This window comes from Virgibacillus sp. NKC19-3, assembly GCF_019837165.1.
In the GTDB taxonomy this organism is placed as follows: Bacteria; Bacillota; Bacilli; order Bacillales; family Amphibacillaceae; genus Virgibacillus_L; species Virgibacillus_L saliphilus.
Genome location: NZ_JAGYHC010000001.1, coordinates 403701 through 460725 on the forward strand (window position 1 = coordinate 403701; position 57025 = coordinate 460725).

Annotated in this window: 69 protein-coding genes and 2 pseudogenes (1 of these 71 running past the window's edge); 29 read left to right on the plus strand and 42 right to left on the minus strand. The window is 37.9% G+C overall.

Features of this window, described 5'->3' with window-relative positions:
- Together KFZ56_RS02045 and KFZ56_RS02050 are read left to right on the plus strand one after the other, a co-directional pair.
- Positions 1-204, plus strand: partial view of a DUF1295 domain-containing protein gene (locus tag KFZ56_RS02045; RefSeq protein WP_255584768.1) — the 3' portion only. 462 nt of this gene lie to the left of the window's left edge; only the last 204 of its 666 coding nucleotides appear in the window; its start codon lies off the left edge, out of view; its stop codon occupies positions 202-204.
- 185 nt (positions 205-389) lie between these two features.
- A complete protein-coding gene (locus tag KFZ56_RS02050; RefSeq protein ID WP_222639929.1) occupies positions 390-686 on the plus strand; it encodes a hypothetical protein in 297 nt (98 codons plus the stop codon).
- A gap of 33 nt (positions 687-719) precedes the next feature.
- Here KFZ56_RS02050 and KFZ56_RS02055 read toward each other — a convergent pair whose 3' ends face one another.
- Positions 720-1202: a transposase gene (locus tag KFZ56_RS02055; protein WP_222644067.1), complete on the minus strand. Its 483-nt coding sequence runs from the start codon at positions 1200-1202 to the stop codon at positions 720-722.
- Positions 1112-1471, minus strand: a complete 360-nt coding sequence (locus tag KFZ56_RS19950; protein ID WP_222639931.1) for a transposase — start codon at positions 1469-1471, stop codon at positions 1112-1114. The genes KFZ56_RS02055 and KFZ56_RS19950 overlap by 91 nt, the downstream gene beginning before the upstream one ends.
- Positions 1472-1737: 266 nt before the next feature.
- On the opposite strand from KFZ56_RS19950, the gene KFZ56_RS02065 reads away from it, so the two are divergent.
- The 4 genes from KFZ56_RS02065 to KFZ56_RS02080 all read left to right on the plus strand — a co-directional run bounded on the left by KFZ56_RS02065 (position 1738) and on the right by KFZ56_RS02080 (position 4687).
- A complete protein-coding gene (locus KFZ56_RS02065; RefSeq protein ID WP_222639932.1) occupies positions 1738-2112 on the plus strand; it encodes a hypothetical protein in 375 nt (124 codons plus the stop codon).
- Between the two features lie 80 nt (positions 2113-2192).
- Positions 2193-2750: a TetR/AcrR family transcriptional regulator gene (locus KFZ56_RS02070; RefSeq protein ID WP_222639933.1), complete on the plus strand. Its 558-nt coding sequence runs from the start codon at positions 2193-2195 to the stop codon at positions 2748-2750.
- 91 nt (positions 2751-2841) lie between these two features.
- On the plus strand, positions 2842-3972 hold the full coding sequence (locus KFZ56_RS02075) for an MFS transporter (RefSeq protein ID WP_222639934.1): 1131 nt from the start codon (positions 2842-2844) through the stop codon (positions 3970-3972).
- A 214-nt stretch (positions 3973-4186) separates the two neighbouring features.
- The gene (locus tag KFZ56_RS02080; RefSeq protein ID WP_222639935.1) at positions 4187-4687 is read left to right on the plus strand and encodes a hypothetical protein; all 501 of its coding nucleotides are present in this window, start codon (positions 4187-4189) and stop codon (positions 4685-4687) included.
- Between the two features lie 16 nt (positions 4688-4703).
- On the opposite strand, the gene KFZ56_RS02085 is transcribed toward KFZ56_RS02080, so the two are convergent.
- Positions 4704-5570 (minus strand): DMT family transporter, encoded by an 867-nt coding sequence (locus KFZ56_RS02085; protein ID WP_222639937.1) that lies wholly within the window; start codon positions 5568-5570, stop codon positions 4704-4706.
- A gap of 327 nt (positions 5571-5897) precedes the next feature.
- On the opposite strand from KFZ56_RS02085, the gene KFZ56_RS02090 reads away from it, so the two are divergent.
- Positions 5898-6779 (plus strand): helix-turn-helix domain-containing protein, encoded by an 882-nt coding sequence (locus KFZ56_RS02090; RefSeq protein ID WP_222643863.1) that lies wholly within the window; start codon positions 5898-5900, stop codon positions 6777-6779.
- Positions 6780-6983: 204 nt separating this feature from the next.
- On the opposite strand, the gene KFZ56_RS19820 is transcribed toward KFZ56_RS02090, so the two are convergent.
- Together KFZ56_RS19820 and KFZ56_RS02100 are read right to left on the minus strand one after the other, a co-directional pair.
- Entirely contained in the window at positions 6984-8405 is a 1422-nt protein-coding gene (locus tag KFZ56_RS19820) for a sensor histidine kinase (RefSeq protein WP_222639938.1), read from the minus strand.
- Positions 8402-9127: a response regulator transcription factor gene (locus tag KFZ56_RS02100; protein ID WP_375540662.1), complete on the minus strand. Its 726-nt coding sequence runs from the start codon at positions 9125-9127 to the stop codon at positions 8402-8404. The genes KFZ56_RS19820 and KFZ56_RS02100 overlap by 4 nt, the downstream gene beginning before the upstream one ends.
- A gap of 244 nt (positions 9128-9371) precedes the next feature.
- Here KFZ56_RS02100 and KFZ56_RS02105 point away from each other — a divergent pair, with 244 nt between their 5' ends.
- The 3 genes from KFZ56_RS02105 (at position 9372) to KFZ56_RS02115 (ending at position 11783) form a co-directional block, all read left to right on the plus strand.
- Positions 9372-10283: an ABC transporter ATP-binding protein gene (locus KFZ56_RS02105; RefSeq protein WP_222639939.1), complete on the plus strand. Its 912-nt coding sequence runs from the start codon at positions 9372-9374 to the stop codon at positions 10281-10283.
- A 172-nt stretch (positions 10284-10455) separates the two neighbouring features.
- On the plus strand, positions 10456-11037 hold the full coding sequence (locus KFZ56_RS02110) for an ABC transporter permease (protein WP_255584771.1): 582 nt from the start codon (positions 10456-10458) through the stop codon (positions 11035-11037).
- Positions 11038-11045: 8 nt separating this feature from the next.
- A complete protein-coding gene (locus tag KFZ56_RS02115; protein ID WP_255584772.1) occupies positions 11046-11783 on the plus strand; it encodes an ABC transporter permease in 738 nt (245 codons plus the stop codon).
- A 202-nt stretch (positions 11784-11985) separates the two neighbouring features.
- Here the strand turns inward: KFZ56_RS02115 and KFZ56_RS02120 are convergent, their stop codons facing one another.
- The 4 genes from KFZ56_RS02120 to KFZ56_RS02135 all read right to left on the minus strand — a co-directional run bounded on the left by KFZ56_RS02120 (position 11986) and on the right by KFZ56_RS02135 (position 14565).
- Positions 11986-13203, minus strand: a complete 1218-nt coding sequence (locus KFZ56_RS02120) for a site-specific integrase (protein WP_222639941.1) — start codon at positions 13201-13203, stop codon at positions 11986-11988.
- Positions 13204-13283: 80 nt separating this feature from the next.
- A complete protein-coding gene (locus tag KFZ56_RS02125) occupies positions 13284-13487 on the minus strand; it encodes an excisionase (RefSeq protein WP_222639942.1) in 204 nt (67 codons plus the stop codon).
- 428 nt (positions 13488-13915) lie between these two features.
- Positions 13916-14146 (minus strand): helix-turn-helix domain-containing protein, encoded by a 231-nt coding sequence (locus tag KFZ56_RS02130; protein WP_222639944.1) that lies wholly within the window; start codon positions 14144-14146, stop codon positions 13916-13918.
- Positions 14143-14565, minus strand: coding sequence for a sigma-70 family RNA polymerase sigma factor (locus KFZ56_RS02135; protein WP_222639946.1), 423 nt, complete (start codon positions 14563-14565; stop codon positions 14143-14145). Before KFZ56_RS02135 ends, KFZ56_RS02130 begins: the two co-directional genes overlap by 4 nt.
- A gap of 591 nt (positions 14566-15156) precedes the next feature.
- Between KFZ56_RS02135 and KFZ56_RS02140 the strand changes: the two genes are divergently transcribed.
- A complete protein-coding gene (locus tag KFZ56_RS02140; protein WP_222639948.1) occupies positions 15157-15504 on the plus strand; it encodes a helix-turn-helix domain-containing protein in 348 nt (115 codons plus the stop codon).
- Positions 15505-15626: 122 nt separating this feature from the next.
- Here KFZ56_RS02140 and KFZ56_RS02145 read toward each other — a convergent pair whose 3' ends face one another.
- The 7 genes from KFZ56_RS02145 to KFZ56_RS02175 form a co-directional block, all read right to left on the minus strand.
- Positions 15627-15779 (minus strand): PH domain-containing protein, encoded by a 153-nt coding sequence (locus KFZ56_RS02145; protein ID WP_222639950.1) that lies wholly within the window; start codon positions 15777-15779, stop codon positions 15627-15629.
- A gap of 58 nt (positions 15780-15837) precedes the next feature.
- On the minus strand, positions 15838-16599 hold the full coding sequence (locus KFZ56_RS02150; protein WP_222639951.1) for a hypothetical protein: 762 nt from the start codon (positions 16597-16599) through the stop codon (positions 15838-15840).
- A complete protein-coding gene (locus tag KFZ56_RS02155) occupies positions 16599-17339 on the minus strand; it encodes an ABC transporter permease (RefSeq protein ID WP_222639952.1) in 741 nt (246 codons plus the stop codon). Before KFZ56_RS02155 ends, KFZ56_RS02150 begins: the two co-directional genes overlap by 1 nt.
- Positions 17336-18049: an ABC transporter ATP-binding protein gene (locus KFZ56_RS02160; RefSeq protein WP_222639953.1), complete on the minus strand. Its 714-nt coding sequence runs from the start codon at positions 18047-18049 to the stop codon at positions 17336-17338. Before KFZ56_RS02160 ends, KFZ56_RS02155 begins: the two co-directional genes overlap by 4 nt.
- A gap of 94 nt (positions 18050-18143) precedes the next feature.
- Positions 18144-19151, minus strand: a complete 1008-nt coding sequence (locus tag KFZ56_RS02165; protein ID WP_222639954.1) for a HAMP domain-containing sensor histidine kinase — start codon at positions 19149-19151, stop codon at positions 18144-18146.
- A complete protein-coding gene (locus KFZ56_RS02170) occupies positions 19148-19825 on the minus strand; it encodes a response regulator transcription factor (RefSeq protein WP_222639955.1) in 678 nt (225 codons plus the stop codon). The genes KFZ56_RS02165 and KFZ56_RS02170 overlap by 4 nt, the downstream gene beginning before the upstream one ends.
- 470 nt (positions 19826-20295) lie before the next feature.
- On the minus strand, positions 20296-20541 hold the full coding sequence (locus KFZ56_RS02175; protein WP_222639956.1) for a hypothetical protein: 246 nt from the start codon (positions 20539-20541) through the stop codon (positions 20296-20298).
- A 112-nt stretch (positions 20542-20653) separates the two neighbouring features.
- Between KFZ56_RS02175 and KFZ56_RS02180 the strand changes: the two genes are divergently transcribed.
- Entirely contained in the window at positions 20654-20866 is a 213-nt protein-coding gene (locus tag KFZ56_RS02180; RefSeq protein WP_222639957.1) for a helix-turn-helix domain-containing protein, read from the plus strand.
- A gap of 65 nt (positions 20867-20931) precedes the next feature.
- Here KFZ56_RS02180 and KFZ56_RS02185 read toward each other — a convergent pair whose 3' ends face one another.
- The 20 genes from KFZ56_RS02185 to KFZ56_RS02280 all read right to left on the minus strand — a co-directional run bounded on the left by KFZ56_RS02185 (position 20932) and on the right by KFZ56_RS02280 (position 37455).
- Positions 20932-21843 (minus strand): conjugal transfer protein, encoded by a 912-nt coding sequence (locus KFZ56_RS02185; RefSeq protein WP_222639959.1) that lies wholly within the window; start codon positions 21841-21843, stop codon positions 20932-20934.
- Positions 21844-21860: 17 nt separating this feature from the next.
- Complete coding sequence (locus tag KFZ56_RS02190) at positions 21861-22901, minus strand: bifunctional lytic transglycosylase/C40 family peptidase (protein ID WP_222639960.1); 1041 nt, start codon at positions 22899-22901, stop codon at positions 21861-21863.
- Positions 22898-25060, minus strand: coding sequence for a CD3337/EF1877 family mobilome membrane protein (locus KFZ56_RS02195; protein WP_222639961.1), 2163 nt, complete (start codon positions 25058-25060; stop codon positions 22898-22900). The genes KFZ56_RS02190 and KFZ56_RS02195 overlap by 4 nt, the downstream gene beginning before the upstream one ends.
- Before the next feature lie 4 nt (positions 25061-25064).
- The gene (gene tcpF / locus KFZ56_RS02200; RefSeq protein WP_222639962.1) at positions 25065-27512 is read right to left on the minus strand and encodes a conjugal transfer ATPase TcpF; all 2448 of its coding nucleotides are present in this window, start codon (positions 27510-27512) and stop codon (positions 25065-25067) included.
- On the minus strand, positions 27496-27888 hold the full coding sequence (locus KFZ56_RS02205) for a conjugal transfer protein (protein ID WP_222639963.1): 393 nt from the start codon (positions 27886-27888) through the stop codon (positions 27496-27498). Before KFZ56_RS02205 ends, tcpF begins: the two co-directional genes overlap by 17 nt.
- A gap of 59 nt (positions 27889-27947) precedes the next feature.
- On the minus strand, positions 27948-28448 hold the full coding sequence (locus KFZ56_RS02210) for an antirestriction protein ArdA (protein ID WP_222639964.1): 501 nt from the start codon (positions 28446-28448) through the stop codon (positions 27948-27950).
- A gap of 166 nt (positions 28449-28614) precedes the next feature.
- Positions 28615-28836 (minus strand): hypothetical protein, encoded by a 222-nt coding sequence (locus KFZ56_RS02215; protein ID WP_077604243.1) that lies wholly within the window; start codon positions 28834-28836, stop codon positions 28615-28617.
- 15 nt (positions 28837-28851) lie between these two features.
- The gene (gene mobT / locus KFZ56_RS02220) at positions 28852-30069 is read right to left on the minus strand and encodes a MobT family relaxase (protein ID WP_222639965.1); all 1218 of its coding nucleotides are present in this window, start codon (positions 30067-30069) and stop codon (positions 28852-28854) included.
- Positions 30070-30246: 177 nt separating this feature from the next.
- A complete protein-coding gene (locus KFZ56_RS02225) occupies positions 30247-30678 on the minus strand; it encodes a hypothetical protein (protein ID WP_222639967.1) in 432 nt (143 codons plus the stop codon).
- A 5-nt stretch (positions 30679-30683) separates the two neighbouring features.
- A complete protein-coding gene (locus tag KFZ56_RS02230) occupies positions 30684-32063 on the minus strand; it encodes an FtsK/SpoIIIE domain-containing protein (RefSeq protein WP_222643865.1) in 1380 nt (459 codons plus the stop codon).
- A 94-nt stretch (positions 32064-32157) separates the two neighbouring features.
- The gene (locus tag KFZ56_RS02235; protein WP_222639969.1) at positions 32158-32364 is read right to left on the minus strand and encodes a hypothetical protein; all 207 of its coding nucleotides are present in this window, start codon (positions 32362-32364) and stop codon (positions 32158-32160) included.
- 135 nt (positions 32365-32499) lie between these two features.
- Entirely contained in the window at positions 32500-33279 is a 780-nt protein-coding gene (locus KFZ56_RS02240; protein ID WP_222639970.1) for a Mom family adenine methylcarbamoylation protein, read from the minus strand.
- Positions 33280-33288: 9 nt separating this feature from the next.
- A complete protein-coding gene (locus KFZ56_RS02245) occupies positions 33289-33666 on the minus strand; it encodes a YdcP family protein (protein ID WP_222639971.1) in 378 nt (125 codons plus the stop codon).
- A gap of 12 nt (positions 33667-33678) precedes the next feature.
- A complete protein-coding gene (locus KFZ56_RS02250) occupies positions 33679-33993 on the minus strand; it encodes a YdcP family protein (RefSeq protein ID WP_222639972.1) in 315 nt (104 codons plus the stop codon).
- 107 nt (positions 33994-34100) lie between these two features.
- Positions 34101-34295: a hypothetical protein gene (locus KFZ56_RS02255; RefSeq protein WP_255584775.1), complete on the minus strand. Its 195-nt coding sequence runs from the start codon at positions 34293-34295 to the stop codon at positions 34101-34103.
- 366 nt (positions 34296-34661) lie between these two features.
- Positions 34662-34793, minus strand: coding sequence for a YxeA family protein (locus KFZ56_RS19955; protein ID WP_222639973.1), 132 nt, complete (start codon positions 34791-34793; stop codon positions 34662-34664).
- Entirely contained in the window at positions 34765-34989 is a 225-nt protein-coding gene (locus tag KFZ56_RS02265) for a YxeA family protein (RefSeq protein WP_222639974.1), read from the minus strand. Before KFZ56_RS02265 ends, KFZ56_RS19955 begins: the two co-directional genes overlap by 29 nt.
- A gap of 39 nt (positions 34990-35028) precedes the next feature.
- Entirely contained in the window at positions 35029-35766 is a 738-nt protein-coding gene (locus tag KFZ56_RS02270; RefSeq protein WP_222639976.1) for an ABC transporter permease, read from the minus strand.
- A 13-nt stretch (positions 35767-35779) separates the two neighbouring features.
- Positions 35780-36541: an ABC transporter permease gene (locus KFZ56_RS02275; protein ID WP_222639977.1), complete on the minus strand. Its 762-nt coding sequence runs from the start codon at positions 36539-36541 to the stop codon at positions 35780-35782.
- Positions 36541-37455 (minus strand): ABC transporter ATP-binding protein, encoded by a 915-nt coding sequence (locus KFZ56_RS02280; RefSeq protein ID WP_222643867.1) that lies wholly within the window; start codon positions 37453-37455, stop codon positions 36541-36543. Before KFZ56_RS02280 ends, KFZ56_RS02275 begins: the two co-directional genes overlap by 1 nt.
- A 150-nt stretch (positions 37456-37605) precedes the next feature.
- Between KFZ56_RS02280 and KFZ56_RS02285 the strand changes: the two genes are divergently transcribed.
- The 9 genes and pseudogenes from KFZ56_RS02285 (at position 37606) to KFZ56_RS02325 (ending at position 44026) form a co-directional block, all read left to right on the plus strand.
- Complete coding sequence (locus tag KFZ56_RS02285) at positions 37606-38325, plus strand: response regulator transcription factor (protein WP_222639978.1); 720 nt, start codon at positions 37606-37608, stop codon at positions 38323-38325.
- Positions 38322-39464 (plus strand): sensor histidine kinase, encoded by a 1143-nt coding sequence (locus KFZ56_RS02290; protein ID WP_222639979.1) that lies wholly within the window; start codon positions 38322-38324, stop codon positions 39462-39464. Before KFZ56_RS02285 ends, KFZ56_RS02290 begins: the two co-directional genes overlap by 4 nt.
- Positions 39465-39466: 2 nt before the next feature.
- Positions 39467-39754: pseudogene (locus KFZ56_RS02295) on the plus strand (DUF2200 domain-containing protein); the annotation flags it as partial.
- A gap of 174 nt (positions 39755-39928) precedes the next feature.
- On the plus strand, positions 39929-40501 hold the full coding sequence (locus KFZ56_RS02300) for a TetR/AcrR family transcriptional regulator (RefSeq protein WP_222643869.1): 573 nt from the start codon (positions 39929-39931) through the stop codon (positions 40499-40501).
- A gap of 51 nt (positions 40502-40552) precedes the next feature.
- Entirely contained in the window at positions 40553-40906 is a 354-nt protein-coding gene (locus KFZ56_RS02305; RefSeq protein ID WP_222639980.1) for a DUF4260 domain-containing protein, read from the plus strand.
- Between the two features lie 650 nt (positions 40907-41556).
- Positions 41557-41906: pseudogene (locus KFZ56_RS02310) on the plus strand (DUF2200 domain-containing protein).
- A gap of 92 nt (positions 41907-41998) precedes the next feature.
- Positions 41999-42208 (plus strand): zinc ribbon domain-containing protein, encoded by a 210-nt coding sequence (locus tag KFZ56_RS02315; protein WP_222639981.1) that lies wholly within the window; start codon positions 41999-42001, stop codon positions 42206-42208.
- A gap of 113 nt (positions 42209-42321) precedes the next feature.
- Complete coding sequence (locus tag KFZ56_RS02320; RefSeq protein ID WP_222639983.1) at positions 42322-42789, plus strand: hypothetical protein; 468 nt, start codon at positions 42322-42324, stop codon at positions 42787-42789.
- Between the two features lie 550 nt (positions 42790-43339).
- On the plus strand, positions 43340-44026 hold the full coding sequence (locus KFZ56_RS02325; RefSeq protein WP_222639984.1) for a hypothetical protein: 687 nt from the start codon (positions 43340-43342) through the stop codon (positions 44024-44026).
- A gap of 345 nt (positions 44027-44371) precedes the next feature.
- On the opposite strand, the gene KFZ56_RS19960 is transcribed toward KFZ56_RS02325, so the two are convergent.
- On the minus strand, positions 44372-44464 hold the full coding sequence (locus KFZ56_RS19960) for a putative holin-like toxin (protein ID WP_222639985.1): 93 nt from the start codon (positions 44462-44464) through the stop codon (positions 44372-44374).
- Positions 44465-44696: 232 nt separating this feature from the next.
- Entirely contained in the window at positions 44697-45608 is a 912-nt protein-coding gene (locus KFZ56_RS02335; RefSeq protein ID WP_222639986.1) for a LysR family transcriptional regulator, read from the minus strand.
- A 33-nt stretch (positions 45609-45641) separates the two neighbouring features.
- Here KFZ56_RS02335 and KFZ56_RS02340 point away from each other — a divergent pair, with 33 nt between their 5' ends.
- The gene (locus KFZ56_RS02340; RefSeq protein WP_222639987.1) at positions 45642-45788 is read left to right on the plus strand and encodes a hypothetical protein; all 147 of its coding nucleotides are present in this window, start codon (positions 45642-45644) and stop codon (positions 45786-45788) included.
- Positions 45789-45964: 176 nt separating this feature from the next.
- A complete protein-coding gene (locus tag KFZ56_RS02345; RefSeq protein ID WP_222639988.1) occupies positions 45965-47407 on the plus strand; it encodes a sodium:solute symporter family protein in 1443 nt (480 codons plus the stop codon).
- Between the two features lie 115 nt (positions 47408-47522).
- Here KFZ56_RS02345 and KFZ56_RS02350 read toward each other — a convergent pair whose 3' ends face one another.
- Positions 47523-48713: an NADH-dependent flavin oxidoreductase gene (locus KFZ56_RS02350; protein ID WP_222639989.1), complete on the minus strand. Its 1191-nt coding sequence runs from the start codon at positions 48711-48713 to the stop codon at positions 47523-47525.
- A 210-nt stretch (positions 48714-48923) separates the two neighbouring features.
- On the opposite strand from KFZ56_RS02350, the gene KFZ56_RS02355 reads away from it, so the two are divergent.
- The 6 genes from KFZ56_RS02355 (at position 48924) to KFZ56_RS02380 (ending at position 53681) form a co-directional block, all read left to right on the plus strand.
- Positions 48924-49256, plus strand: coding sequence for a glycine cleavage system H family protein (locus tag KFZ56_RS02355; RefSeq protein ID WP_222639991.1), 333 nt, complete (start codon positions 48924-48926; stop codon positions 49254-49256).
- 94 nt (positions 49257-49350) lie between these two features.
- Positions 49351-50154 (plus strand): protein-ADP-ribose hydrolase, encoded by an 804-nt coding sequence (locus KFZ56_RS02360; RefSeq protein WP_222639992.1) that lies wholly within the window; start codon positions 49351-49353, stop codon positions 50152-50154.
- Positions 50155-50209: 55 nt separating this feature from the next.
- Positions 50210-51097, plus strand: coding sequence for an SIR2 family NAD-dependent protein deacylase (locus KFZ56_RS02365; protein WP_222639994.1), 888 nt, complete (start codon positions 50210-50212; stop codon positions 51095-51097).
- 15 nt (positions 51098-51112) lie between these two features.
- Positions 51113-52144, plus strand: coding sequence for a lipoate--protein ligase (gene lplA / locus KFZ56_RS02370; protein ID WP_222639996.1), 1032 nt, complete (start codon positions 51113-51115; stop codon positions 52142-52144).
- Positions 52145-52168: 24 nt separating this feature from the next.
- Positions 52169-53182 (plus strand): LLM class flavin-dependent oxidoreductase, encoded by a 1014-nt coding sequence (locus KFZ56_RS02375; RefSeq protein ID WP_446053746.1) that lies wholly within the window; start codon positions 52169-52171, stop codon positions 53180-53182.
- Positions 53183-53300: 118 nt separating this feature from the next.
- Complete coding sequence (locus KFZ56_RS02380; RefSeq protein WP_222640000.1) at positions 53301-53681, plus strand: hypothetical protein; 381 nt, start codon at positions 53301-53303, stop codon at positions 53679-53681.
- A gap of 361 nt (positions 53682-54042) precedes the next feature.
- On the opposite strand, the gene KFZ56_RS02385 is transcribed toward KFZ56_RS02380, so the two are convergent.
- From KFZ56_RS02385 to KFZ56_RS02395, 3 genes are all read right to left on the minus strand, one after another.
- Positions 54043-54603, minus strand: a complete 561-nt coding sequence (locus tag KFZ56_RS02385) for a DUF6944 family repetitive protein (protein ID WP_222640002.1) — start codon at positions 54601-54603, stop codon at positions 54043-54045.
- 181 nt (positions 54604-54784) lie between these two features.
- Positions 54785-55885: a tetratricopeptide repeat-containing glycosyltransferase family 2 protein gene (locus KFZ56_RS02390; RefSeq protein WP_222640003.1), complete on the minus strand. Its 1101-nt coding sequence runs from the start codon at positions 55883-55885 to the stop codon at positions 54785-54787.
- A 373-nt stretch (positions 55886-56258) separates the two neighbouring features.
- Complete coding sequence (locus KFZ56_RS02395; RefSeq protein WP_222640004.1) at positions 56259-57002, minus strand: hypothetical protein; 744 nt, start codon at positions 57000-57002, stop codon at positions 56259-56261.
- Positions 57003-57025 lie beyond the last annotated feature (23 nt).

Genomic DNA, 57025 nt, shown 5'->3' on the forward strand with positions numbered 1-57025 from the left:
AATTATTTCGGGGATGTGGTCTGGGTGATTGGTTTTGCCTTGTTAACGAGAAATTTATGGTCCGGGATAATACCCATATTTCTGATTATAATGTTTGTTTTTTTTAATATTCCCGAACATGATCGGTATTTAAGGGACAAGTACGGGGAGGCATTCAAGGAATATGAGAAGAAGACAAAGAAATTGATTCCTTTTATTTATTGAATGATGGAACAAAGTGACAACCTAAGAATGGAAAGACAAGGGACGAATCGATGAGTATGGGAGCTTGGATTGCTATAGGCATTGCCATATCAGCTTCATTAGGATAAATTTGTATAACGTTAGGAGGCTCACATCTTATAACATTTAAGTCTTATGAACAACAGAGCCAAGAAGAATGGGACGAGATGTCAAAAGAAGAACAACAAGACTTGTTGGAATATGCTAAAGGTGAATATGGGGATGCAGTGGAATTACAAATCAATATTGAATATTATTACATTCCTTTTTGTAATGATGAAGAGTTTTGGGAATTTCAGGATAAGGTAAATACATTAAAAACATATTTAGAAACAAATAAAATGGAGCTGTCGCAAAATGCATATTATGCATTTGCTGACAGCTCTTTTTTCTATATGAGATTGCTCATTTTAAGATTCATTATTTTATTTTTGGTGATAAAAGGAAAATTGGTAGATTTTTAACGCACTTAAATAAGCCTCGCCTTAAAAAATTTTTTAAGCTGTCTTTAATGGATGATAATAGAGGTTTAGGCGATCAGCTTGGATTTTCGTATGTATTTTATTAAGATTATAACCAAATGCCAGAATCAAAAGCTCGTTTTTCACGTTGTTTGTTCCTCGTGTACGAAACTTCTTCAGATGATAATCTTCATAGGGACTTGTGAAGAGCTGACAGTACGTCGTATTGATCTGTTCCAGAAGGGCTTGCCATTTGGCGTACATCTTAGCTTCATGTTTGGTGATTGCCTTTTTCCATACGAAAGAATACCGATTGGCATACGCTTCGATTTTTGTGCCATCGATATAGAATGTTTCTCTGGTAATGGCTTTTTGTTCGTAGAGCCACACGACTTGTTGGAAGAAGAGCTGTTCCATCACGGTATCGGTCAGATATTTTTGCTTGAATCGACTGATGGTCGCATGGTCAGGTGCTGCATACCCTGAAGAAGCCAACGAAAATTGATATCCCGGCGGCAAGCTTTTTCGATCTCCCGGGAAGAATAGATTTTTTGCGAAGCTGCGTAGGTGATGACCTTAAATAGAATGACTGGATCAACTGCCGGTTTTCTCCCTTTGGAAGCGTATGCCTGTAATAGTTCTCTATAATCCATCCTTTCACATAAGAGGCAGTGGAGTCGGACCGAATCATCCATTGGAATCATTTCTTCTACATCCATCGGTAAATATAATTGATAATTTGCTGCAGTTTGCGTATACTGGGGTTGTATTATTGTTTTATTAGTCATAAATTAATAATACATGAGAGCAGACCCTTTGTGGTCTGTTTTTTTGTGTATACACAAAAAAAGCTGTTGCACAATCAGTTACTTGATTGTGCAACAGCCCCTTTATAAATGAAACTGAAGGGAAATTAAACACTGTTAATTTTTCTAATACTTCGACTGAATACGAGGATGCACAATTTGATGCATATTGGAGCATAAATAAATACTTTGATGAATACTTCTATATGTCCATTAATGCGCTTTTATTTAGTCTTTTGGAAAGCACGTTGAATAACATAGCAAATGCAGTTGCACGAAGGGAAAATAAAAAAATGATTTTAGGAAAGGAGAACATTCCTTATATTAACAAGTATCTATTCTTTATACAAGGAGAACTTAATATAAAATTTGAAGATGAACTTTGGGATAAGCTTAATATGATTAGAAAAGTAAGGAATAAGATGATTCATACTTTAGGAAATGATATCCGACCGTTTATGAATGAAAAGTTGAAGTCTTTGTTATCTTTTGATTCAGTTAACACGAATGGTAAACTTGATTATGATTTTACAGTAAGAACGTTTAGTACAGTTTGTGAAATTATTAAATTAGTCGAAAAGGGATTTATTAAAAAATATCCAGAAAGTAGAGTTTTTAAATAGCATATGCTTCGTTCATTCTTGCTATAAGAAAAAATACTATGTTAGTATTTATAATGAACGTTATATATGGAGGTTGTTATATGACAAAATCACAGAAGAAAGAAGATATCATGAACACAGCTGAAACGTTATTTTATCAACATGGTTTTCACGCTATTGGTGTAAAAAATATGTTGGAGCAAGCGGGAGTAGCAACAATGACCATGTACTATCATTTCAAATCGAAGGAAGATCTAATCCAAGAAATATTAAAGCAAAGAGAAAAACAATATTTTCAAATGTTGGAAGCTACAGTTGATATGGATCATGGCGTCAATCTATACGTAGAATCGTTAATGACAGGACACCTTGATTGGATAGAAATGGATGGTTCCAATGGTTGTTTATTCTTAAGGGCGAAGCAGGAATACGAAGGTATAAACGAAGAAATTGCCTCTCTAAGTAGAGAACATAAGAAAAGACTTTTAACTAAAATAGAAAATGATCTGGAGCTTCTTCATGGTCCTGAACCTCTTAGTATGCAAATATCTATGATACTAGAGGGATTAACATCGATGGCCCAAATACTTGAGTTAGATAAGGTGAAAAATACGGCGTTTGATTTAGCGAAACGTATCCAGCTTCCGAATAATGTATAGGGAGAGAATAATGTCAGGAAATCCTTACATTTCTCTCTTCATTTTTTCTTAATTATTATAATGAACGTTATGTATAAAAAGGAGTGCGATTATGAATACAAAAAAGTTAATTGCAGCTGGTTTGCCAATGATTGCCGTAACGTATGGCTTGTCTCGTTTTAGTTACGGTTTAATGCTTCCATATATAAACGAAACCATTCATATGAATCAAACCACTAGTGGTTTCATATCATCTTTATCATACATTGCTTACTGTATAGCAATAATATTAGCCATGACCTTGTCTAATAAAGTTTCTCCAAGATCTATTCTAGTGGTAGCTGGATTATCATCGATTATTGGTTTGGGTACTATCTCCATTTCCTCTACTCCGGTAGTACTAGGTTTAGGTATATTTCTGGCGGGGATGAGTACAGGATTCTCATCCCCGCCATATGCTAATATTGTTAGCACTAGCGTAGAAGCAAGGTTACAAAACCAGGCGAATTCATGGATTAATTCAGGTACAAGCATTGGAACAGCTTTTACTGGTGCAATTGCTATCATAATGACTGATAGCTGGCGGGAAACGTATCTGACATTTATGATCATTGCTATTTTGGTACTCATTATTAATTATAAAGTACTTCCGAAACATCAAACGTTAGAAAAGAAAGTAACGGCGGGTTACTCGAAAGAGGAATGGAGACACTCTATTCAATTAATTGTTGCATCTTTATTGATAGGAATATCTTGTTCTGCCTATTGGACATTCTCAAAAGACTTTATGCTAAATTTAGATAGTGTTCCCACATACTTAGGAGAAGGCTTTTGGGTCATTATTGGTGTTTCAGGTTTACTAGGAGGAACTGCCGGTGTATTTATCAATAAATTTGGTTTAAAGCGTGCGTACAGGATTTCTATAATAGCACTGTCAACCGCTTCTCTTATTCTAGGAATTTACCCTGATAACCATATAATGGGATTCCTTTCCCCAGTTCTTTTTGGAAGTTCTTATATTTTCATGACAGGGGTCTTAATCGTATGGGGGATTTCCGTGTTTAAAACGAACCCATCATTCGGACTAGGTGTACCGTTCTTAATACTTGCACTAGGTCAAGCAATAGGTTCCATATTTTCGGGGGTAATCGCTGACATCCTAGGGTACGATGTTCTTTTTGTTGGTTCTTCTATCATTGGGTATATAACGTTACTATTTAAACAGAAATCCAGGCTACAATGAAATAACTTCGTTTCGACAGTATGAAGATAATCAAACATATGTGGTACCTGAACAATTACAAAAACTGTTTTGTTTTTAATTTTAATACATAATATAAAATAAATTCTGAAATCTATCACTAATATTCCGTATATATGATAAGATGGAAATAGGTATTAATAGTCGGTGTTCACTGTTAGATGGCTTGAGTAAAGGGATGGGAGAGTGTGGCAACGTGAAACGGAACATTCGTCTTTCTGAGAAAATGCTGGTATGGGGATACGCTGTTATATTACTTTTCATGATCGTACAGGATTTGGTTCCTTTGGGATCGTTAAATGATATTGAAGCTATTGCTTCCATACAGTCATTTCATGATATCGTAGTCGTTACAATGATTGGCGTCGTTCAAATTGTTCTTTTAATGGCAGGGGTTTGGTTTTTTATGGGGAAAAGGTACCCCATTTGGGCAAGGATTTGGTTGATTGTTCATCCCTCCTGTATCTTGTTGGGAGCAATTATATCGTGGTGGATTCCATATTTATTTGGAATTGGCGCTGAGGATAAGATAGAAAGGTATGCGATGATGTTTGGCAATACCCATACCTTCCTACCGCTTATGAATGGAATGGTACCGAATACGCTTCACACTATTTTTCACTTATTATTACTTATTTGTATTATTTTAACCATCTATATTTTTGCCACAAATCATAAAAGGGGAAGAGAATTGTAGTTTGTATGACGTCATTTTATTCCTCCACTTCCCTCAAATCTCGATTGTTTCTTAAGAACATATAAAATGATGCACCGAATATGGCTAGATACCCGAGAATACTCCAGAAATCAGGGATTTGTCCAAATAGCAGGATACTGATAATACCAGAGTACACAACGGTAGAGTAGAAAAAGATAGATATTTCTTTGGCTGGCGCAAATTTATAGGCAACCGTAATGCCAAACTGCCCAACTGTTGCAAACACCCCTGCAGCGAGTAGATAAATCCATTGCTGTGCTGTCATCGGCTCGTAAAACAGGATGACAAATGGTAATAAAATGACAGTGGAAAATGCGGAGAAGTAAAATACAACCGTATAAAACTGTTCTTTATTTCCAAGGACACGTAATACCGTATAAGCGCCCCCTGCAAACACAGCAGATAAAATCCCGGCTACATATGGAATTGTATCCAGGTTGAAGACCGGTTTGATAATAAATAACGTTCCGAGAAACGCGATAATTACTGCAACTACCTGAAACCGCATCACGTACTCTTTTAGGAAAATGGCAGCAAAAATGATGGTGATAAATGGGCTCATTTTATTCAACATATCTGCATCGGAAAGAACAAGGTGATCAATCGCATAGAAATTCAGCAATACGCCTGTCATTCCCAGGGCGGAACGAAGCATCAAATATTTTTGGTTTTTCTTTTGACCGAAAAGTCGTTCCTTATGATATATAACAAATCCTAACGCAATAAACATCGATACACCATTGCGAAATAAGGTTTTTTGTGTGGTAGGTATATCGCCTGAGAGCTTCACGAACATAGCCATTAAGGCAAATCCGAATGCAGATAATAATAACAGCAATATCCCTTTGTTTTTGTCACTCATGAATTCCTACCTCCATCTATCCATTATTAGGCACTTTTACTATCTTAATACGGGAAAGATAGGATGTAAATGAATAGGGGTTGAAGCACAGGTCTCCTTGATCCAAAAGAAACCCAACTAAAATGAAAACAGTTAGGTAGAGGTATTTTGTATCTGTTAGACAATTAGTTCCACCGGTGTTTTATTCAAATAGTGAGAATATCGAATGAAACAAGACCTAAGTACAAATGAAGATTCCCCTTATTGAAAAAAGTAAATATCCGCAATAATAATCAAAAAATTCCCTTTTACTCTTTGCTATTCTATTAATGAAGGGAGGAGGCAGTCATTCTATATGAAGGGATCATTAATAGAACGATAAACTACATTGAAGAACATTTGCATGAATCACTAATGATGGATGATATAGCGGAGCAAGCAGGCTTTTCTAAATTTCATTTCCATCGGATTTTCCGTACAGCAGTTGGGATGTCCATCACGGAGTATATACGAATGAGACGGTTGGCAAATGCTTCAACAGCTTTACTCTACACGGATGAACGGATTCTTGATATTGCATTTTATTATCATTTTGAGTCTCAAGAGGCGTTTACAAGAGCCTTTAAAAAGTATTACCATTTGCCACCTGGACAATATCGAAGGCTCATGTCAGGTATGCTAAAAAATAAGGAGGAGTCTAACATGGAGAAACAAGTAAAAGGTTGGTTTTTAAGTGGTTCCGATCCATTTAATTATGAAATGGGAGTGGATCACAAGATTGTTCATCAGGGGAAAGCATCCGGTTATTTAAAATCGAAAACAGTACTTGATGATACCAATTTCGCCACAATGATGCAGCAATTTAAAGCGAATCGTTTTTTAGGGAAGAGGATTCGACTTTCTTGTTTTTTAAAAACGAAAGATGTGAAGGCTTTTAGTAGTATGTGGATGAGAGTTGATAATGCTTATGGAGATGTATTGCAATTTGACAATATGAGTAATCGTCCGATAACAGGGGATATGAACTGGAACCAATACTCCATTGTTTTGGATGTTCCTGCAGATAGTTCCATTATCGCATTTGGAATTATTTTGTCTGGACAAGGTCATGTTTGGGTGGATCAGTTCACCTTTGAAGAAGTGGATAAAAATGTGGAAACGACTCATTTAGAGATGCAATCGGAATTATTAGATGAGCCAATAAATTTATCCTTTGATGAAGACATTTAGTAAAGATGATTGGGAAATTATGACGCTTTGACTTTTCGTTCGAATTGATAAGTTGAAAATGCATGAAAATAATGACCCCGCCTCTAAAAGTTAGAGTAGGAAATTAAACTGCACACGAGTATTTCGAAGCAAATGTTGACGCAAAGAAAGCCAATTCCTCTCTACAATGGGACATTGGCTTTTGCACCTATGGTTACGTTATTCTTATGAAATACTATCTTCCTGAAAATCATTCGGAAAAATGATATGGCATTGTGTTCCTAAATGTGGTTTGCTTTTTATTACAATATCACCACCGTGAGCGAAAATGATTTGTCTTGCAATGGCCATTCCTAAGCCAGTTCCAGAAGTATCGGAAGCGTTATTTGTCCCTCGGAAATATCGATCAAATAAGTGATCCACCGTTTCTTGGTCCATGCCGATACCGTCATCCTCGATCACAATGTGGATTTTTCCGGAATGGTCTTCATACAGTTTGATTGCTATGCTAGTTTCAGGTGGATTATGTTTCATACTATTTGCAATCAAATTTTCAAAGGCACGTTTGAGATATTTCGTATCCATATGGAGGGATATTTGTTCGCTGTTTGTTTCAAATGATATCCTATTGTTTCTTGCCTCTGGCAGACCCTGGAGTTGTTTCAAGAGATTTTGGATAACATCTACCACATTCCCTTTTTCAAGTTGTAATGGAATAGCGTCGTTTTTTAATTGAAACGTTAAGCTGAAATCCTCAATCAATTGTTCCATATACGCCACACGCTCTTCCATCGTATTAGCAAAATGACGTACTTCCTCTTGCTTCCAATCATACGCGTCTGAAGCTAAGATAGCCGTATATCCCTTAATGGTAGATAAGGGCGTCTTTAAATCATGGGAAACGCCTGTCATCCACTCCTCTCTGGTTTCCTCCAACATTTCTCTTTCTACTTGGTTTCTTTTAAGGGTTGAAGTCAGTCTAGAAAGAGCTTGCGTAAGTTCTTGAAATGTTTTATATTCGGCTTTACTTTGACGACGTCTTTTGGAATGGTAAGATGGTTTTTCGTATTTTTCTTTTGATAAGTTTTCAACCCAAGATACCATATATAGTATAGGCGCGCTTAATTGTTTGCCGAAGAATAAGGCAATGATAATCCCTATTGCAATGATGGAAAGCATCCAAAGATTATTTGCCCAATAAAGAAATGGATTATGGTTCGTTATCGGTTTTCCTAATACCCACGTTAGTTCTTGATTATTTACCGTATCATACCATGTTGATAACTCATATTCTTTATTCGCTGGATAGATGTAATCAGCTACCAATTCTCCGGGGGCATAGTGGTCTTGTACTGTTTCTGGTTTGTTAAAGGCAAAGGTTTCATAGCCATCTTCATCCAACACCTGTAACCACATATGATTATGTTGTAAATCCTCTTTGATTTCGGTATTAACAGAAAGCTCTTGGTTCTTAACTACCGTATGTTCAACAATGTTATTCATTGATAATTGTGAGTTTCCCTGTTGGTCATTTCCAATAAAGAAATGAAATAAAATAATGCTTAGCCCAATTAGTAATCCCCAAATAATAAATAGCCAGAAGAGTCGTGATACAAAGTAAAATGCGATTCGATTTCTTAGGTTCACAATGAATCCTCTTTTTTATCCACTTCAAACATATATCCGAGTCCTCTGACTGTTTTAATCCATTGTGGCTTACTTGGGTCATCCTCTATTTTTTCGCGTAATCGTCGGACATGAACCATTACCGTATTATCCCCACCATAGTATTCTTCCCATACATCTCGATAGATCTGGTGTTTACTGAGAAGTTGGTTAGGATGTTTACAAAAGTAAAGCAATAATTTGAGTTCCAGAAGCGGGCATTCCACTTGTTCATCCTTCACAGTTAATTTGCCTGTATTTGAATCTACTTTAAAATGTCCATAATCATACACAGGTTGAAGGGATGGATCCAGGTTTGATTGCATCGAGCGTTTTAATTGGGCCTTCACACGTGCTACAACTTCTAAAGGGTTAAATGGTTTGGTGATATAGTCATCCCCTCCGAAACTAAACCCTTGTAACTTATCTAAATCTGTTGTTTTCGCTGTAAGAAATAAAATAGGGACTGATGTATAAGAACGAATTTGGCTACAAAGCGTAAACCCATCAATATCAGGTAACATCACATCCAACAAAATAATATGCGGGTTATTCTGTTTAACTTGAAAGTATGCCTCTTCTCCGGTGCTGGCCTTCTTTATATGTTGAAATTCTTCTTTTTCAAAGACGGTTGTTAATAAATCCAAAATATACGTATCGTCATCAATAATCAGGATCGTACGTTCTTTGATTTTGTTATTCACTTATTAAACCTCCCTTACTTCATTATTATTTTACATGAAATCGTAATGCAAGGAACTGGTATTGAAAAGTTTAAGCTTCATTTAAGATTTCTGCTTTTTAGCTTGTTCTCATCTATCTTGATTTCATAGGACTTTTCACAAAAACATAGGAAAAAGAAAGAGATAAACGTTAAGGAGATGTTAAGAAAGAGTTTCACTCGCCTTTAGTATTTTTCGTTTACGATAAAAGTGAGGTGAGGAAAAGATGGATGATAACATTGTTACGACAAACAAGTTGACGAAAAAGTTTAAGAAACATACGTCTGTAGATGAATTAGACTTGCGTATCAAACGGGGGCACATTTATGGATTTCTGGGGCCGAATGGTGCGGGAAAAACGACAACCATTCGAATGTTGCTGGGTTTAATTAAACCGACAAAAGGAGATGTTGAGATTTTCGGGAAAAATTTCAACAAACATCGCCTCCCAATTTTACAACGAATTGGTTCATTGGTGGAATCCCCAACATTTTACGGGAACTTAACCGGACGTGAAAATTTAGAGGTGGTTCGCCGATTACGGGATATTTCGGAAAAACGGGTAAATGAAGTGCTGGAGATTGTAAGATTAACCAACGTTGCCAATCAGCTGACGAAAGAATACTCCCTTGGAATGAAGCAACGTCTTGGAATCGCTGTTTCACTGCTCAGTAATCCGGATTTGTTAATTTTAGATGAACCAACGAATGGGCTAGATCCATCGGGCATCCAGGAGATACGGGAACTAATAAAAAAACTACCTGCATCCGGGATGAGTGTTCTTGTATCCAGCCATTTGTTAAGTGAAATAGAGCAAATGGCTACAGATGTAGGGATTATTAATAATGGAAAAATGATATTTCAAGATTCCATTGAACAATTAAGGCAAAAACGGAAGCCTTTATTAAAAGTTGGTGTTAGTGATGGAAGTGAATCAAAAGCAATATTAACGAGGAACGGGATAACGTCCGAATGGCAAAATAATTATTTGTGGTTAACAGAAACAGAACCTGCATTCGTTTCCAAAATCAATGCGATGCTTGTCCAGTCGGGGATATCTGTGTATCGACTGGAAGAAGTGACACGATCACTGGAGGATATCTTCTTAGAACTAACCGGTAGCGAGGGAAGTCTATGAAACAGTTATTATGGGCAGACCAAATCAAGTTAAAACGTTCCTCGCTACTAACGATTGTTCTACTGGTACCGTTGCTTATCTTGGGGTATGAGCTAGTGAACTTCACTTATCGGGGGAGTTTGTCGAGGAACAAGCTGAGATGTTCCAAGCGGGCTCGATGTGGATATATTTATTGTATGATAACAGTTTATTATTTGGCCTTGGATTTCCGCTAGTGACCACACTTGCTGCATCCATCATTGCCAATATTGAACATCATGCAAACGGGTGGAAACAAATCCTGGCCTTACCTCTTTCAAGGGTTCGCATTTACTTGAGTAAATTTATCTGGTTATTTATGAGCCTGTTTCTGTCTATTACTATTTTTATGATTGGGATGATCTTGTTAGGGACGATGTTGGGATTTGAAGGGAGTATACCATGGAAACTTTTGATCGGGGATAGCTATAGCATGTTGGTTGTTGTATTGCCAATCATGTCCGTCCAACTTTGGTTATCAATGACGTTTACAAACCAGGCTTTCTCGATGCTTATAGGATCCGTTTCAGCTATGATGGGACTCTTTTTAGCGGCTGCTCAAACGACGAGGTGGTTCCCCTTAGCATATCCCAGTCAGGCCTCAACCGTTATTCTGCAGTATCAAGGTCTAGGAAATAATCCGGATCTTTCAGCTTATATTGTAATTAGTTTCTTTTTAGGTATCATTCTATTGGCCATAGGTGCCATTCATTTTGCTAGGCGAGATGTCCAGTAGGGGGGATTATGTTGAAAAATATTATTTATGTGGAACGTTTAAAATTAAAACGGTCGAAGTTGTGGCTCATCTATGTGATAGGTTCCTTAATAGGTGTGGCTCTGGCTTATACAAATTTCTTTAAAAACTATGATCTATTTATGAATCCTGGGGATAATGCGTGGATAGAAGCGTGGACTCAAGTTGCGTTATTTATGGGACCTTTTGTATTACCCATCTTAGTCGGAATTTATGCTGCGTTTGTTTGTAGGGGTGAGCATATCGGTGGGGGATGGAAACAATTATTAGCCTTACCGATCAGTTATTCGGCGATCTTCGTTGGTAAATTTTTAACGATTGTACGAATGATTGTCATTACCATCGTGATCGTAATGGTTTTCTTTATTGGTACTGGCTATTTAACCGGAGTGGAGGGGAGTCTTCCAGTTTTTGCACTGCTGGGGTACATGGTTAGAGGTGTATTAGCCTGCTTGCCTTTGGTCCTATTGCAGCTGATTATATCTATTCGATCCAAAACATTCGGAATCCCGTTGGCAGTTAGTATTGTCTTTACCCTTCCTGCCATTATTGTAGCTAGTACACCACTCGGTCAAGTTTATCCATGGACGCAGCCGATGCTTGCGATGTCACCTGAAGATGAATCACCGATTCAATCGTATGTTTTATTTTATACACTGCTAATGGGAACCTTCATAGCTTTGTTACTATATGGGTTACGGGACTTTTCAAAACGGGATGTTATTTAAGGTGTTCTTTTCAGGCTGATTTTTCAATAGACAAAGTATAAATTTCTGATTATCTTTTTAACTATTCTTAAATGCTCGTATAGCCTTATTCTATGGGCTTTCGAGCGTTTTTACTATTGATAGATACTTGACGTTTCTTTGCATATTTCTTGATGTTTTGGCTGTCAAAAGTGGTAAATATATAGTAATTTATTTATTACTATTAAGCAGCAGGTTGTTCCTGTTGTTTTCTTTTTTCCAAACGTTCCACTTCTGCCATTGCGGAATCGAATGTTGCGTGTGCGTAATAATCCAGTGTCATCGTTATATTTGCGTGTCCCATAATGTACTGCAATGCTTTCGGGTTCATGCCATCATTTGCATAATTAGTGCAAAATGTATGTCGCAAAATATGTGGCGTGATGTGTGGTAACTTAATCTCGTTATACTTGTTGTACTTTTTAACAAGATTTGTCAATGTTTTTCCGTAATCATTAGCAACCTTTGGATACCCTTTACGATTAAGAAAAAGGAAATCACTATATCCATCAATCACAACACGTTTACCATTTTTACGATTTGCTAACACTCGTTTAAATGCTTGATAGGCTTCTTCCACCATAGGAACTTGACGCTCGCCACTTTTGGTTTTAGGTGTTTCAATGTAGTACCCAATTTCAGTATTCCTTAATAGCTGATGGTCTACATGGATAAGACGATTCTCAAAATCTAAATCGGAAAGTGTCAAGCCACCAAACTCTGAAATACGAAGACCTGTTTTTAAGAGTATCAGAATTTCATCATAATTTTTGCTGTATATCTTATCAGATTTCGCAAAGGCTAACAGTTTTTCTTTCTGTTCATCTGTTAACGCAATCTTAGGAACCGTATCATCATCAATCACTGTGTTCAGTTGAAAATCAAATGGATTCTTCCGAACATAATCATCTTGTATGGCAATGTAGAAAGAAGCCTTTAAAGAACGCTTATAGTTATTGATGGTTGAATAAGCAAATCCATTTTCACTCATTCTAATAGCCCATTCCTTAGCGTCAGATGGTTTAATACTGTCAATGCTTCTTACACCTAATTTGTCTTTTTCCAAAATATCCATCAGATGTTTACGTCCATTTTGTGTGCCTTTTCTAACCTTTGGTCTTTGAGCATTTTGTTTGGCGTAAAGCTGGCAAAGTGTCATTTTCTTCCCTACAACATCAATCCCATCATGCATATCTTTCTGTAACTCTGTTATTTTCTCTCGAAGCGAAACACAATCACGCTTTCCTGCTGGAACTCTATCCGTAGATACAAGTTTCCATGAATATACCGATTGTGGCTCTCCAAAAGTATCTACATACTTGTATAAATATCTTCCGTCTTTTCGTTGGCTCTCTCCAGTTTTTAAGATTCGACCTTTGTTGTCCCGTCTTTTTTGTGACATGACAATTGCTCCTTTCCTTATATGGAAAGAGCCTTGATACGACTTAAGACGATCATATCATATACAAGGCTCTTAGACGATTAAATAACATCTAATGTATCTACTACTTTTTCAAACTGTTTCCGCTTAATCTGAATGCGATTACCATTCATAAGGAGCCAGTTTTCATGTTTGTTTTCTTCTGCCAAGCGACGAAGTTTGTTTTCGCCAATGCGAAAGTATTTTGACGCTTCTTCAATAGTTAAGGTATAACGCTCCCAAATAGGAATATCAGACAGTTTCATAAAATCCTCCTTTCCATAAACATTGTTTTACAAGCAATCAAACAGCTTTAGCAAAGCTCACAGGATTTTCACCTCCACATGGTTCTCATGTAGCCATACCCATTGCCTGTGACGTTTCTATCACGCTCGGACTGTGGCTGTATGGGAGTATCATTATCACGATAAGAAAGTCATAGCTGTAATCTTGCTTAGGATTACTTACGAAGCACTAACAGGAATCGCTCGCTGCCTGTCAAGGTCATGGCGTGTTAATTCGTCGGCTCTTTTCTTATCGAAATGTATTTGATTGCTTTATTCTATTGTCAAAGAACATTGGCTTATCAGCCTATCAAAATATACTGGAAACAGTATGCTTTGATAGAATGACAAACTACTTCTAGTCAGGAAGCGTGTAACGCCCCAACACGCTTCCAAAGCTGGTAACGTGATTAGTTGATTTCAAAGGATAAAATTTTAGTAATCAATCGGGTTTGTATTCTGCCTCGCAGCACTTCATCCACGACCATGTATTGATTCCCATATTCATCTTTCAGGGGACGGAGGGAGCGTTTGGTGATATAACCTTGATAGTGTTTGATAATGCAGTTAATTGCTTCTGTATCACCGTCTGTTGCCTGTACAATAAGAGAAAAGGGAATCGTTGGATAGGTTATTTTCATTCGGCATGCTCCTTCATATATTTTTTAATAAAGGCTAGTCCACTTTTTCGGTGACGGTAAACCGTCGAACGATTTACTTTCATTAGCTCTGCAATTTCCGAATCACTCATATCCATAAAGTAATACAGCAAAATGATGTTCCGTTTTTTATTGGTCAGGTTCCGTAAGGCTTCACTTAACAAATCACTTTCCACACCAATGCTTAAACCATATAATGTGAACATTTGTAAATCAGTGGCATAGTGATCGACAGTAGAGAACTGATTGATAAGAGAATCTCCTGTATCAGAGAAGGAAACTTCTTTTTTTGAAATCCTTGACAGGTGTTTGAAATAATTTTTGTGTTCATCATCCATCGAACGCTTGCAGATATAATCGAACTGATTTTCTATAGTTGCTTGAAAAGAAGATGGCTTCATTTTTTTCACCCCCTTTCGTGTGATCAAAGGAAGTGAGCCATGCTCTTTTTTCTCCCTTTGTAATAAGTCCCAACACGAAAGGGCTATTTGTTGCATTACTCGTAATAAAAGTTTTAAAAAAGTTTTCAGCAAATAAAAAAACACATAAACAGATGTTGGTACATTCTGTGCATGTGTTTTATTAATTCTCTCTATATGTTCTAAAAAACCACATTTCAGGCTATTTTTACCCAATGTAGGTGGATCAGCTTTTTTGACAAGATTTCAAAAAGCAAATATTGTTCCCTAACAATATATTGCATGACGACTACCTCCTAGAAGCCGTCATCTCATTAAAAGTGAAGGTTAATATGCAGCTATCAATTCTGTACAAAAAGAAAGACGACAGCTATTTAAACCGTCGTCTGGGAAATGGGATATACTTTTAAGGCATGAAAAGGATACTGCCAGATAACGGTTTTTTTTATTGCTATCTGCCAGTAACTTTTCTTTGAAAATATTTATAATTTGAACTGATTAACCATATAATACGTTTTTCTATACCTGTTTGCTATTCAACAGGAACAGTAAAATGTATAGAGGTGGTTTGTCATGCGTAAAAAAGAAGATAAATATGATTTTAAAAAATTTGGATTTGCCATAAAAGAAGCCCGCATAAAACAAAATTTAACTCGGGAACAGGTGGGATCAATGATAGAGATTGACCCACGTTATTTAACAAATATCGAGAACAAGGGACAGCACCCTAGCATACAGGTACTTTATGATCTTGTAACGTTACTTAATGTATCTGTTGATGAATTTTTTTTACCTGATTCTGATAGGAAGAAAAATACTAGAAGAAGGCAATTAGAAAAACAGCTCGATAGTTTAACAGATAAAGACCTTATTATTATAGAAAGCGTTACTGACGGTATCATAAAGTCCAAGAAGTTATGAAGAAATTAAATACTAGTGTAAAAAAAGAGCCGATAAAATGAGATAGATTAATCTTAAATTATCGGCACAGCGTCTCAGATTCTGGTTCTTTGATTATTGTTATTTGTATTATCAATTAGAATCTATAAATGTTCACAACGTTTTTTAAGCTCTTTAATAAATAAATCCCTGTTTTGTGGTGAGATAATGATACTTCCCAAGAATGCCTTTTTATAAGAAATTTCTACTGCCTTTCTTGAGGAAAGCAGACGATAACCAACTATATTCAGAATCATTAAATGGTTCAATATAATTAATTGGATTTTTTAATAATATCTAGCCTAGCACTTATTTTTACATATCTCGTCGTTTTGTTATGACAATCGAAGCAATCAGAAATACAAGTGTCCAACCAATCAATACCATCCAAGCTATAATCGAAGGTGGTGCTTCTTCTGGTGCATTTGTGAACCAAAGCGTTGTACTCGCAACATCAGGGAGATAAAAAGCAAAGGATTGTCCAACCAACAGCGGGCTTACAATAAAAAGGTAAACCATTAACCCTCCCACAACTGGAATAGATCTGCGGACAATGATACCCATAGCAGAACTGAATATCGTCATCATTGTAAGATAGATTGCTGCGTTAAGAATCATTCGCATGGTTAACCACATATCAATTTCCATATCGATATTATTAAACATGAAATAGGTGATGGTGACACTTATCACACAAATTACTAAAGCACTTATAAACGCCACTGGAATTATACCAACCGTTGCAGCCAATCTTTGCTCGATTCGATTAGGTATAACTGTAAGTGTTGTACGGATTTGTCCGCCAATATACTCTGAACAAGACGCAATCACTCCAAGGATATAGAAACCAGCGTGTGTATAGGTTATCGGTGTAAGTCCAAGATTAATGAAATCCGCAGCTTCTCCACTAAAATTTTCACGCGTATTTATTGGAAATACAAGGGCAAAAATAATGGTCATTGCTAATGTTCCGAAAAGTATAAGCCAAATAAATGGTAATGAGCTTAATTTTGACATTTCCGCATATACAGAATTTCCAAAAGTACGTTTCATCTTTGCTTTTTTAATTGTTTCCATCATCCCACATCCCTTCGTAAGAAGGTAAATCCAGCAATGATAAGTAAGACTACCACCCAAGCCCCCATGATTACACCACCTGCGATTGGGGCAAGCTCCATACCTGTGTCTGATCCATGAATAAACATTTTTTGTCCTGCCATATCAGGCAGGTATGTTGCTAATGGAGTCATTCGAGTAAGTAAAAAGGTAACTGTTACAGCTGATGAATTGATGACCATAACACCAATAGGAATAATAGCATTGCGTGTTAGCACCGTTAACCCAAATGTAAATAGAGCCATAAGAACCCAATAGACAACAACACCAACCATGCGAGCAAGCATTTCTCCATTGAATGTCAAAATTTCTGAGCCACTAATTAAATAAATCGTGGTAAAAACACTGACGATAGCAAAAATCGCTAAAACCACAGTCGAAATAGCTGTTGCTCCAACCTTTGCCAACAACAGTTGAGTTCGGGATGGTATGGCAATTAAAGAAGTCGTGATTTGTCTTCCGCCAGCTGAGTCTTCACCTTCCGTTACATATTCACTTCCAATAGCAATACCGCCTATGACAATAGCTCCTAGTACACCAATGGATAATTCACCAAAACCTGTGTCAATATTAGCAGCATTTGAGCCATTAAGCGTCGCAATCACTGCAATCACATTCGGTACAATGAGACCAGCGGCAAAAGCAAGCCAAACAGATGGGAGGGAGATGAGTTTCGACAATTCTACAGTTAATGCTCTCATTTTGAGTCCCTGCCATTCTGAGAAGTAAGAGCGAAGAATGCTTCTTCCAAAGTGAAATAGCCGTCCATTACTTCTTCTAACGTTCCAGCAGACATAATTTTTCCTTTATTGATAATGACTACATCGTCAACTGTTTCTGCAAGTTCTCCCATTAAATGACTGGACAATAACACCGTATTTCCAGCCTCCGCACGTTCACGCAAGAACATTCTAATCCATCGAATCCCCTCAGGATCAAGTCCGTTCACTGGTTCATCGAGAATTAATATATCTGGGTCACCAAGTAGAGCTGTAGCGAGCCCAAGTCGTTGACTCATACCAAGCGAATATTTGCCCACACGCATAGACGCAGCGTTGCTAAGATCTACCATTTCTAAAACTTCGTCAACACGTGAAGAAGGAAAACCAGCTGAATGAGCAACCCATCGAAGGTGTGCTCGTCCAGTTCGAGTACGGTGTGCACTTGCTCCACCCAATGCAGCTCCTACCATTGTAAGCGGATTAGGGAGTTTAGGATACGCTACTCCATTGACTAAAGCACTTCCTGATGTTGCTTGATCCAGACCTAAAAGAATACGTAGTGTGGAGCTTTTACCCGCACCATTTGGCCCCAAAAAGCCCGTCACTCTGCCTGGGCGAGCCTTAAAACTGATATTCGATAATACTTCTTGAGAACCATGCCTTTTTACTAAATTTTGAATCGTAAGCATACATAACACTTCCTTCTTTTTGTTATAGGTTCTACTATAACGAAGGCGAGTAAAATCTAAGTATGCTTTTGGGTAAATTCTAGGTAAAATTAAATCAACTTTTATCTATTTCCACGATGGTACCTTGATTAGATGAAGAAAAATGTGCTTGTAACTTCATTTGTTTTAACATATAGTTTGTAATGGATAAACCTATTCCAGCCCCCCGATCATAGGAAGATGCCTCCATACCAGGACCATTATCTGCAACAATAATCTGTTCTTTTTCTGTGTCCATCATGATTTTTGCATATTTGCCTTTTGCTGCATGACGTAATATATTTTGAAACAAATTGTCCAGTACCCTTGTCATCCATTCTGGGTCTACTTTCCAATAAAATGTTGAATCCTCTGGTAAATCCATATCAAAGTAAAAATGTTCCTTATCAAATACGGGATACCATGCAGCAACAGAAGCTCTTACCAGACGAAGCATGTCTGTTGAAACAGGGTTATATGGATATTTCCCAGATGTTAGTAACGTATACGACAATAAATCCTCCATCAAATTACTGACTCGTGAGATCGTATGGTCAATTTCATTTAAAGACGCAGAACCTTCTTCACTAAGAGGTTCTTTTTCTAACTCGGAAACATGTCCACGCATAATCGTTAACGGTGTTCGTAAATCGTGAGACAAATTCGCTATCAGCCAACGTTTGAGTGATTCTTCTTCAAATTCTCGTTTATGACTTTCTTCTAACTGTTCAATCATACGGTTAAAAGAAACTTTGAGCTGGTCAATCTCATCCATTCGATCTGTCCGAACAGCAACAGGTTTTGGAAATGGGTATTCTCCTGTCGGCACATCCATTGCATTTTTTAGTCTGCTAATACGTTTATGAAGTCGGAAAAAGAAAATCATAGAAATAAATATAATGATAGTGATTAGAAAAATCATAAAAAAGATAAACTGGTAATACTGTTGGAGAAGACTTATATTTCCCTCGTTGATAGGGGGAAGCACACTGCCAACGATGACAAGTAACGAAACAGATAATAAAATGAGGAGCAAAAACTGAATCACTAGATAGCGACGGAAGAAGGAAACTTTTTTTCTCATCGTTTTAACCTATAACCTATACCCTTAAACGTTTCAATTATTTCAGGTTCATCAGGATTCTGCTCCAATTTCTTGCGAAGATGACCAATATGCATAAATAATGTCTTATCTCCATGAATATATGGTTCATCCCAAACTGTTTCAAATATTTTCTCTTTTGGAAGAATTTGATTGGCATTTTCTAATAAATATAAAAGTATACGGTGTTCTTTACCAGTTAGTACGATTTCTTCTTGTGTACTTTTGTTGATGACAGTTTGAGCATTCAGGTTCACTTCAATATGCTTCCCAAGTTGAATAGATTCTTCCACTTCATCACCATTACGACGCATTAATACTTCTAATCTCGCTATTAATTCATCTATATGGAAAGGTTTTGTAACATAATCATCTGCAAATTGTAAACCATCAACTTTATCATGAACAGCTGTTCTAGCTGACAACAGTAAGATTGGCACCATTGGTGCGACCTCTTTTAATCGCTTTCCAACCGTAAAGCCATCTAATCCAGGGAGCATAATATCTAAGATAACTACATCTTGGTGCAGCACTTCTTTTTCTGTTCCTTCTCCCGAAAGTTGCCATTGTACTGAAAACCCATGTTGTTCGAGTTTTTCTTTTATCAATTTTCCTATTTCCATATTATCTTCAATACATAGTACGCTTTTTTTCAAGTAGCAACCCTCTCTCTAACCTTCAAAATTATCTAACATTATAACATAGCAACCTATTTTTTCAGAAGTAGAGGAACAACCCAATGAAAAACTAATGATCTTTGGAAGATTAGTTTTTAATGGAAACTTCATCATGAACCAACGACCATATTCCTCAAATAAACTGGCAGTGATTCCAAGTATAAAGACATAAATAACGGGATAGAAGAATTGTAGATCAAGCCCAATAGAAGTTTGGTCAAATAAGGATATAAGCGGTATACGTATAATAATCTGTTAGGTAAAAATGTATTTTTTAATGCAACTTCTTTATTTATTGAACAAACCAAAAAAATCTATCAAGTAAAAAGATAAAAAGTAAGCACGCTTAATTCAATTAGATAGACATATTTTTGAGCATTTTAGACAATAAGCGTGCTTACATAAAGGTATTTTCTCTATATAATGGAAGTAAAATTTGCAATATCTAACTATTCCTCATTTTGTTCAAAAACAATGCTCTCAAGATAAATGATCTCATCTCTGATACCTTCTTGTTCATAATCTAATAATCGAATAAGCCTAATTAATTCAGGATAAGCGTCCTTTTCTGTATAAAGTCTATCTGACATTAAATTATACGTAATACTAACCAGTAGCTTTTCCATTTCTCCTAAATAGAGTTTGCGGCTTAACTGAGCTATTAATAAATCTTTTGGTGTTTTTTCTTTGGTCATCAAATCACTCCTTTTTGGTTACAGTTTAATTTTGTACCTATATAGGTACGCTATTGATGTAATTATACTGTACGCTTTAAGGTACAGTCAATAAAAAAGGGGAGATTTAACATTGAAAAAGGTACACTTACAGCTTAATCAATTACTACATCGTTATGATTTATCCATTACCCAATTACACATTAAAACTGGCATTCGACGTGCTACGCTTAGTGAGCTGGCAAGTGGCAAGCGTCAACGAATCCAATTAGAACATATAGATAGAATTGTGAATGCGTTAGATATTAAGGATATGAATGATTTATTCCGTATTGAGGAAGAATAATTCTTATTTTACAATTAGAACAGCACGTATTCTCGCTAAATAGCCTTAAATACGTGCTGCATAGTTTACTCTATAATCATCCAGTTTGTATTTTTTTCTAAAGTCAATTCATAATGGGAAAGCTGCACAGCTTTTGTTGTTTCATCCAAATACTTTGCTATAACCCATACCTTAATCTGATTATCTTGTTCTTGAAAAACTGGATTCATTAACTCTGAAAATGTATAGTCCTTTTGAATGGCTGGCAATGCATTGTTCTTCACGTAGTAAGCAAGTTCTTGCTCTGTAGCTGTGGGATAAGAGGAAAAAAAGGTTTCTAAAAATTGAATGACTTCTTCTGCTGTCTCGTTTTCCACCGTACCATCACTTTCTACTTGTTTAGGCGTGAAATCAGACTTATTCGGATTCTTCCATAATGTTGGATTTTGAGTAATAATGAGATTTCCTTGTTCATCTTGATAGAGCACAATACGATAGGTTGCGTTTGTGAAAGAACTGTCTTTATCTTCTGTGATTTTTTGCTTTACAGTGTAGACTACTGAAAAAGTATTTTCCGTTTCTTCTGTTACTGACCAAATATTTATATTTTGAACACTGGAACTTGTCGGAATATCCTCTCGAACCATTTCCGTATTTAAGCTTTGCAATTCTTCTGTTAGATAAGCTTGAAGCTTTTCTGTTCGATCTTCCAATGCTTCGGATTCATTTTCCCACGTGTAATAGTCCTTCACAAAATTTCGTGTGAAACTTTCAATCGCAGATGTATCTACGATATGATTTTCCACAACCTCTCTCTCATGAACTGTATGCTGATCAATCGCTGTAAAATTCTTATAAATACCAAAGGCAAGACTGCTGATTAATAGAATCCATAAAAAGAGAACCGACTTTTTACGCTTCCCAACGGTTCTCACTTTCACCTTTTTTTCTTTTTTTAACTGTGCCTGCTTTTCTTTCTTATTAAATGGTAGTTTCATGCTATCCCAACCTTTCTTTAGTTTTTAATACGTCCTGCACCTACGAGATGGGCTTGCCAGTAAGAAGAAGTTAAATCTGCATAGCCAATCGGATCTCCTGCATGAAACATTTGATTATTTCCGATGTAAATTCCATTATGCGTAATGTAGTTAGCAGTATTGTAAGTCGAATGAAAAAATACTAAATCTCCTGGCTTTGCTTCTGATAAGGGAATGTGTTCTGTTGCGTCATATTGTTCTTGTGCGGTTCGAGGGAGTTCAATGCCCGCCTTTCGATAGACCCATTGAGTTAAACCGCTGCAATCAAAGGAAGTATCAGGATGAGCACCGCCAAAAACATATGGGAATCCTTCATATTTTATAGCTTCTTCCATTACTGCCTGAAAAGTGTCATCTCCAAAAGAAGGAGATTCGCTGGAATCCGTAAGGTAAGGCTGCAACAAATCTACATAAAACATATTGCCATAGCCGTAACGCCAACCACCGTTTTTCTCTACAGCGATTGGATTAGAGTACGTCACTTTCTTTCCATTTGCTTGCTCTTTCGCAAAACTTTCCGCTAATCCAAAGCTATATCCTTTCCCATTCTTTGCTACATAATCAATAAAACCGCCACCAAAGTTATAGCTTTGTATGACGGTTTCTGTATCTAGCTCTTTTGCTTCCACTGATTGTAACAACTCTGCGAAATATTTTGTGCCTTGTTCAATCGACGCTTCTGTATCTAACGTGTTAGGTGGAAGTCCTAGCGACTCGCTGGCTTGCATAACATCTTCGGCAGTACCACCACTTTCAACTGCGATAATCGCCAGCAAGATAGGAACATGTTCGCTAATATTATATTCTTTTGCATATTTCTCTACGGTTGGCTGATGGGCTAACACATCTTCTGATAGTCCTGTGTTGTTAAGCTCATCAGAAAAACCTATATCCATAGAGGTATCGAAATCCCCATCTTCATCGGATATAAAAATGGCGACAAAAGCTAGTAAACCTAGAAATAATAAAAAGCCAATCCCTCCGACAATCAACGTGATTTTCGCTTTTAAAAACATCATCGGCGTTTCCTCCTAACCGCTTGTCGTTGTCTGGCAGCCTTTTGATTTTGTTTTGTCCGTTTTCTAGGAAGGGAAGGACGTTGAATAATCCGTTTTTCTTTGGACTGCAAAGTTTGTTTTGGTGGTCGATTAGGAATTGTTTTAGACTGTTGTTTCTTTCTTTTATAAGGTTGATTTGCTTTTTTCCTTTGATGGTTTACTGGTTGTGTACTTTGTTTTTGTTCAGGTACTTGTTGCCTTTGTTGATCTTTAGGCAGCGTTCTTTCTTTGGAAGTTCTTTGCTTTTTCTCTTTGGTTAGAGGGGAAACAGGCTTCTTTTGTACTGTTTGTTTCTTAGGATCATTCTGTTTCATTTGTCGTTGTTCCAATGCCTGTCGTCTATCTGCAATCGTTTTTCGGTGCTTGCTTGTACGTTCCACATTTTCACGTTGCCGTTGTTCTTTGGTTTGGGACATTCCTTTCTTGAAATCCTTGCCTGGTCGTTTGAGATTTTCCTTGCCTTGTGCCACAGCGTATTTGGCAGTTGTCGGCAAGTCCTTCATTTGTTGTTTTCGATGTTGAATGTTGGAGCGTACCCGATTTTTTGTATCTAACACTTTTCCAGTGGATTGTCCGATTTTCTGACTGAATGATTTTTTCTCACTATTGTTTGATTCTTTCTGGTTTTGTTTGTTGGCTGACAAACGCTGTAAAGGACGTAAGGGAGAAAAAGAACGTTTCGATTTTCCTGATTGGCTCATCATTTTTCCGACCGCTGCTCCAGCGGTTGCTCCTGTTAAAGAGCGTCCAATGGTACGTTGTAATCGGCGAGTGCTTCGGTGAGCCATTTGTCTAGGGCGACGCATAACACTTCGCCCAACTTGTTGGCTATCATTGCTCTGTAAGTTGAACATACTCATGATGTCACCGAGTTTCATATAAATACCAGCAAAGGTGACGATTTGTAGAAACGCAATTAAGAAAAATGGATACGAACTGGTTAAGCTGTATAACATGGATGAAATACTAAAAGCAACGGTCATGACGAGCGTAATGCCAGCCCGTAACATAATGACGTTAAAGAGCTTCATAATCGCTTGCTTTCCCATATTTTCAAAGCTGGGAATCATGGAAAGTAGAAAACTGATAGGAAGAAAAATCGCAAACACAATAAACAAGAGCTGGGAGAAAATCATCATACCTGACAAGAGAAACACAAAAATCGAAATACCGATATTGAATAGAAATAAGAAAAAGACCATCCCTAAACGTGTGGTGGTCTTTGTAATCGTTAAATTCTTATTATCATGATCTTCAATCTCTGCTTTCACGATATTTTCACGTGTTTTTCCATTTCGCTCATCTGGACTGGTAGATACCAAAGCGTCTACTCGATCTTCGCCAATCGCTTCTTTATCCGAATTATTAAACTGTAACAACATCCACGGCTGCTCTACTTGAATGGAAAACAGATTATTTCGTATCATATCGACACTATCTTTTCCTCGACTATCGGAACTAGGCATAAGCATTTTTGCTCCTAAATCAAGGGCTGCTTCGCTTACATCTGCCGAAAAATCATTAATTTTAGTCACATACGTTGGAGCATAAGCAATAAAAGACGCTGACAAAATAAAAACGACCAAAAAGTTAATCACAGCTCGCATAGCTTTCGTGGTTTCTTGTTTCAACAACCCTGTATAGGCGACATAGATTCCTATGATTAAAAGAAAGAGAAGCAAGAATCCGACATAAAAGCCATCTTCACCAAACCCCTGTGATGTGATTCCAGCTAAAGTCTGCATGTTTTTACCGATTGCGTTGGCGGTTTCCGAGATGAAATCAAGAGAATAGGCTTGTTGTACCAAATAGCCAGTGGCATTGGATAGATAGAGATTAATAATCCAAATAAAGTTGGTAATTGTGTATAAGCCATACATGACTTGTTTTCCAATCCCATCATCCCAATTCCACGGCAGCCAATCCCAACCGCTATCTACATAAAAATCTAACTGGTAATGGTCAAGGGGATAAAGCGAATAAAGATTATCTTCGGAAACCGTATCGTCCACCAAGCCAGCAGCTTGTGTAACCGTAAGCAGAGAAAGAAACAATAAAAAAATGACCGCACTTAGGAGTACCGCCATCAGAATGATCTTTTTTAGTTTTTGTTTATCCATTTTCTCACTGCCTTTCTGCGACAGGCGGGCGAGTGTCAAAGGCGTCAAATAAATCTTTAAAAACAGGGTGTACCTGAATAATCCCAACACGCCCGTATAAATCCTGCATGAGACATTGACCATTTTCCAGCTCTCTCAGCCGTCTTTGATTTTCTTCATCTTCGGAATCGACACCAAAGAATTGCAATGTTTTCTTAATTTCTGTCATATCTCTGGAACGGAAGGCAAACTTCACCCCAATATTATTTTTGAGCTTTTCATCGGTTAAATCTGACGAGTTTTGCGTAACAAAGTAGACCCCAGCATTCATCGCACGACCAGCTCGTACCAGTTTATTAGAGAGTGTTTTTCCTTGAGCGATTTGAAGGAACGCCCATGCTTCGTCTAAGTCTACAATCTTGAAAATACTGCGGTCAGAATGAATAAAGTCGAGAGCAAACGTAGAAATAATAATCATCATGGCAACACTTAAAAGCTCCATTGTCGTGTATTCTTCAAAACTGGTTTCTGCGTCAGGTAAGACTAAATCTGCCACCTGTATAATATTGAGTTGCTTCTCTAAACTAATCGAGTTTTGAACCGTTCCATCGGAAAAGAGTAAATGTGCGAAATCATAATCCGTAAAACTTTCGATATGGTCAGCAATCGTGGCAGCGAGTGGGTTAGGATCACTCCTTAGCTCTTGAATGACCAGAAGCAATCCTCGTTCTTCTTGTTGACCAACCGCTCGAATCGCTTTTCGCAAAACAGGAAACTTGTCACCGTCCCGACTGGATATGCCTGTTAAAAACGTAAGAATATCAATGGCTAGGCTCTCTGAATCCTTCTTGTTTTTCATAATAACGTAAGGGTCAAGCAATCCCTTGTTATCTTCATCGCTTGTAAGATTAACGATATTAATTTCTTCGGCAATATCAGGCAAAGTTTCTTTCCAATTTCCACGTTCAGATTTAGGGTCAACGATGAGTGCTTGACCACCAAAAAGTACCGAATAATAGACAAGCAGATTGTTAGAAAAAGATTTTCCACCTCCAAGCGAACCCAAGAAGGCAGAAGCTAACGCATTCGTCACTGATCCTTGTACCCCCTGACTGGCAAGACTAGGGTTCAAATAGACATTACGCCCTGTATCTAAATTGTAGCCAAAATAAATACCTTCCGTTTCGCCTAACATTTGTGTTGCTCCAAATCCAAGTCCTGCAAGAAAATCAGAAGTTACATACTGGATATAATCGTTCATGTACCTTCTACTGGAAGGAATAAATTCACCATGTAAGCCCAGCATGTCACCAAATGGACGAACAAGTTTGACGTTTAAATCATCGTAAAAATCTTTCACCTCATTACACCGTTGTTTTAGCTCATCTAAGTTAGAAGCTGATACTCGAATGACATAGCTTAATTTATACATGGATTCCTTTGTTTGATCGAGTACATCTTCTAATTCACTGACTTGTTCTAAGGCTTCTAATACATTACTGCCCGTTTCATTATCGGATTCTGCCGCATGATTATCTAAGTCTTGCAGCTCTTTCTTTTTATTTCTTACCGTTGTCAACGCCTTTTTATTGGTGACGATTTCTACCTGCATAGAGGTATCAATCGGAAAATCAAACTGTTGTTGCTGGTAATAGAAAATTTCATCAGAGGGAAACTCCAAGTCTCCTACAATGGAATTAATGGTAAAGTAAGCAGCATACGTCGTTTGTTCTTCCTGATCCAATTTAATATAGCGTTGACTTTCCGTAATTAAACAACGAGTGGGCTTAATCAAATCAAACTGCTTCACATAGGTTTCTTTTTCACCTTTTTCATAAGCAAGTTCATAGGTATAATCCTCAAATGCAATCCCTGATTGTCCATGAAGGTGTTCAATTAAATACCCTATATCATCTTTCGTTAATGGACGTACTTTAAAGCGTTTAGCAATTTTATTTTGTAATAAAGATTCCATTTTCAAAAACCGTTCGATTTCAGCATGGGGCATGGAAACAAAGTCTCCCATGACATGATGATTCACATCTCGAATAAAACTGGAAAGAGAGGATGTCACCGATTTTCCCATCGACTTGATACTGACTTCTTCTTCATTCAATAGTAATTTAAAACCGATGAAGAAACGATAATCCACTTGATGTTCGCCCAGCATAGAGGTAAGTGCTTCTGTCTGGTCGTCAATCCGTTCATAGGCTACTTCTTGTAATCTTCCAGTCACTTGTTCTTTACTTCGCTCTTGTACAGTACGAATGCTGCTTTCCGTACTGATTTGTAAGGCATGTATTTTCCCATCCTGATTCTGTGCAATCAGTTGCCGAAAGTGGTCATGCACCTGTATTTTTTCATCTTCTGAAAGAAAAGAATAGTTATATGGCAATAACTCATAGTACGCAAAAGTTTCTCCGTCATGATTAAAGACCAAATTATTTTCGATATACTTAATCGGATAGCTCATATTTGCCACTCCTTACTGCGGTTATTTGTTCCTCAAAGGTCTGTTTTTGAAGTTTAACTGGCTTCCCTGCGTAAGTGACTTTTGAGCGAATCCAATAAGTTAACACAGATTTAAGAAACCCATAAGGCTTTTTACCGTCAAAACTTTTTTTACTCATAATCCACGTCAAAGCCACTGGAACACCAACATATTTTAGTAATGCACCGTCAATCAAAGAGAGTGGAGGGAGGTTTCCCAATAACATGACCACTAAAAGGGATAATACAAACCAAGTCATCTGATTAAAGGTAACGGGAAAAGGCAGCCGAAAATCGTTAATCGCATAAATAACTTTTTCCACTGACCAGATTCTTGTGTAGCTTTTTAATTTCTTCAATCCAATTCATCCTTTCCAAAGAAAGAAGCAGCCTGTGATGAAACAAGCTGCTTATCCGTTTATCCGACATATTCAAATACCCCATGATTGGTAACAAGAAAATTCGCTCCAATCTCAAGGTCACGTCCATAGGCTTGATAATCAATATAATTTTGTAAATGAACGGGGACTTCTCCATATGAGCCTGATTCTTCTATTAAATACCTTGCAACATCTTCCATGCTGTCACAGTCAGAGTAACAAATAATATCATCTTGATTTTCTAAAACTTCTTCCACACTATTAAACCAATAACCCTGAATTTCCGAAAGAGCGTCATACAAGGGAGTTCCTTCAATTTCTTGTACCATGTCACATAAGCGATTGATTTCAGATATGGGTGTATATTCATGCACTTCAAAAGGAAGCTCATAGTCATGAATAGCTATTTCCTCATATTCGTCATTTAAGCCAATTCGTTCTTTTACTTCCTCCATATCAATAGGTGGGGCAAACCAAGCTCCAACCAATTCACCTTCTGTATACTTCCCAAGATTCGCTATATAGACTTGCATGTCCATTGGTTATCACGTCCTTTTATAAAAATAGCCATAAAAAAAGCACCTGCAAGATGTTTGCTGGTACATAAAATAGGCTTGTTAATCCCTTCCGCACTCCCGTTTGGATCACCCGTTTTTTATGAAACATAAGAAGAACACTTATCTTTCATAAAAGAACGGGTACAATTTAAGCTCCAATGATTCGATTGAACAGGTTTAATAGTACATCCTTCACACCAGCTGCATTAAAGACCAATCCGACAGCTACTAATGCAATCACTAAAAAGCCAATCAGTTTTGAAAACTCTCGTTTGAATCCTAAATAAATCCCAATGACCACAATTGCCATTAACACTAGAGATTGTGCGTTGTCTAAAAACCAGTTATATAAATTTTGTCCAAAATTCATGTATGTGGCTCCTTTCTATATTTCATCTTTTAAAATCCGAATCACATCTTCGGTCGGCATTGCCTGCTGCATAAGCAATTTTTGATGACGTTTTGTTAAGGTTGCCTGTTTCAACATGTCATTCATGATATTTGTTTGATTGACTTCATCCAGCTTCGTTGCCAGTTTCCAAGTGGGTGCGACCTGTCTTGCCAGCCAACGTAATGTTTTATCAAACGTATAGGGTTCAGGTTTTGTGGTTAACGATATTTTTCGGTTTTCTCCTAAATCTAAGAAACGCTGCCATGCTGCATTCATTTTCCAATCACTGCGACGCTTCTTTTCGTCTTTGTCTACAAAACGAATATAGCGATTGATGATTGATAAAGCGGTTCGTCCAGCGTCCTCAAAGCTCATTAAATCAACAATTGCATGATAGGCACGATCATTTTTCAATCGGATTTCTAAGCGGTTTTTCACGTCTGTATCTTCCAGTGAAATACCATATTTAACGAATTGTTCATAGTCCTTCTCATAGAGACAAAAATATACGTCACTTTTTAATGAGCCGATATATAGGCTGTTTCCCATATCAGGTTTATCTTCACCATGTACCAAATCCCCAGAACGATAGCTTTTAAAGCTACGGAAAACAGAAATACATTCCTCGTTATGACATTTGTTTGTGAGAAAGGAAATATCTAATATGCCTGTCTTATCATTTATCGCAAGGTCAATACGCTTAAATACGCCACCGATACGAAATACATCGACAAAGAAATCAAACCATGTTCGCTGTTGGGCGAGTAGAAAATTTTCAAACTGGCGACATCCTTTTCCTTTTAATTCAAGTAGACAACCTTTGTCCTCATCAGGCGAAACCATGACGACAATATCGCCAAAGACATATTGTTCAAGATACGAATAAAAAGCATAATCCTCATGTAACATGTATTCCATTTTCAACTGTAAAATATCTTCAATGACTGGAATCGGGTCAGTAGTGATAAATCGAATCCGCACATAATCAAATAAAATTTCAAGTGGTGCGTCTGGATTAAATTGTTCCAGCACCTCAAACAAAGCATTTTGTAGGGAATCGGAAGGAGTTACTTTTCCTGTTTCTATTTCGCTAATATACTGTCTTGTCACGCCAACATGTACTGCCAGTTTGTTTTGTGATACACCGTATTCTAGCCGTTTTTCTTTTAATGCTTGATACCAAAGTATTTGATTCATTTGCATTCCTCCCAACTCAAAAAAGATGTCAACTGGAGCTTAAAATCTGACATCTTTGTGATACACTCCAAACCTTTGTGCCATCAGGTGTCAAGGCACTTTTGTAATGGTTTCCTATTGTTTTTCTACCCCCCTGTTAGAAACGGGGGGTTAATACGGGGCAGGGCAAGCCCTGCCCGACAAAGACGGAACTTACGGTTGGAGACCGTAAAACCCGTCTTTGTCGTCTGGTTTGGTTAATCCTTGTATTCCCGTATAAATAATCACAAAGTCAATCTCTGGTTCTAAAGGTTCCTGTATAATCACTTCTGATAAAGTATCACGTTTGAATGAATCTCTATCAAACATCTGAAATCGGTAATGAATATTTCTGCTGGTTATGCTGTGGCGACTTTCTAATCGCATTCTAAATTTGAACGGTGGCTTTTTTACCTCCCGAATAATTTCATCAATCAGGTTATCTATTTTTGAGTAAAATCGTGCTTTGGGATTGACAGTAAAATCTTTATATCGGTCAATGATAGTTTGATCACAATCTACTGTGAACTGGTCTGTATTTAAACAAAGGCAAAGGATACAGTTTTCAGTTGGTGTATGATAAACCTCCAATTTTTTAATATCCATTTTTCTTATTTCTCCATTTCTTGTTTTTCTGATGATGTTTTCCTTGCTTTTACAAGGGTTTCAATCGTCTGTAAAAAGTCATGATTTTTTGGTACAAGCGGCGTATAAAATTCACTGATGACATTTTTCCCTGTATCGACATAACCCCTTCCCTTAATAGGCTTTAAGAAAAATTGCTTTTGCGTATCGCTGCCAAACATCATGCCAAAGCCCATTTCAGACATACGTCCTAGAGCCACACGAAAATTAAAGTTGTCTCGAATTCCATCACTAAAATATTTTGCGTCGGGACGCTGACAGGCAAGAATTAAAAAGAAGCCAGCTTGTCGTCCTAACATAACAATTTGTTTGAGTTTGTTGATAACTTCGGTACTTTCTCGACCTAACATATCCATCATTGCCACATACTCGTCAAAGATAAGAAAATTAGCAGGTAAGCCCAAATAGGCATAGTTTTCTCCTGTTTTATAGTTGGGATGTTGTTTCATTGTCTCACTACGAGCTACCATATCTTCGTAAAATTGATTGATACAGGCGAGCATATCCTCCTTACGGTAATAGACATTGTCCATAACGGTGTTTAAGTCTGCCAAATCGGCATTTTTAGGGTCAAGAATATAGAGGTTTGCTTTCGTATGAAGCAAAGATTCAATAAGCGTGAGAATGAAATAAGATTTCCCACCGCCAGTACCCCCAGCGATAAGCATATGAGGAAGAGAATCATATTCCCAATAGACAGATTCCATCAATTTCACACGCCCATCTTGAACCGCCACATCTTCAATGCTAATTCGATTACCGATAGTATCATAAAGCAGGACATACTCCACGTAAGAATCTTTCAATGTTTTTTCCACTAATTCGCAATACAAGCCTGTTTCCAGTTTGTTTTCTAGGTGCAATAGCTGGTCTTGATATTTTCCGAGCGTAATTTCTACATGAATGTGAATCAGCCCATCTTTTAGCCGATAATACATTTTGGGAAAGTGCTGGATTCGCTTTTTCGTTTTGGTGCTAGGTAAATCTTTAAAAAATCCTTCGTGCTGTGTTTCCTCGGTTTCATACCAATTGTTTTCTAAAATCATCTTCGCCAGCTTTTGTCGGTGATAAAGCTGTTTCACCGTATCATAGCGATAACGGTAGGAGAGAAAACCAGCTAACAGGCATACAAAAAGGGCAGTGAGTACACTATCCCAAAAATATGGTGTATGAAGTTGGGAGAAAAACATATCTAGCTGAAATGTTTGCCAGTCCATTGTTACAAGGGGCTTCCAGTAAAAAGGCAGTAGAACGAAAAGAAATACGCCTAGTAATGAACGAGTGAAAACGTGAGAAACTAAGTGCTTATCTTTTTCTTTGATTCGTTTTCCTTTGAATTTGAAAATAGTGAATCCTCCTTTCTAGTCAAAGAAAACAAAAAGATAATCTATCGACACTGGGGGAGTTCTCTCATAGAAAATGATATGGACTTGCTTTTCCTTAATCTTCTGTTCTATATCTAATAATTGGTACTTGCTTCACTTTATTTCCAGTCTTACGTCTTTCTAATGCAAATACCATGTCTGGTGTGCGTTGAAAATAACCTGTTCCTTTGAGATAACTCACTCCACATTTGCAGTGATAAAGCCCGATAAATTGTTGTTTCATTTTTTTGCCACATTCAGGGCAACGTCTTTGGTTCGCCATCTATCGTTACCTCCTATTCATATCCATTTCTAATCCGTCATCTTATGAGGAATAGTATAGTCTGTTTTTACAGCAGCAGCAATTTAGATGAACATATCAAAGAATGAAATAGGATAGATAATAAATATCGTTTTATCATGAATGCACATTTTGGGTATTGTAGAAAAAAGTTTGTCTATCAAAAGTGGGGTGCGGAATCTTTTCATATTTCCGATAACCAACCCGTTTTTCAAAGCGTAAATCTTTATCTTTGGGATAATTCTGTCTCTGATACGGATAGGCTTCTAACAGTTTTTGTGCTTCTTTTGTCAAAGGATAAAGGAAGCGAAACATACGCCCATTGATTTTCTCAATCCCTTTATACTCACAAAACTCTTGCGTAAGCCAATGTTTTTTTGACACATTTTCAAAACGAGCATTTTCTTCCAGCAAGATCCTAGCACTACGAGGGTGTATCTTTTCATGTGTCCAACTGTCACGATAAACACTGGTCTTGAAATATCCGCAATAGAAAAAATTTGACGCTTGATAAACATATCCGCATTTTCCTTCGATACCGTCCGCCAACGTATACAAAAAAAGACAGTCGGTATAATCTCTTAACCACTTAATCAGCGTGGATAGAGTTCGACTGCCAAAATAATTATTTTGATTCATTTCTGGAAGAAAACACATCTTGCCAATTTCCAAGTAGTCTTTTGTTTTTAGGTTGTGGTCAGGAAAGAGTTTGCGAATAGTCTGTAAGGGCTGTGTACCCCAACCTAATTCTACAACACCTAATAGTTTTTCTTTTGAGAAAACCCCTAAGAAGTATTTACATAGTTTAGGCATTATCTTGGAGTAATGATATTTCCGAATAAAGAAAACTGCTTCATCTTTTGGTATTTCCTTGATAATAAGTGTCGTTTTTTTCATAAGCGATTCCTATTTCTCATTTTCTATTGGCTCTTTTTTTGGCTTTTGGGGAGGTTTTTGTTGTCCTTTTAATACAACATCATCCGCTTTTATATACCAGTCTACGTCTGCCCCTCGAAAAGTTGCGGTAGATACGGTATCTGCCACTGGATTGATTAATTCTACTTCTGCGTTGTAATCAAAGTCCTTTAGTGGAACAGAAGCAGGAATACTCACTTGAATCATGCGTCCTTGTTCTCTTGACTTTAAATCATAAGTGCGTTCTTTGACTTCTGTTGATACCGTACCATCTTCATTTTGAAGAAATACTTCCCTTCGTAAAGCGGAAAACTTTAATAATCCAAATGTCTTATCTTTATCAATGACAATACCTTGTGCCAATCTCATATTTGTTTCCTCCTATCCTTTTATCATGTCGTCAGCATGTAAGATATAATTTGTAAAACCACGATCCCCAATTTTATAACCTTCTGCGATAATTCTGGCATTATCTAATTTAACTTTATCTTCATGATTGAAAAATTTTTCCCCAGCTTCGTTAGGGAGAACGACCTCAATATCATCTGCTCGCTGAACATTGGAGTACAGATTATAGCTACGAGACAGTGTCGTCATGCGACCATTGATTCGTCGTTGTTCAACTTTTCCTTCTCCTGCATACTCTAAGTTGCCAAACGTTTTTTCCATGTTGGGAATGACATATTTTAATTCCATCATATAAACCTCTTTTCTTGTTTTTAATTTTCCTTATCAATCAATAGAAGAAACACAGATAGAAGGGAGGGGAACGAGAGTAAAACTTCTGCATGAGTAATCACTCCTTATGCGTCTTGAAATCGGTAATCGACACGCCCGTAAATGACACACCAAAATACAACCATTGTTTCTCCTGCTTTATCACGAACCAATTTTCCATGAAGAAAAAAGGGATAATCCTCAATTTCAACCTCATTCCATACAAAATGATCTGCAATCCATTCCATTACCTTATCTTCGTATATTTCCTGTTCATTCAAAGAAACGAATCTCCTTTCCATTGTTTTAATGGAGAACACAAAAATAGACACCTCAATTTTGAAGTGTCCATCTATTACATATTCAGTTTTCAAAATGGGAGTATCTTTTACTTTTCTTCACTTTTCTAGGATATTTCGTCGTATCAAGACTCATCCAAAAGTAGTAAATTAGTGGTAAAATGGATTAACTAATCTTTGAATAGCATTTGTAAATCCAGTGTTTATGCGGATAATCTGATTTTTACACTTTTTTAGTATAAAAATCAGCCTGTTTCTTTCCGTGAAAACGGAATTAGCTCTAAAATTGTTTCGGCAGGTATTCCTATTTACTGCTAATCGCCAATTTTGTAGTTTATTGTTTTGAATTTATTGTTTTGCTTGTGACGGTAATTCCTCGAACGAAACTTCTTCCCATGTTTTAACATAATCCCCCTTGGCATACACTTTTATATAGGCTTCCTTTTTCAGTTTATCCCCAGCTGAAAAAGGTTTTCTCATCACCTTTCGCGGTAAGGCCCGTTAACGTATAATCATATCGATCTTGCGTGTCATCCGGAACGTGATCAATTTGTACATAAACAGGTTCTTCAGCAATAAAAGGATTGATAAAGTCCTTTAGCTCTTGCGATAGAAACATAAAGCTAACACTACCTAGTATGATCAAAATAACGAAAGCACCTAATATCTTTTTCATATCTCTAACATCCTTTCCGTTTTTTGGGAAGTTGTCTCATTATGCAAAATCTCGCTTTTTAAATGTAGCTATGCCAATCAATGTAATGACAAGAAACAGTCCTAGTACAAGCATATAAAATACCATATAAGATGGAATAGGTGATTCATCTGCTGGAGACATTGCTAACATTGGTTGCGCCCACGGATAAAATTGTCCGAAAGAGGAATTCGCTATAAGTAATGCTGGCAATGATAATCCAATATTCAATGCTAAAGGAGCTCCAAAACTGCTCCAATAGATAGAAGCTAAGATTTGTATCGCAGCAAGGGGCAAAGAAGCTAGCCATCCTTTCGTAATGAAACCTAATAAAGCCATCCAAGGGATATCATTGGATATATCCGTTATCATTCCGGCTGCAACGAAAAATAGGAATAACAATACTTGTGTCAATGCCAATAATAGACATACGATAATCAATTTGGATATATAAATGTGAGATCTCTTTATGGGGAACGACAGTAATTGTTTCCAGCCGTTTCCGACATGTTCTGTTCTACAAACAAGCGCGGCATACACACCAGTTAAAATTGGAAATATCAAGGGTGAATAGAAGATTTGAACTTGGGTCCAAGCTTCAAGCCATCCATTACCCCCTTCATCCATAAATACATCATAATTAAAATAAAAATTTCCAAGTGCAAAAATAACACCTAAAACCGGTCCGATTAATACCAACAGCCATAACTTTGAACGCCTTGTTTTCATCAATTCAACAAGGAGCAAATCTTTTAGCATCTTGCTTTCCCTCCTACTGAACTTCTTTTTGTGAAAAGACTCTTCCGCCAAGTGATAATAATATAAGCCCCAATAAGCAACTTAAAAATAATACCATCCATAAATCAGGATTAAGCATTAACGTTTCGGAGCTATAATCCATTCTCACCGTTGATGCATTTAACGGATAAGCCCATGGTAGCCATTGCGTCACAGGACTCAATGCAAAAAACAAACCGCCCATCGTTGAAATAGCGCCTATCGCTATGGAGAAAGCTTGGTTTTTAATCATCAACGATAGCCATAACTGAATCGCCATGATTGGAATGGCTGCAATATAAGGGAAAAAACTGTCCCCAATAATCTTCACCCAAGGGATTTCGGTATTGAAATTAAACATGGTTCCAAACAGGAACATTCCAACCATTAGCAATACCCCCGATAGTAAACTCCCGCTAAACAGCAATAAGAACTTACTAAAAAACACCTTTATTCGTGAAATAGGGAGGGTAAATGTTTGTTTCCAGGCATCTGCTTGATGTTCGATGTTAGATATCACTGATGCAGCAACGGTTATACCAATCGGTATAGCCAAACATAGAAAGGCTTGTTTATCATAGAGTAACATATGCCACATGTCCGTATTTTGATCATTTGCTTGAGAAGTCAACGTCTCTGAGCGAAATAAAAAATTGGCTATTTCATATAGAATGGTCAATGCCGGTACAAGAAATAAAACTAACCCTAATACGGTTCTTTTTGATTTAAGAACATCGGAGATAACCATTTTTTTCATTACAAACTCCCCTCCTTGCCGGTTAGTTCCAGGAAGATATCTTCCAAGGAAGGTTTGATTTCTTCCAACCGATAAATCGGTATTCCCTCTTTTACGAGATAATGATTTAAGTCAGACACGATACCAGGGTTCGTTTCATCTATCCACAGGTGATTGTCCTTCATTTCAGGTTCTATTCCTTTTTGTTTCAACATGTCAAAAGCGGTTGGCACGTCAGCTGTAGCGATTCTAAGCCGCGGTTTGCTTTTCTGACGGAGTTTTCTAATATCATCTTGAAAAATGAGCTTGCCATTTGTAATAATACCGACTTGTGTTGCCATCTGGTCAATTTCATTTAACAGATGACTCGAAACAACAACAGACATCCCGTACTTTTGTGGCAGTGTTTTAATTAATTCCCTGATTTCTTGAATGCCGGAAGGATCTAATCCATTTGTAGGCTCATCCAATAGTAAAAGGTCCGGTTTAGATAAAAGGGCCGTTGCGATTCCTAAACGTTGCTTCATTCCTAATGAATACTCCCTGGTAAGTTGATTGGCAACCTTTGTCAACCGAACCGTCGATAAGACTTCCGAAATCCGTTCGGCCGGGGCGCCTATCAATCTTCGAACAGCCTCTAAATTTTCCTGGCCGGTTAAATGACCGTAGTGGGAGGGAGATTCCACAAGCGAACCGATTCGTTGTAGTATTTCCAACCGGTTTTGGGCAAAATCTTTTCCGAAAATAGTTATCCCTCCGGAAGTGGGTTTGATTAACCCGAGTAACATGCGAATCGTTGTTGTTTTCCCAGCTCCATTTGGACCAAGAAAGCCATAAATCTCTCCTTTTTTCACTTCCATATTTAATTGACCTACCGAAACCTGTTTCCCATATTTTCGCGTTAGATTTTGCGTTTTGATAATGGTTTCTATCATTTTTATCACCTCAATTGTCATCCTATCCATTTCATCTAAACTGACAACAAACGCAAGATTAACTCTGGATTAACTTTTCGTATTTCATGAAAAAACCATTTGGATTTTTGATAAAATGGGGGCAGTGTAAATGAGTGGAGGGTAAAAATCATGATGGAGTCAAACATACTTCTCGTAGATGATGATCAACACATTTTAGATCTGCTTTACCTTACCTTAGAGAGGGAGCAATTTAAAAACATCTATACTGCTACTACCGGAGAGGAAGCCCTTAATCTGTGTAGATCTATCCAGCCAAGTCTTATTGTATTAGATATCATGTTGCCTGATTTTGATGGTTTCTCCTTGTGCAAAGAGATGCGAGTCTTTACACAAGTGCCTATTTTATTCTTAACTGCAAAAACAACTGATTTGGATAAATTGTCCGGATTTAGTTTCGGCGGAGATGATTATATCACCAAACCATTCAATCCTTTGGAAGTTGCCGCCCGTATTAAAGCACAACTGAATAGGCAACAATTAGTATTGCAAAATCAACCCTCTAAAAATACGATGTACGATTTTGAACGTTTTCAAATTCACGAAAAGTATGGACAACTTATTGTTAATGGGGAATCAATAATATGCCCAGCCAAAGAATTTCAACTGTTGCTTTTGATGGCTAAACATCCAAACCAAATTTTCAGCAGAAGACAGCTGTATGAAAGAATTTGGGGAGAAGATAGCTTGGGTGAAGACAGCACAGTTATTGTCCATATTCGGCGACTTCGCAAAAAAATTGAAAAAGATCCGAGCAATCCATGCTATTTAATAACTGTTCGTGGACTTGGTTATAAATTAGTCAAATCAAATGGTAGGGATAAATTATGAAATTAAATCGACGTTTAGCATGGCAGTTTTTATTTGGTCTGACATTGTCATCTTTGATTTTGCTTTTCATTATCTTTTTCTTTTCCCATTTAATTACATTGATTTTGGATTCAGTTTATGGAAAGCAAAATGCACACGTTCCTTTGGTGTACCAATTTCTATTTTTTATAATCGTTATCATTTCAGGGGTTATTGCTGTACTTGGTGTGGGATTTCTATTCGGAAAGATTTTGGGCGGTCCTCTCCTTCATATGTTGACATGGTTGCAGGTAATGGCCCAAGGTTCTTACAATGAACCGAAAGACTCCCAAGGAAAGCCGGGAAGTCAAAATAAAAGAGGAGAACTGAAAAAAACGTTTCGGATTTATAAAGAGGTTATTGCCGCCTTCCAACAACTGGCAAACATCTTAAAGCAAAATGAACAAGAGCGAAGGAAACTTGAACAGACGCGAGAAGAATGGATGACAGGGATCTCGCACGATTTAAAAACGCCCTTATCCACGATGAAAGGATATGCAGAATTACTTGCTTCACCAAAACATAACTGGAATGAAGAAGAAATCCATTCTTTTGCCGAAATCATTAAGGAACGAATTGATTATACAGAAGAATTACTCAGTGACTTTAATCTCACATTCCGTCTTAAAAACGATGCACTTCCATTAGAAAAGGAAGAAATAGATATCGTAGAGTTAACAAGAATTGCTGTCATTGATGTGGAAAATTCCCTTGAAAGCAGAGAGTATAATATTTCCTTTTCAACGGACACTGATGAATTATATTATCCAACTGATCGAAAACTGTTTAAACGAGCGCTTGATAATCTGCTTACAAACGCTATTACGCATAATCCACAGGGAACGTTCATTAATATAACAGTTAAAAAGTTAGAAAAAAATATTGGTAATCAATCTGGCGGTTTGCAAATCAAAATCGAAGACAATGGAAATGGCATGGACGCTGAAACGCAAAATCGTTTGTTTGATCGTTATTACCGTGGTAGAGATACCAATTGCCATTACAAAGGGACGGGATTAGGCATGGCCATCTCTAAGCAAGTCATCCATGCTCATGGAGGAGATATATCACTATTTAGTGCGGTCGGAAAAGGAACGGTGCTTAAAATCAGTTTGTATTAGGGCCTCATAAAAAAGGGAGAACAAAGACAGAAGTAGACGAAATCATCTGCTGGTTGACGGAATACAGCCAGGAAGCGTTGGAAGCACAACTGGAACAGAAGACGGACGTTGAGACCTTCTTTGTGGAAGCTCCCCAGCTGAATCCTTCGCGGGCGTTGATCCAAGGCGTGATTTGCGGTGTCCGTGTGGGAGAAATCCAAGAGCCAATGATGCAAGACATTCGCTATTTGGATAAACTGATCGATGAGCTGGCAAAGGGAAAAGCGATGGAGAAAATTTTGCGGAAGTAACTCGTGAAGGAAAATGCTTAAGGATTATATGTACGCTAGATGCAATATATCCCATTATAAGGGAACAAAAGAACAATCCTTGAAATAATGCATTTTTTCCTAGATGTGTTGACAATCAGGTGATAGGAGCATATGCTATTAATTGAACAACGGTTAATTAAACGGGGTGGTTTTTTGGCAGCAAGAAGAGCAGTAGATCAAGAGTTAACAAAGGAAAAGATTTTGGAAACGGCGCGTAGTCTCTTTGTATCAGAAGGATATCAACATGTCACGATGAGACAAATTGCAACATTGCTTGGATATAGTCATGGTTCGTTGTATTATCATTTCAAAAATAAAGCGGAACTGTTTTACAATATAGTTGCGAAGGATTTTACGCTTCTTAATGAAACATTGGATAATATTATAAAAGCGGATACGGATGTAGAAAATAAACTGAGAAGCATTTTGTCAGGCTATATTGAATTCGGTATCAGACGACCGAACCATTATCAGATTATGTTTCTTATACAAGATGATGACTTACAAAGTGAACTTCAACAAGAGCCAAAGATAACGTATGAAAAATTTGCCTCTGCCCTTTATATGCTGTGTGGAAGCAAAGTGACTCCGGCGATCATTTGGTCATTATTCCTGTCGTTACATGGGTTTGTTGTCCACTATTGCGGACATCCTGAACTAACATATGAAGATGTAAAGGGAATGGCAGAAGCTCATGTCCGTTTTTTAATGAAAGGGTTACTATAATTTTTTGTCATTAATTGACCAATGTTCAAATAAAAGGTGGGGGAATACAACATGAAAACGACAACGATTTTACGAATAGAGGGGTTTGTGGTGCTCGTTTTAAGTGTTTATGTTTACTTTTTCATTCTGGAATTGAATTGGATCGCGTTTGTCATTTTATTGTTAGTGCCTGATTTGTCAGCGCTTGGGTATTTGAAAAATAATAAGATTGGTTCCGTATGGTACAATCTATTTCATACCTACAGTATTCCGGTGTTCATCATCATCCCTAGTGTAGTGGTTTATAGTCCTATTTTTTTAATGATTAGCTTGATTTGGATTGCGCATATTGGAATGGATAGAATGTTTGGTTATGGTTTGAAATATCCGACCATGTTTCAAGATACGCATTTGAAACGTATCTGATACGGGGATCTTCAAAACAACCTTCCATAATCGGGTATGCTAATCGAACTACTAAAGGGATTTTTTGATAACAAAGAGATGAAATAATAAATAAAATGTGTACAAACGTTTATTTAGTGGTATAATTAACATAGAGAGATAATAAGTGCATACACTAATAAAGACCGCCCATGCTGGTGCATGGAACGGTCATAATAGACCGAACCCCATCAAGAGGGGTTAGGCAGCATTTAGGAAAAATAATCCCTCAGCGCCTCTCAAACGCATAGGAGGGGTTATTTTTTATGGTCTGACATTATAAACGCAATTAACATCCCGAAGGATATCATAAGCGTTAGTACATGTGTCATTTCCATTCGCAACACCTCCCTCCCCGGGAAGTCTCCCACCGAAGACTACCGACGAGCGACAGTGCTGCCAACCCCTCATGCGAAGCCAGTCTATTGTATTTTATTATAGCATATTGCTATCATTAATACTTTAGTTACCAGGTTATTTTTATTCAAATTTGGTAAAAAGTTTAACAACAAATAGCATCAATCATTGTTCCGTATCGGGCGTTGATCCGGAATAAAGTGTTTGTGTCAGTTGAGCTTACGTTTTTTCATGATAAGATAATAAAAATTATATCAGCGAAGGGGAAGAGTACCATGATCAAACACAACATATATACAACCAGTTTCGCAAGTGTCTATCCCCATTATGTTACGAAGGCGGAGAAAAAAGGAGAACAAAGACAGAAGTAGACGAAATCATCTGCTGGTTGACGGGATACAGCCAGGAAGCGTTGGAAGCACAACTGGAACAGAAGACGGACGTTGAGACCTTCTTTGTGGAAGCTCCCCAGCTGAATCCTTCGCGGGCGTTGATCCAAGGCGTGATTTGCGGTGTCCGCGTGGAAGAAATCCAAGAGTCAATGATGCAAGAAATTCGTTATTTGGATAAACTGATCGATGAGCTGGCAAAGGGAAAAGCGATGGAGAAAATTTTGCGGAAGTAACTCGTGAAAGGAAATGCGCATAACGTTTTTTTACGCTGGATGAGACATATCCTGTTATAATGGGATAAAGCTGTTTGGAGGAATGAATGATCATGGAAAATGGTAAGGGATGTATTAAATGTGGGAGTACGGATGCAGATAAGAAGGATGTATCGATGACCGGGTCTGGTTTGTCGAAAATGTTTGATGTCCAGCACAATCAATTTACTGTTGTGTTCTGCAACAACTGTGGGTACTCGGAATTCTATAATAAGAATAGTTCAACTGGAAGCAATGTGTTTGACTTTTTCTTCGGAGGATAAAATTTGTTTGGGCGGTGTTGCATGCCTTCAACAGGAACATTTGTAAGGCGAATCGGATGATCGCTAACGAACGGGCGCAAAGATCAGACCCACAAAGGGGGGGTTAGTTCGCGATGTTTTTTTCACGTTGGACGTTATTCCAAGTTTGTACCATCCTATTATTGATTGTTGCTGCATGGATAGCAGAAATGTTTACACACGATATAGGACAATCCGTTGCCTCAAGGAATGCAATCAGCACAACCGGAATCATGACTTATTTGTTTATGGTAGTGGTCATTGGTTTACTTAGCTTATTGATGTATTTTCTAACAAAGAAAAGCGATACCTTCTTGAAGCATCGATTATGGGAAAAAATGCATATGCTTATTCCCATGCTCCTTCTGGTATCATTGGTTGGGCTTTTTAGTTTTTTTCTGATCGACCCACTAAGTGACATGATGCAAAACCATCGCTGGGTGATATATGTCTTCTTTTACTATATTCTATTTTTGATTCTTACAACTGATTTAGCCATCATACATAAGGCAAAAAGGAATGCGGTCTCCAATGAAATGAAAGTCGTGTATTCGTTCGTTTGAACATTGCTTGGCCTTTTGATTGTTTTTATACTCTTTTTTTAAATAGGAACCGTTTAACGAAAATATTCTTCAGATCAATGAATAAAATCGTCAAATATACTGACTTTGGGCAACTATGAAGAACATGCAACAATCAAGAATTGAAGCAAGTGCGACAGAAGCAGTGAAAAGACTTCTGGTCAAAATTATTTAAAAAAGATTAGAAATAGGGTATTCTATAAGTAGAAAGTAATATAATAATAAAAACCGTTTGATGGTGGCACATCGAACGGCAGTGCAATAGCCCTTCACGGGGCGACTTCACAAACTTTATATTTTTAGTAAAAATAACCACTGTTTGCTTTTGCTGGCTTTTCAGTGGTTATTTTTTATGATCAAATGACAGGATTAGTTCATATAAAATTTAAAAACCCTCGTTAAATTTGTACTAGGAACTTTTGCTCATTTTTCAATAAATTAATATATTTTGTTTTTTCATTTATTAATTAATGTTACCTAAAAAAGAGGTTAGTTTTAGAAATATATTACCAAAATATGGAGGGTGAGTGTAGTGAAAAAAATTTTAATGAGTAGTTTAACTGTAACCCTTGTGGCTTTTATGGTATTTCCTTCAATTAGTGGAGCTGACAGTGCTGTTAATGAAGGGCAAGTGGTAGATTCGAATGAGCAGTTTGAAGTTAATGGCGTAGAATACGAACAAAAATTTATGGAAAATGAAAGCGAAAGGATTCATAAAATTACTGATGACGAAGGAACGCAGACTTTTATTACTGATAAAGAAAGTGGTAAAATAACAGTAGAAAGCAATTACTTAAGCGTGGACGAAATTAAAAAGGTGGAAGAAAAAGTAAATAAATTGGCGAATGATATTAAGGATGATATTGAGTTGACAACCGAGAATGACAATGTTGAAATTCAAAGTCCTACTGGAGATATTTCATGGTCAAGTTGGCAAACATCTACTATAACACCAGAAGATAAAACCGACGTTTCAATTGTTGCCGCGGCTATTGGCTCAGCTATTCCTAGCGTAGGTCCTATAGCGGGTCCGTTAGCTGGTATATTTGTCAATCATAACATGAGAACTGGTTATTTCTCCTATCGTATGGGTACGCAATTAGATACAGACTCTAATTATGTTAATCAATACCTTGAAACAAGAATATATTCTGATTCTGCTAGGAATAATCTAATAGGAACAGAAACTTCAGGCCCGAATCGAGTGAGAGCATATTAATAGGTTAGGTTTTTTTGAATCCCTGGAAGGGGCGATGACATGAATAATGAATCGAAATTAAAAAAAGCTTATGTTTGGGGATTGCTAATATTTGCCGTTTTTATCCTCGCAGTAATATTTGTTTTACCCCACAGATACACGTTATTCATTGGAGTTACAGGGATTGTTATCTTCTGTATCTTTAATCTATTTATTTCGTATCGATTACGACAAGTTCGCAAAGTTAGATAAAGCAAATAAAAGGGGTTGTTACACGATCAGTACCTGATTGTGCAATAGCCCTTCACGGGGCTACTTCACAAATACAAGGTAATAAAATAACCACACCTTCATTGCTTGTCAGGCTTAAGGGTGGTTATTTTTTTGATGAAATGACAACAACGCTATAATCAACATACCAAATGTTATCATCAGTGTTATGCCTTCAAACACACTCATCAAAGCATCACCCCCTTTCTAATAGATGAAAGGAACGATAAAGGGAGTGAGTCACCACCACTGAAAAGCCTTATGCACTGCTATTATTATAGCATATTTTCCTGAATATTAAGTGTATGAATGTAGGCATCTTCATCTGGATTTTCTATATAAAAATGAGTGCTCCTTTGTGTATATCAAGGTGATTCTGGCTAGATTCATGATCCAAACCGCATGTCGATGTATTGCTGATTCACCCGACCGATGGATGACGAACTTCTTCAGCAAAGTACATCTTTGTCAGGTTAACAAAATCATCTAATTGAGGACTCAGCCATTTGTTTTTGTGTAAAGCCATCTGCGTCGTTAACAGGGGCATGGATACGTCCCAATGTAATGCTGCTAATGATCCTTCTTTTAAATCCTCCGCAACTGTCATTTCCGGAAGCATAGCAATGCCTAAATTGGCAATTACGCATTTTTTGATCGCTTCAAGACTTACAAATTCAATCGTATTCTTCGGAGATGTCTGATACTCGTAAAGCTTTTGTTCAAACAGATTGCGATAGGAGCAGCCTTTCTCTGTCAATAAGATCGTTTCTTCTTGCAAATCATCCGGCTGCACAGTAGCTTTGGAAGCTAATGGGTTCGCTGGCGATGCCACTAAAATCAGTTTCTCCTGTAATAAAGGGGTGGCTTCCAAATAAGGGTGTGGTTTGTTTGTATCCATGATAAAGGCGAGATCTAATTCTCCCTGCAATAACGATGCTGTTGCGCTTTCATCCGAGTGAGCAGGTTTGAAAATCAAATGCACAAGTGGATATTTTGATTTAAATTTTTTCAGAAGTTCGGGTAAACGATAGGTGCACTGGCTTTCTTGTGCGCCTACGATAATGGTTCCTGTTTTCTCTCCTGCATCAATTGCTGTGCGTGCTTCATCCGTTAAGTGAACAATTTGGTGGGCATACCTTTTTAATTGCTTTCCAGCTTGGGTCAAAACAAGTCTCTTTCCCAGTCTCTCAAATAGGGGTGTTTCCAGATCTTGTTCTAGCGATTTGATTTGGGCAGTGACACTAGACTGTGCATATTGAAGTTTAGCTGCTGTTTTTGTGAAATTCATGGTTTCGCTTGCAACTAAAAACGTTTGTAGATATTTATATTCCATTTGTATCTCCCTCTTCTAAATTGATATTAGTGATTGATTTCATCAAAAACGCATGCCGGTATTGGATTTATCGTAATGGGTGGCATGATGTTGATGGGTATTATCTTGTTTATGGTTGTCCATTATTTTATGTCTAAAACCAATACAAAAGAAAATGCTGTTGCTTCGTCCCAACTATAAGCTGATTCTTTTTTCCTTTTCGATGAAAGGGGAAATAGAGGGTAGACCATATACATACTCTCTTCACAAAAAATGAGAAGGAAAATGGAATAGTCGAAAAAGTTGAAAAAACATATCGAAAATGGCTTAATGGATGATATAATTTGTGATATTTGGATGTTATGGTGGTGAATGATATGTTTCATGGTGATGAACGAATGATATTAGCAGTTATTGTCTGCATTTACTTTCTTTTTCTATTTGTGTTGGCTTTGTATATGAACCGGAAAACAAAAACGTATGAAGATTATAATGTTGCAGGCAGATCGGTTTCGATTGTTCCTATCATGTTAACATTCATCGGGACTGGCGTTGGTGGATCAACTTTATTAGGTTATATGGAGAATGGGTACCGATTCGGAATGGGAGAGCAATGGATCAATATCACCATGTTCTTCTCCATCATTCTTTTTGCGTCATTTCTGCTTAAGCGGGTTAGAGCCTTGGGGGAAAATCATAACATGGTCACGGTCGGAGACTATACGTCCTTGCGTTATGGCAGACAAGCTCGTATTCCAACGGTGATTAGTTTCCTGTTTTCCTATTGCGCGATGACTGGGATGCAGTTTGTTGCTATTGCGACGATACTGCATTTGACAGTCGGGATAAATGTGACGTTCGGCATTTTTGTCGGTTGGGCATTATTAACGTTGAAAACGTATCTTGGCGGATTGAAGGCTGTTATTTGGCAAGACGTGATTCACGGAAGCCTTCAAACATTGGGTATTCTATTCTTGTTTATAACAGTATTGATAGCCGCTGGAGATTGGGGCAACATTTCAGAATATGCCAGTTCTGCTAATCAAGCAGAAATGCTTAGCTTGATGAATATTGAACCAAGTGAAATTTTCATCTATTTATTGACGTTAGGGGTTTATCAATTTATTAGACAAGATCTATGGCAGCGTGTTTGGGCAGCTAAAAATGAAAAGACAGCGATGAATGGATATTGGATTTCCATGATCATTGCGGTGCTGACAGCTGTGCTTGTTGTTGCCATCGGTGTACTCAGCCGGTACGGTTTAAGATTGGAAAATATCGATCCCGTACATATTTATTATGGTGTTATTGGGGATGTTTTCCCTTTCTCCTTGGTAGTAGTGATGATTCTTGTATTATTGGCGACCGTCATATCAAGTGCAGATTCCTTTTTTATAGCAGGTTCATCCTCAATCGTCAACGATATGATCAGGCCGAATGTGAATCATTTTGATGATCGTAGGATGCTGTTTTACAGTAAGGTTTCCGTGTTGATTGTATCGATTATAGCTCTCGTGTTAGCCCTGGCTATTCCGGGGTTGGTTAACCTAATGGTGACTGGCACGGCGATGTCCGTTTCCGGTTTATTAGCACCAGTCATGTTTGGTTTGTTTTGGAAAAAAGTAACGAATGTTGCTGGTGTTGCTTCCATGTGGGGAGGTTTGGTTACAGCTGTCATTTGGCAAATTTTAGGGCATCCTTTTGGCTTACATCCGATTTTTATTGGATTACCATTATCGATAGCAATACTACTGATTGTCACGTTGTTCACGAAACAACGCCATTCAACGGACAATATGTTAACCATGGAAACGAAGTAGCATGTAACGAGTTGCGGCCTATATCTAAATTTGGCCTTTGGTATAGGGAATTCTAAGAAAATATATATTGGTTTCTTAGAATCCCTGTTCAAGCGTGCCAGTTTGTAAAAGCTATTTAGAATGATGGATACAATTTGCGTAATTCTTGGCGTGCTTCCTCTGAGAGTGATCCACCGATATCCATTAATTCAATGATGTCTTTAAAGGCTCTTTCGGGAATGGCTAAATCGGCTGTTTCTCGCGGCGAAAAGCCTAAGTCAATTTCCGCTTCCCGGCCTTCTTTTAATTTGGTAACAAAGTCAGGTTCTGTAACGAAAGGTGTGGATGCACCAACCATATCAGAAAATTGGAAGGCTTCTAGTGCCTTTTCTGGTGAGTTAATACCACCAGTAGCCATGACTGGAGTGCGACCAGCGATATGCTCATACACAACCTGGTTCATGCGTGCATCTTGCCATTTGCCTTGGCGAATCGTTTGTTTATAAATGTTCTTGCCCCAACTTGCTGTAGCTAGATAATGAATATCGGCTACTTCCATGATTCGATCCATGAAATAAAGGAAATCTTCTATACTATAACCAATCTCATTGCCTCGCGTTTCCTCCGGTGTACCTCTAAATCCAAGAATGAAGTCAGCAGGTGCTTCGTTATCAATAACTTTTTGAACAGCTTCCATCACTTCGATACCAAAACGCGAACGGTTTTCGATCGTTTCCGCGCCGTATATATCCTCACGCTGGTTGGAGAACGTAGATAAGAATGTTTGCATTAATAAACGCTGTGCGCTCGAGATTTCGACGCCATCGAAACCGGCTTTAATCGCACGACGCGTTGCATCAGCATATTGCATAATAACATGCTTAATTTTGCGTTTGGACATTGGCACAACGGTATGTTCAACCGGTGTCTTTACGTGCATCTCACTTGGCCCATAAACGACACCGAAATCTTTGAGTGATATTTTAGAGAAGCGTCCAGCATGTGTTAATTGAATAATAGCCTTAGCGCCGTCCTTTTTCATGGCTTGGGCAAGTTGCTTGAGTCCATCGATGCTACGGTCATCATCGATACTAAATCCATATTCAAACAATTGTCCATATGCTTCGATATATGCAGCGCCTGTGATTTGTAGAGGAGCTGAACGCGCGCGGCGACTTGCATAAGCCAAGTCTTCCTGTGTAACATATCCTTCTATGGTTGAAGAATTCGTAATCATCGGAGATAGGACAAAACGATTATCTAATTCAACCCCATTTGGTAGCATGATCTTTTGAAACAATGGTCTGTATTGTTCTGTTGTCTTCATTTATATTCCTGTCCACTCCCATCATTATGCAGAATTTATGAATAATTTAACGCTATCACCAATGTCAGGGAGTGTCAATGTCATATCATTCTTCTGGATACAGCGGCATGATTCCCTTTCGCTTTTGAACACTAAAGTAATCTATTCCGTTGAAGGCATATTCATGATATACTGAATAGAAGAAATTTGATAAAGAAAGAAGGGTTTATAATGAAAAAACGAGCAAATTACTTATTCGTAGAAAAAAATGATAACGTTTATACGATAAGCATGACACCTGAATTGCAAGATGATATTGGAACCGTTGGATTTGTAGAATACACAAATGGGGAGACGCTTAACGTCGATGATGCGATTTTAAATTTAGAAGCTTCCAAGACGGTTTTTGAAATGGCTTCTCCACTAGCTGGCAACATCGTTGAGCGTAATGAAGCAGCCGTAAGTGAACCAGCCCTTCTCAACTCGGCCAAACCAGAAGAAAACTGGGTAGTAAAATTAACAGACGTGGATGAAGCAGCATTTAACCAATTAGAAGAAGCGTAAGCCAACTACTGGATAGACCTATTTGTCTGTTTTCAATAGATTGGTCAATTCAATTCATAGGGGCAATAGGTCTATTTTGCTAGGGGAGTAGGATATGGACCAAGAGGCGAGATTAGATTATTTAATAGATTATTTGTGGAAAACGATTCCAAATGCGCATGAAAACATCAAGCAGCATCAAGCGGATACTGTAGAAGAGAAAATAGCGATGTTTCAAGGCCTGTGTAATATCCGGCAACCTGACCCGGTTCCAGCGGAATTTGTGAAGGTTCAAGATGCCTTCTTAACAGCGTGGAATAACGAACGTCATGTCACTTCATTGCATGATTTAGAAGCGGTTAGCCCGCAGCTTTATTTATGGCAGGGTGATATTACGAGCCTAGCGGTTGATGCGATTGTTAATGCAGCCAATAGTGAATTGCTGGGTTGCACGCGAGCAAATCATCATTGTATCGACAATATTATCCATACCCGTGCGGGGGTGCAATTGCGGTTAGCATGTAACGAAATCATTCAAGCACAAGGACGCAAAGAACCAATGGGGAAAGCGAAAATAACAAACGCTTATAATTTACCATCAAGGTATGTGATTCATACCGTTGGCCCTTTTATCGACGAGCGTGGTGTTTCCCCGTTAAAAGAACAATTACTGGCCTCGTCTTATGAAGCTTGTTTAGCATTGGCAGATCAATATCAATTGGACAGTATTGCGTTTTGTTGCATTTCCACAGGTGAATTTCATTTCCCACATCAACGTGCGGCGGAAATTGCAATTCAAACGGTGAGGGACTATGTCAGAAATACTGGATCAAAGCTTGATGTTATCTTTAATGTGTATAGCGATGAGGATGTCAACATTTATCGATCATTATTAGATGCTATTCAAAAAGACCGATGAAAATGATATCCTCCTTTTGGAATAGGTACTATTAGAGGAAGAATAGGGGAGTGTTATGCAACACGTTAATAGGTATTGGGAGACGGAGACAGTCACAAAGGAAGCTTCATTGGCACAAGCCGATGTATTAAAACAACTCATCGATGAAGCGGAGGCAATTGTCATTGGGGTTGGTGCGGGAATGTCTGCAGCAGCTGGATTTACATATGTGGGGAAAAGGTTTACGGATGCCTTCCCTGATTTTATCCGGAAGTATCGCTTCTTGGATATGTTGCAAGCAAGTCTATTTGAATTTGAGGACGAACAGGAATATTGGGCTTTCCAAAGTCGCTTCAGTTTGTTGAATTTCTTTGATCAGCCAGTGGGACAGGCGTATATCGATTTGCGACATTTGATGTCAGGTGAGAATTACCATGTTATTACGACAAATGCCGACAATGCATTTTATGCGGCAGATTTTGATATGGATAACGTATTTCGCATTCAAGGAGAGTACGGACTGTGGCAATGCTCTAAGCACTGTCATCAGCAGACATACCAGGATGAAGCAATCATTCGTCAAATGGTGCGGGAACAATCGAATATGAAGGTGCCTGCAAACTTAGTTCCTCATTGTCCGAAATGTGGAGCTGGTTTGGAAGTGAACAAACGAAATGAAGAAAAAGGAATGGTCGAAGACAGCCATTTTCATGAACAGAAAGAACGTTACGAACAATTTCTAAAAGAAAATCAGGGTAGGAAAGTACTCTTTTTGGAAATCGGTGTAGGACATACAACCCCACAATTTATTAAACATCCTTTTCAACAGATGACGGAAGAAAATGCAAAAGCGTTATTTGTGACAATGAATCAAAAAGATTACTATATTCCACATGCCATCCGTCATCAAACAGTACGAATGGATGGGAATATTGCCGAAGTGTTACATGCTAGTAGGAAGTGAATAAGGGGGCAGCAAATGTATTTAATTGAATCGAAACGTAATGGTGAATGGATTTATGATCCAGGAACGGTAATGGCCTTACAAGAATATGTGAAAGATCATATTTTCCTGGATGAGGATGTTCTATTTCCTTACATGATGCACCCAGCTGTTCAAATTGGGAAATTCCAGAATGCATACGAGGAAATTAATCAGCCCTATATGGATGAGCATGATATTAAAATCATTCGTCGAGAAACGGGTGGCGGTGCGATTTATCTCGATGATCGCAATATGAGTTTTTGCTTCTTATTTGATGGCAGCAATGATATTTATGGAAATTATGCACGTTTATATGAACCGGCTATTCGGGCGCTTGAAAAGTTAGGTGTACATAATCTGGAGTATCACGGCCGCAATGATTTGATTGTCGATGGCAAGAAAATATCCGGAGCAGCGATGACGTTGCAGCAAGGCCGCGTTTACGCCGGATACTCGCTACTACTTGATCCTAATTATGAAGCAATGGCGTCCGTTCTGAATCCAAATCATAAAAAAATCGGAGCTCATGGGATTCAATCTGTCCGTAGTCGCGTGGGATCCATCCGTTCGCATGTAGCCCCTGCGTATCAAGATATGACGATGTGGGAATTTACGGATTATATGATTTGCCAATTACTTGATATTACGGACGTTCGTGAAGCGAAGCGGTATGAATTAACACCGGAGGATTGGGCAGGCGTTGATCAAATTGCCGCTGCAAAATACAATAATTGGGACTGGAACTATGGGCGGTTTCATCAATTTGGGTATCACCTAACAAAGCGGTTTCCAATTGGAACGATTCGCATCGATTTAAGCGTTGAGCATGCTAAAATTGCCGCTATCCAAATTACCGGTGACTTCTTTGGAACAAAAGATATTAAAGAGGTAGAAGAGGCGTTAATGAGGGTGCGTTTGCGGAAAGAGGATTTATTCAGCGCATTGGAGCCGCTGGATTTGGCTTATTATTTCGGTGATTTGACAAAAGAGGACTTCGTTAGCTTTATCCTGAGTGAAAAGGCCTAAGTGCCGGGAGATAAAGAAAGAAGGATGACATTGGTTAAATTAGGGATTTTAGATTATGCACAAATGGACGAGGGTGAAAATGCCCAAGAAGCCTTACAGCATACGGTAGAACTAGCTCAATTAGCTGAGGACTTAGGCTACGAGCGATTTTGGATGGCAGAACATCATAATGTTCCTGCCTTTGCCAGTAGTTCACCGGAATTAATTATGATGCACGTAGCAAATGCGACGAAGCGTATTCGTATTGGCTCAGGTGGTGTGATGATTCCGCATTATAGTCCGTATAAAGTAGCTGAGAATTTTCGGATTCTGGAAGGGTTTCATCCCGGCCGAATTGATTTGGGAATAGGTAATACGGTAGGTACGGCCATTGTGAATCGAGTATTGAATGAGAACAAAAAGGGAGGTTTGGGCTACGAGCAGCGTATTAGAGATATAGCCACGTATTTGAGCGATCAAGTAGACGAAGAGCACCGTTTTGCAGGGATCACCGCTAATCCTGTGATTTCAACCGTTCCTCAAATGTGGGTATTATCGACAAGTGTAAAAAGTGCTAAAATGGCAGCGAAATTAGGGGTTGGATATACGTTTGGTTTATTCCCAAATGCAGGTACGGATAAATGGAATATAGGTATCCAAGCAGTGGAGGCATATCGTAAAGAATTTCAACCTTCATCGTTTATGCCGGAACCTAAAGTGTCTATTGCTCCATTTGTTGTTGTTGCCGAAACGAATGAGCAAGCAGAGAGATACGCAACGGCCTTAGATCTCTGGTTGCTCGGCAAAGATAACTTTAGTTATTTCATGGAATTTCCGTCCGTTGAAACAGCTCGAACCTATTCATATACGGAAGAAGAAAAGACAACCATTCAAAGCAATCGCTCCCGGATGGTAGTGGGTGATATGGAAGGTGTCACCGAACAATTAAAAGCATTGGTAACGCATTTCAAAGCTGATGAAGTCCTGCTTATCCCACTTATGCCAGGATTTAAAGTACGTAAAAAAGCAATGAAGTTATTGGTTGAGGCATTCCGTTAGAATTTTGGTATGCATAAGATCGCACTATCTGTTAGGTTGAAACATATGGTTTGTTGAAATCTCAGGATGTTGGTATGATACCTTACGTAACGGAGTTTTAAGTGAGGTGCATTTGTTCATGAAGAAAATACTTGCCATCCTTAGTGTCGTCATACTTGTTGGATGCAGCACGGATGATGTAAATGAAGGAGAAAGCATAGAAGATGAAAGTGGCAGTGAAGCAGAAAGTGAAAACGTGGGTGAAAATGAGCAGTCGTTCTTTGAAAATCATCGAGGTGAAATGCCGGAGCTACGTGTTGTAGAGGAAGAAATCGGAACGGATTTTGATGAGGTTCATGTACCCAACGATAATGAAGGAAGTCGCGTCATTCTTTATGAAAATGATGGCATTCCAGCATATAAATCTGTTTATATAAAAGAGGATCAACGCTTGAAAATTATTAATACGAAAGACCAAGATGAGGACGATGGTCTTATTTATGAAGCGAAGGTGGAGTAGCTAAAATGAAATTATTATTATTACATACTATAAATACTCAACCAATTTTTTAAAAATGCCATCTATATTCAAACGGTAGAATCCATTTTTGATTAATCTTACATGGATTCTTTTTTTATAATAGGCAAAAAAGTGGAGTGGTTTCGCTACGTTCAGAGCAGCATCTCCTGAGAATCGTCACTCATCGACGAAATGAAGTCCCGTTCAGAGCAGCATCCCCTGAGAATCGTCACTCAACGTCGAGATAAGTACCTATTGATAAATGGTCTCCTTCCACCAAGAAATGTACTTGTTGTGGTGAAGTAAAGTCTACGCCACTTCCATTTGACCGTAAGGGAGAATAAGTGGCGGGGCGGTTAGCTCACTCACTTTTGATCGTTGCTATCAAGGATAGAATTGAGCCGATAGCCTGGCTCCATCCTCCGACCGCATCGATACGTTCGCTATCAGACGCGTTGAGCTCCTTTATTCCAGCAATATTTTGCATGGCATTACCAATGATTTGCAGCAAGCTGCCATAGATATCATAAAAGGTGTCTTCCGTAAGTTCTTCGTTTAATGTATCTGCAAGGGATAGGCTCCCGCCTACTGCTTGAATCAGTTCTCCTTTAATGTTTAACTCGATCTCCAACTGTTCACTAACGTTTGCTAAAAATCCTACGACATTTACCAAATTTCCCGTGGACTCAACTTTATTTCCTACTTTGCTTAAAGAATATCCCTCTTCACTGTCTGCAATCAGAGCATTTCCCGTACTCTGTAAGACATTTCCCCATAAATCAAGATGATTGGAAAAATCCTCGTAAAATTGCGGGGAAATATTCTGGTTTTCTGCTGTCATCGGAGTACTGGCAACAGCGGACATTGTTGTGCCAACTGCCTGTATCCAAGCTCCAACTAACTCCTTTGATCGATTGCCCAACCATTACCCCTCCTGTTTAGCAAACTTGCTATATTGTATGTAGAAGGAGTATATTGTTTCGGGTTTACAATGATGCAGTTATTAAATATTTTTGTAAATAGGTGTGAGTTCGGATGAAGGGATCCTGTTCTACTCGAGAATGGCAATCGATGAACAAGCCCCCGGGCAACTCGCTTTCCTGTTACCTCTCATTGTTTTTGCCGTCCTCGTTCTTCTGCAAAACGGATTCCAAATATTGTCTATTGTGTAAAATACGTTGATCTTCCGGGCGATAGCTTCGAGCAATTTCATTATGATAGTAAGCAGACTTGTAATCGCCCAACTGATCATAACAAACACAAAGTTGCAAATGTGGAAGCCATGTGAAACTAGGCATATTGACAAATCCCATTCCATCTTTGGGCTGATCGGTTCTTGCTGCGATATCATACCAAAATATGGCGTTTCGACATTCCCCTTTTTGTAAAAAATGATAGCCCAATCGACAGCAAAATTCGGCACGAGGGCGGTCATATGCAAATGATCGGAACACGGCTTGAAGCGCTTTTTCCGGTTGATCCAATTCCAAATAGCAGTCGGCAAGTCTTCCGCAAGCAGTTATGTTATCTTCCAACCAACCAAGCCCTGTAGCAAGAAATTTGTCATAAAAATAGACGGCCCGCTCAAACATATGATGATCAGTCAACTCATTGGCAAAGTAGAATAAATCCCGCGGCGTAAAGTTTCCCCCTTGAGCTAATCGGCTTTCATAGATCCGTAGATTTCGATCAGAATTATGGTGCAATTTATGATGCGTCACGGCAATATCACTGTTGAATATATTACCACCAACTTCTAGATATTCGTGTACCGCACCAATCCACCGAAAATTCCGTTCACGTTTCAGAAGGCGATGGCGTCTCACGCTAAATGTCACGTTTGCATATTCATCAAAGGCAAGGTGATAATCCATGGTGACCGCGTCCGTTTTCGAATCAAGGGTATCTTTCATTTTTGCCAATTTTCTTTGATCCTTTTCCAGTAACACATCATCGGCGTCAAGCCAAAAAATGTAATCTTTTGTCGCATGTTCAAAAGCAAAATTCCGAGCTGCCGCAAAATCATCCACCCATGTAAAATCATATATTCGATCCGTATAATCCATTGCTATTTCCTTGGTTTGATCTGTTGATCCGGTATCAATAATATTGATTTCGTCAACCAGGTGCTTCACGGACTCCAAGCAACGTCCAATAACATCTTCTTCATTCCTTACAATCATACAAAGACTAATTGTAACCATAACTTCACGCTCCTACCATTTATCATTATTACTATGAATATTCTTGAGGGAAGCGTTATGTTCTTCAAGTGAGTACAAAAATCGTGAGAAAGAGTTTTTAAATTGGATAAGCGAAGTGGAAGTGGGGATTGAGATTATAAAAAAGGCGGCGCACATCTTCGAAAAACCAGCATTAAAATTTAAGCTTTTATTTACGAGCACCGCCACAAATTTCGTATAGTGAAGATGTGTGGAGAAGTTTCTACTAGTGGCCATTTTAAGAGGTTTCATGCCGACTAGAGTGAGAGGCAAAAAAAGGTGAAACTCATACAATTTTACTTTTATGAAAGGCGTAAAACCTATGGAAACTCACGAATTTGTGGGATAAATTATACTAATTTTCTTTTCTATAACGAGCCCAATAATCGATGTTGTCTATCAAATAATTTTTATATTTATTAAATTCGGAAACTCTGTGCCCATTTGCTCCCGATGGATGAGGAAACCTTGTTAGACAAACCTGATTAATTCTTCCTTTTTGCTTTAATTCATTTATAATATTATCTACTCCTTTGCCTAAAGGAATTAATAGAGAAGAATTTGGTAACGAATTCATTTCCTCTACAAACTCGTGATACGCATATTTAGAAAGGAGAGGGCTATTATCAATTTTAGGTTGATGAGCAGTATAATTTTTATTCTTGTGAAAAACGGGAAATTTAATCAATGATGTTGTATGTAATAGTACTCTACTTCCATCAAACATATACCTAGTACTAGGAAGACCAAGTGCACAATGCAGTTTACACTCATCCAACATATATATTAAATTCGTCCTCATTGTGCCCGAAAAACTTGCCGCTTTTTTTGTCTCTTTAAGCATTATAGTTGTACTCCATTTTCTTTCCCTGTCTAAAGTTATAAAGGTCTCGAATGCTTTCTTCATTTGTGTCCATCCAGGAGTAATTCCAACAATAACAATTTTTGCTTTATTATTGACGTATTCGTTATGAGGGGAATAATACATTTTTAAATTGTTTTCTTTTTCTATAAGAAAATTAGTATTCATCAAATCTTCTTTTTTTAATTCTCTGATGTCGGGTAATTGTTCTATAAACTTTAAATATCGAGATAACATTACTTTCTCCTTTAAATAATTAT

Bases quoted from the DNA above. Each gene is read 5' to 3' on its own strand.
- KFZ56_RS02050 (WP_222639929.1), top strand. From the start codon at position 390: ATGTCAAAAGAAGAACAACAAGACTTGTTGGAATATGCTAAAGGTGAA.
- KFZ56_RS19950 (WP_222639931.1), bottom strand. From the start codon at position 1,471: ATGACTAATAAAACAATAATACAACCCCAGTATACGCAAACTGCAGCA.
- KFZ56_RS02070 (WP_222639933.1), top strand. From the start codon at position 2,193: ATGACAAAATCACAGAAGAAAGAAGATATCATGAACACAGCTGAAACG.
- KFZ56_RS02075 (WP_222639934.1), top strand. From the start codon at position 2,842: ATGAATACAAAAAAGTTAATTGCAGCTGGTTTGCCAATGATTGCCGTA.
- KFZ56_RS02085 (WP_222639937.1), bottom strand. From the start codon at position 5,570: ATGAGTGACAAAAACAAAGGGATATTGCTGTTATTATTATCTGCATTC.
- KFZ56_RS02105 (WP_222639939.1), top strand. From the start codon at position 9,372: ATGGATGATAACATTGTTACGACAAACAAGTTGACGAAAAAGTTTAAG.
- KFZ56_RS02115 (WP_255584772.1), top strand. From the start codon at position 11,046: ATGTTGAAAAATATTATTTATGTGGAACGTTTAAAATTAAAACGGTCG.
- KFZ56_RS02120 (WP_222639941.1), bottom strand. From the start codon at position 13,203: ATGTCACAAAAAAGACGGGACAACAAAGGTCGAATCTTAAAAACTGGA.
- KFZ56_RS02125 (WP_222639942.1), bottom strand. From the start codon at position 13,487: ATGAAACTGTCTGATATTCCTATTTGGGAGCGTTATACCTTAACTATT.
- KFZ56_RS02130 (WP_222639944.1), bottom strand. From the start codon at position 14,146: ATGAAAATAACCTATCCAACGATTCCCTTTTCTCTTATTGTACAGGCA.
- KFZ56_RS02135 (WP_222639946.1), bottom strand. From the start codon at position 14,565: ATGAAGCCATCTTCTTTTCAAGCAACTATAGAAAATCAGTTCGATTAT.
- KFZ56_RS02140 (WP_222639948.1), top strand. From the start codon at position 15,157: ATGCGTAAAAAAGAAGATAAATATGATTTTAAAAAATTTGGATTTGCC.
- KFZ56_RS02145 (WP_222639950.1), bottom strand. From the start codon at position 15,779: ATGATTCTGAATATAGTTGGTTATCGTCTGCTTTCCTCAAGAAAGGCA.
- KFZ56_RS02150 (WP_222639951.1), bottom strand. From the start codon at position 16,599: ATGGAAACAATTAAAAAAGCAAAGATGAAACGTACTTTTGGAAATTCT.
- KFZ56_RS02155 (WP_222639952.1), bottom strand. From the start codon at position 17,339: ATGAGAGCATTAACTGTAGAATTGTCGAAACTCATCTCCCTCCCATCT.
- KFZ56_RS02160 (WP_222639953.1), bottom strand. From the start codon at position 18,049: ATGCTTACGATTCAAAATTTAGTAAAAAGGCATGGTTCTCAAGAAGTA.
- KFZ56_RS02165 (WP_222639954.1), bottom strand. From the start codon at position 19,151: ATGAGAAAAAAAGTTTCCTTCTTCCGTCGCTATCTAGTGATTCAGTTT.
- KFZ56_RS02175 (WP_222639956.1), bottom strand. From the start codon at position 20,541: ATGACCAAAGAAAAAACACCAAAAGATTTATTAATAGCTCAGTTAAGC.
- KFZ56_RS02185 (WP_222639959.1), bottom strand. From the start codon at position 21,843: ATGAAACTACCATTTAATAAGAAAGAAAAGCAGGCACAGTTAAAAAAA.
- KFZ56_RS02190 (WP_222639960.1), bottom strand. From the start codon at position 22,901: ATGATGTTTTTAAAAGCGAAAATCACGTTGATTGTCGGAGGGATTGGC.
- KFZ56_RS02195 (WP_222639961.1), bottom strand. From the start codon at position 25,060: ATGGATAAACAAAAACTAAAAAAGATCATTCTGATGGCGGTACTCCTA.
- tcpF (WP_222639962.1), bottom strand. From the start codon at position 27,512: ATGAGCTATCCGATTAAGTATATCGAAAATAATTTGGTCTTTAATCAT.
- KFZ56_RS02210 (WP_222639964.1), bottom strand. From the start codon at position 28,448: ATGGACATGCAAGTCTATATAGCGAATCTTGGGAAGTATACAGAAGGT.
- KFZ56_RS02215 (WP_077604243.1), bottom strand. From the start codon at position 28,836: ATGAATTTTGGACAAAATTTATATAACTGGTTTTTAGACAACGCACAA.
- KFZ56_RS02225 (WP_222639967.1), bottom strand. From the start codon at position 30,678: ATGGATATTAAAAAATTGGAGGTTTATCATACACCAACTGAAAACTGT.
- KFZ56_RS02235 (WP_222639969.1), bottom strand. From the start codon at position 32,364: ATGGCGAACCAAAGACGTTGCCCTGAATGTGGCAAAAAAATGAAACAA.
- KFZ56_RS02240 (WP_222639970.1), bottom strand. From the start codon at position 33,279: ATGAAAAAAACGACACTTATTATCAAGGAAATACCAAAAGATGAAGCA.
- KFZ56_RS02245 (WP_222639971.1), bottom strand. From the start codon at position 33,666: ATGAGATTGGCACAAGGTATTGTCATTGATAAAGATAAGACATTTGGA.
- KFZ56_RS02250 (WP_222639972.1), bottom strand. From the start codon at position 33,993: ATGGAATTAAAATATGTCATTCCCAACATGGAAAAAACGTTTGGCAAC.
- KFZ56_RS19955 (WP_222639973.1), bottom strand. From the start codon at position 34,793: ATGAGAAAACCTTTTTCAGCTGGGGATAAACTGAAAAAGGAAGCCTAT.
- KFZ56_RS02265 (WP_222639974.1), bottom strand. From the start codon at position 34,989: ATGAAAAAGATATTAGGTGCTTTCGTTATTTTGATCATACTAGGTAGT.
- KFZ56_RS02270 (WP_222639976.1), bottom strand. From the start codon at position 35,766: ATGCTAAAAGATTTGCTCCTTGTTGAATTGATGAAAACAAGGCGTTCA.
- KFZ56_RS02275 (WP_222639977.1), bottom strand. From the start codon at position 36,541: ATGAAAAAAATGGTTATCTCCGATGTTCTTAAATCAAAAAGAACCGTA.
- KFZ56_RS02280 (WP_222643867.1), bottom strand. From the start codon at position 37,455: ATGATAGAAACCATTATCAAAACGCAAAATCTAACGCGAAAATATGGG.
- KFZ56_RS02285 (WP_222639978.1), top strand. From the start codon at position 37,606: ATGATGGAGTCAAACATACTTCTCGTAGATGATGATCAACACATTTTA.
- KFZ56_RS02290 (WP_222639979.1), top strand. From the start codon at position 38,322: ATGAAATTAAATCGACGTTTAGCATGGCAGTTTTTATTTGGTCTGACA.
- KFZ56_RS02305 (WP_222639980.1), top strand. From the start codon at position 40,553: ATGAAAACGACAACGATTTTACGAATAGAGGGGTTTGTGGTGCTCGTT.
- KFZ56_RS02315 (WP_222639981.1), top strand. From the start codon at position 41,999: ATGGAAAATGGTAAGGGATGTATTAAATGTGGGAGTACGGATGCAGAT.
- KFZ56_RS02320 (WP_222639983.1), top strand. From the start codon at position 42,322: ATGTTTTTTTCACGTTGGACGTTATTCCAAGTTTGTACCATCCTATTA.
- KFZ56_RS19960 (WP_222639985.1), bottom strand. From the start codon at position 44,464: ATGAGTGTGTTTGAAGGCATAACACTGATGATAACATTTGGTATGTTG.
- KFZ56_RS02335 (WP_222639986.1), bottom strand. From the start codon at position 45,608: ATGGAATATAAATATCTACAAACGTTTTTAGTTGCAAGCGAAACCATG.
- KFZ56_RS02345 (WP_222639988.1), top strand. From the start codon at position 45,965: ATGTTTCATGGTGATGAACGAATGATATTAGCAGTTATTGTCTGCATT.
- KFZ56_RS02350 (WP_222639989.1), bottom strand. From the start codon at position 48,713: ATGAAGACAACAGAACAATACAGACCATTGTTTCAAAAGATCATGCTA.
- KFZ56_RS02355 (WP_222639991.1), top strand. From the start codon at position 48,924: ATGAAAAAACGAGCAAATTACTTATTCGTAGAAAAAAATGATAACGTT.
- KFZ56_RS02360 (WP_222639992.1), top strand. From the start codon at position 49,351: ATGGACCAAGAGGCGAGATTAGATTATTTAATAGATTATTTGTGGAAA.
- KFZ56_RS02365 (WP_222639994.1), top strand. From the start codon at position 50,210: ATGCAACACGTTAATAGGTATTGGGAGACGGAGACAGTCACAAAGGAA.
- lplA (WP_222639996.1), top strand. From the start codon at position 51,113: ATGTATTTAATTGAATCGAAACGTAATGGTGAATGGATTTATGATCCA.
- KFZ56_RS02375 (WP_446053746.1), top strand. From the start codon at position 52,169: ATGACATTGGTTAAATTAGGGATTTTAGATTATGCACAAATGGACGAG.
- KFZ56_RS02380 (WP_222640000.1), top strand. From the start codon at position 53,301: ATGAAGAAAATACTTGCCATCCTTAGTGTCGTCATACTTGTTGGATGC.
- KFZ56_RS02390 (WP_222640003.1), bottom strand. From the start codon at position 55,885: ATGGTTACAATTAGTCTTTGTATGATTGTAAGGAATGAAGAAGATGTT.
- KFZ56_RS02395 (WP_222640004.1), bottom strand. From the start codon at position 57,002: ATGTTATCTCGATATTTAAAGTTTATAGAACAATTACCCGACATCAGA.